The organism is Lysinibacillus sp. LK3, assembly GCF_001043675.1.
Lineage (GTDB): Bacteria > Bacillota > Bacilli > Bacillales_A > Planococcaceae > Lysinibacillus > Lysinibacillus capsici.
Map to the genome: position 1 here is coordinate 346029 of NZ_LDUJ01000001.1, position 57671 is coordinate 403699.

The window sequence follows — 57671 nt, forward strand, 5'->3', positions numbered from 1 at the left end:
CGTCTTGACATTTTCGACTGTAGAGGAGGCCATTGCATTAGCCAATAGTACGGACTATGGCCTAGTGGCGGGCATTTGGTCACAAAATATCGATACGGCTCACTATGTGGCAAGTCGTGTGCAGGCGGGACAAGTATTTGTCAATAATTATGGGGCTGCTGGAGGCATTCAAATGCCATTTGGAGGCTATAAAAAAAGCGGAATTGGTCGAGAGAAGGGCTTTGTTGCACTGCGAAACTATACGCAAATGAAAAATATCGCTATACGCTATGCACCACCTAATCAACACTGAGATGGAGGGACGCATATGGAACAGCCAAAAGACAAAGATGTGCTTTTAGAGGTCAATCATTTATCAATTAAATTCCATTTAAAAAATGGCAAAGAGGCAAAAGTTGTGGAAGATGTGAATTTTACTATTCATAAAGGAGAAACCGTTGCACTGGTTGGTGAATCGGGAAGTGGCAAAAGTATTACATCCTTAGCCATTATGCGGTTGCTGCCTATACCTCCAGGAGAAATTACGTCAGGTTCTATCACTTTAAACGGTAAAAATCTACTTACCTATAAAAATAAAGAAATGAGCCGTATACGAGGCAATGAAATTAGTATGATTTTTCAAGAGCCCATGACCTCTTTAGATCCCGTTTTTACGATTGGCAATCAAATGATTGAAGGCATACGAAGACACCAAAAGGTATCGAAAAAAGAGGCATGGAATAAAGCGCTACAGCTATTAAAAGAAGTCGGGATTGCGAATGCAGAAAAGGTCATCGCTGAATATCCTCACCAACTCTCAGGCGGGATGCGACAACGAGTTATGATTGCCATCGCAATGTCGAATAATCCGCAGCTATTGATTGCGGATGAGCCAACTACTGCACTTGATGTCACGGTTCAGGCACAGATTTTAAAGCTGATGCTAAAAATGAAGGAAGAGCATCGATCAGCCATTTTATTCATTACCCATGATATGAGCGTTGTTGCAGAGACAGCTGACCGCGTTATGGTGATGTATGCGGGACAGATTGTCGAGGAGGCCCCAGTAAGAGAGCTCTTTTTAAATCCACAGCATCCTTATACCACAGCGCTTTTAAAGACGATGCCAAGCCTTGAAACAGATGTCAAAAGGCTACCATCGATTCCTGGTACTGTGCCACCTGCGTATGCATTACCTGACGGCTGTCGCTTTGCGCCACGTTGTCCCCATGCGCTGGCACATTGTCATCAGGAGCAACCTGCTGTTCATCACATTCAGGAGGCACATAAGGTACGCTGTCATTTATTCACGGAGAAAGGAGAGCTGGCTCATGACAGAGAAAGAAGTTTTGCTGGAAATTAATCATTTAAAAGCCTACTTTCCTGTGAAGCGTAAATCGATGAAGGAAGAGAAAAAGGTCATAAAAGCGGTTGATGATATTTCGATTGAGATTTATAGAGGGGAAACACTTGGAATTGTTGGTGAATCAGGCTCAGGAAAATCCACCTTTGGGCGAACAATTTTAAAGCTCGTTGAACCAACAGCAGGCGAAGTGCTATATAAAGGACAACCCATCCAGCATTTAAAGGGGAATAAGCTACAAAGTTACCGCAATCAAATGCAAATGATTTTTCAAGATCCCTTTGCCTCTCTCAATCCTCGGATGCGAATCGGTTCTATAATCGAAGAGCCGATGAAGCTACAATTAACCTTGACGAAGGAGCAACGCAAAGAGCGTGTGAAGGAGCTATTACAAAAGGTAGGGCTACCTGAGGATGCCATGCATAAATTTCCACATGAATTTTCTGGTGGGCAGCGGCAGCGTATTGGGATTGCACGGGCATTAGCGATTCATCCAGAATTCATTATAGCCGATGAGCCCGTTTCAGCATTGGATGTGTCGGTGCAATCACAAGTGCTCAATCTCATGATGGATTTACAGGATGAATTTCAATTAACCTATTTATTTATCTCACATGATTTAAGCGTTGTGAAGCATATTAGTGACCGTGTGGCAGTGCTGTATTTAGGTAGAGTAGTAGAGATTGGGACAAAGAAGGAGCTATATGCCAATCCGTTGCATCCCTATACACAAGCATTACTATCTGCAATACCAGTTGTTAATTTTGATGAGCCTAAGCAAGAAATACTTTTACAGGGCGAGTTACCAAGTCCGATGAATCCACCTGTTGGCTGTGTCTTTCATACACGTTGCCCGCATGTGATGGAAAGATGCCATCAGGAGAGACCGAAGCTTCACAATGAAAATGATCATCAACGAGTAGCCTGTTTTTTATATGATGAAAAATCAGAAAATTATAATTATTTAAAAAGTGAGGTGTGAAGAATGTTTGGCAATATAACGGATGTGCCAGGTGTTAAGGTAGGACATCGCGAGAACAAGGAGGGCATCACAGGCTGTACGGTGCTAGTAATGGAAAACGGAGCAGTTTGTGGAGTGGATGTTCGAGGCTCTGCACCAGGTACTCGTGAAACAGATGCGTTAGATCCCATCAATGAAATTGACCGAGTTCATGCTATTTGTTTAGCTGGGGGTAGTGCGTTTGGGTTAGATGCTGCTACAGGCGTCATGCAATTTTTAGAGGAGCAAGGGATTGGGGTAGATGCAGGAGTAGCGAAAATACCGATTGTACCAAGTGCTGTACTCTTTGACTTGTTTATCGGTGATCCACATGCACGACCTACAGCACTAATGGGCTATGAAGCGGCACAAGCGGCACAAGTTGGCTCATTTCCAAATGGCAATGTAGGCGCAGGCTACGGAGCAACTGTAGGCAAATTAGCTGGTCCAGAATTTGCAATGAAGGGTGGGCTTGGTAGTGCTTCCTATGCGGGAAAAGATGGTCTTGTAGCAGGTGCTATCGTGGCTGTCAATGCAGTTGGAGATGTCAAGGACCCTACAACGAGGAAAATTTTAGCTGGAGCAAGAGATACGCATTCTGGTCAATGGGTGGATTGCTGTGCCTATTTAGAGCAACATGCACAATCAGAGGCTTTAGCGGGTACAAATACAACCATTGGTGTTGTAGCAATGAATGCCAAGCTAACGAAGGCTGAGGCTAAAAAGATTGCGCAGCTTACGCAAAATGCCTTAGCACGCACGATTTATCCTGTTCATACAATGCTGGATGGCGATACGATTTTTGTGCTTGGTACAGGGGATCAATCCTATGCACTTGATTATTTAGGCCAGCTAGCGACAAAGGTGATGGAGGAAGCAATTCTGGCTGGCATTAAAGCCGCTGAACGATTGGCGGATGTTGAGAGTTATACAAGCATTCAAAAGACAAGCACTTAGAAAAAGGGGGAACAGCCATGCAATGGAAAAAAAGCGGATTAATACTACTAACAGTGTTAATGTCAATCGTTATGGCAGCGTGTTCAAGTGATGGAGAGAAAACGACGACTACTTCAGGTACTACAGATGGTCAAGCGGCAACAGATGCTCCACAGGAAATTGTTGTACGTGTGAATGATGATCCAGATTTTTTAGATCCACATAAAGCGACAGCGTCCATTTCTTATCAAATGATTCTAAATATCTTTGAGGGGCTAATGGCTCCTGAAACGGATGGCTCCTTAAAGGAGGGACTTGCTGAAAGCTATGAAATTTCTGAGGACGGCTTAACCTATACGTTTAAAATTCGCCAAGGTGTGAAGTTTCATAATGGTGATGATTTAACGATGGAGGATATTCAATATTCCTTTGACCGTTTAATGGGGAAAAATGGTGGGGAAAAAATGTCCAATAGCTTTGATAATGTAGCATCTACAGAGGCGCCTGATGCAAGTACATTTGTGATTAAGCTAAAAGAGCCAAATTCAAATTTCTTGTATTCATTAACAGGCAGACAATCAGCTATTATTCCAAAGAGCAATGATGGGAAGCATAATGAAAATCCAATTGGTACAGGTCCATTTGCCTTTGTGAAATATGCACCAGGTACAAATTTAGAGCTTAAGAAAAATGAACAGTATTGGCAAGAAGGATTACCTTATTTGAATAAAGTAACCTTTGCCTTCCAATCAGATGATCAGGCAGCCATTATGAGCTTAATGGCAAACGAAGTTGATTTAACGAGTGTTCCTTGGCACCGTGTGAGCGAGGTAGAGGGAAGCTATAATTTATCACACCAAAATAATAACTCTTCTCTTATTGTTACATTTAACGAAACAAAGGCACCATTTGACAATGTGAAGGTTCGTCAAGCAATCAATTACGCAATTAGTAAAGCCGATATTATTGACTCTGTGTTTGCAGGCTATGCTGTGCCACTTGGCTCTAATATGAGTCCAGCGATGGGCGATTTCCAAAAGAAGGGCTTAGAAAGCATGTATGAGCGAGATGTGGAAAAAGCGAAGGCGTTATTAGCAGAAGCAGGATATCCGGATGGCTTTAAAACAAAAATTACAGTGTCTTCACACAATGATATTTACTCAAATATTGCACAAATTGTCGTAGCTAATCTACAAGAGATCGGAATTGATGTAGAAATTGAAGTAGTGGAATGGGGAATTTGGCTAGATCGCGTTTACTTTGGTCGTGACTATGCAATGACAACGATTGACTTAACAGGTCGTGCATCTGCTTTTGAAGTGTTGAATGATTACATTTCTACAAACGATAGTGAAAACTTCTTCTTATTTAAAAATGAAGAATACGACAAAATTATGGCTGATGTTTTAAAGGAAACCGACCAAGCCAAGCAAATAGAGTACTATCATCGTGCACAGGAAATATTAGCTGAGCAGGCAACAGCAGTGTATATTGCGGATTATCAAATCGTTTGGGGATCTGACAAACAGGTGACGGGGCTCAAGAGCTATCCATTCTGGTTCCACGATATGTCAGAGGTCAAGTTTTCAAACTAGAAAGGGATGAGTGCTTATGATGTATATCCTACGTCGAATCATCCTGTTAATAACAACCATCCTTCTAGTATCCATTATTACATTTGGTGTTTTTCAAATTTTACCTGGTGATCCAGTTCGCACAATGCTAGGAACAGAGGCGGATCCCACTCAAATTGAAAATTTACGATCTGAGCTTGGCTTGGATCGTCCTCTTTATGAACAATATGTGGATTGGATGAAGGGCTTATTGACAGGGCAATTAGGGAATTCCATTCGATTTTCCATGCCAGTAAAAGAATTACTATTTGATCGACTTCCTGTCACCATGTCATTAGCAGGACTCACCCTTATCATTGTCTTAATCATCTCATTACCTTTAGGGATGTTTGCAGCAAGAAGACAAAATAAATTAAGTGATGTGTCATTATCGACTGTAACCCAGATCGGTATGGCAGTGCCTTCCTTTTGGCTAGGGATGATGCTTATTCTTTACATTGGCCTACAGTTCAGCTTCTTTAAAATTAGTGGCTATATACCTTGGACACAAAGTGTAGCAGGGGCGCTCAGTACCCTAATACTTCCAGCCTTAACGATTGCGATTCCGCAAATTGCGGTGAATTTTCGTTATGTTCGTACAGCCATTTTGGAGCAGGTCCAGCTCGATTATGTCCGTACGATACGCAGTAAAGGGATGTCTGAACAAAATGTAATGTATAAGCATGTTTTGAAAAATTCCATGATTCCGATATTGACGGTTTTTGGGTTGATTATGGCGGAGGTTGTGGCAGGAACGATTATTGTGGAGCAGGTGTTTTCATTGCCAGGGATTGGTCAGTTATTGATTACGGCTATCAGTAATCGTGATTTTCCACTCGTACAAGGGATCGTTATGTATATTACAGTAGCTGTCGTCATGATTAATTTTATCGTCGATGTTTTATATTCTGTGTTGGACCCTAGAATTCGATTACGTTAAGAGGTGACTACCATGAAACAATTACAGCGCTATACTAAAAAAATCAATTTAGTCATTGGTCTCCTCGTCATTGTTGGCTTTCTGCTCGTCATGATTGTTAGCTTTTTTTATACACCCCATGATGTCAACGCGATGAATATACCTGAAAAATTGCGTGGTCCAGGTGGTGCCTATATGTTTGGAACAGATGAATTTGGGCGAGATATTTTTAGTCGCATTATGAAGGGGACACAAACAGCCTTTGCCGTGGGTCTATTAACGGTTGCGATTGGAACGATATTTGGTATTCTCATAGGCGGAATTGCAGGCTATGTTGGTGGCTGGGTCGATGAAATATTTATGCGTACGATGGACGCTTTAATGGCCTTTCCAGGAATCATCTTAGCATTAATGCTTGTAGCAGTATTCGGCCCAGGAATAACGAATACAGCGATAGCGCTGGGGATTATCGCGATACCTGCTATTGCGAGGATTGCCCGCAGTGGCTTTGTGCAACAACGTGACTCGGAATATGTGCTGGCAGCGAAATTAATTGGTGTTAAGCCTTATAGCATCATGTTTCGTCATATTTTGCCAAACATTTCGTCGCAAATTATTGTGGCAGCAACCGTGACTTTTGCGACAGCAATGTTAGCCGAGGCAGCACTGAGCTATTTAGGGCTTGGGGTACAGCCACCAAACCCTAGCTGGGGCAGAATGTTAAAAGATTCACAAGCCTATTTAATCGGTGCCCCTTGGTATACGTATGCCCCTGGAGGAGCCATTACGATTCTTGTTTTAGGCTTATATATGCTCAGTAATGCTTTACGAGATTTTATGGACCCGCGTTCAAAATCGTAATAGATCAGGTGCTGTCTTTTGCAACAGTTCATATGCCTTAACAGCCATCTCAATATTGAGGCGATGGGGAGCTTGTAAAAAATCAGCACCTAGTATACTTTCTAAGCGTTCTATTCGTTTGTAAAGTGTTTGACGGACAATAAACAGCTGTTCTGCTGTATCATTTTTAGCTCCATTACAGGACAGATAAACAGCTAATGTTTGAAATAAATCATGGCTACTTTTTTGATCTAATACTAAAATTTCCTGTAAATAATCTTTTACAAATTGTAAGAGAGCTGTTTGATCCTGCTGTAATAACAATCGATAAACACCTAAATCCTTATAATAGATGGAGCTCGTCAATTGATGATGCTGCATTTGGATGGCTGATTTGGCTTCCTTATAGCCCAGATGAACACTTTCGATCGTTTGATAGACATTGCTAATACCACAGCTAAGGGTAAGTTGCTCAAAAAATTGTGCTGCTTTTCTTGCAATGATTTGTGAAATTGCTTGATCAAAAGCGTCGCGATTGTCTTTCATATAATCTGCGGCAATGAAAAAGGCTAAAATAATTATCTCGTGCTGTCTTACTGAAACAGTAGGGAAAAATCCAAGCTTTTTCAGAATCGAACGAACATACATGGCATTTTGTAGCTGGATTTCCTGCCATTCTTCTTCAGGTACAGTATTGGCTTCATCATGTAGATTGAACACGACGACTCGGTAAAATAAATTACGACTTTCGATTGGTAAATAGCTTTGGTAGTATTGAATATCTACTGGCTGACCTTGAATTAAGGCTAGTATGAATTCATCTTCCCGGCTTTGCTGTCGCTCCTGAAGCATGCGGTTACGCATTAAAATATGGGCAATTGACATAGTTGCTCGTTCAAGATTTAACAAGGTGTAATCACTCTGCTTTGGCAGTTCAGAATGCATACATAAATAGCCCCACACTTGTCCAAGTCCATTAACAGGAATAATGACAAAATGGTCTTTACCCAAGGATAGAAGGTGCAAGGGCTCTTGTAGTTCTAACTGCTGACAATGCTCCTCCATGACACGTAAATATTTTTTAGCCTCCATAGGATAATAAAAGCTTTTTGTATCTTCTGAAACAAATAGAAAGGGAGCATTTGTATCTTGATGGAGCACTTGTAATATTTTTAAAATACCATTTGGCATTAATGATAATTCCATAAAAGTTTTGGATAGTGTATCTAGCTGTGTAAGTGCCTGCTGGTGTTGATTAATTATGTACGTGTGCAAATCTTGCGTAATATCAATAAATCGTACAATTTCCTCAAAGATGATGATAGGGAAATGATGGGCATTTGCCATGGCAATCAATTCTACGGGAACATGGTCAAAATAGTCGCCAATTTCTATACAAAGACCAGCTGCCTCATTACGAATAAGGTTTTGTAAGTAGGCTATTTGTGTTTCTCGTTCTAGCTGTAAACCGACACCCGTGGTTAAAATTAATTCACCACCATTGATTAAGGTTTCAAAATCTTTAATTTCTAATATATGTGTCCACAATACTTGGCGATCTAGGCCGTGCTGCCCTGCAATAAGCTTCGCCGATTCAAAATGCTTGCGCTTGAGGACATCACGTACGAGTAGAGGATGTTTCGACATCAATTAGCACCTGCCCTTCGAATGTACAATGTCTATTTCATTATGTTAGAGAAATCAGAAAATTTCAATATTAACTAGCTTAATAGGGAAAATGGTGATAGACAAAAAGACACCGATGATACACGATTGGAGGTCATGATATGGAGCGAAACGATCAGTTTACACATACTTTACAGCAAAAAGATCATGAAAACATTTGGCATCACATGTCTATCTATAACGACAAAGCACCTCCCATTATTGAGCAGGGAGAAGGGGCATGGATTACAGATAGTTTAGGCAATCGCTTTTTAGATGGCATGTCAGGCTTATGGGCAGTGAATGTAGGGTATGGGCGTGAGCGTCTTGCTAGGGTTGCGTATGAGCAGCTAAAAAAGCTTTGCTATGCTCCTTTAACACAAAGCCATGAACCTGCCATCAGGCTCGCTGAAAAAATAAACAGCTTACTTGAGGATGACTATATGATGTTTTATTCCACTAGTGGCTCAGATGCGAATGAAGTAGCGTTTAAGTTAATACGTCAATACCATCAACAAAATGGGGAAGGGAACCGCTACAAAATCATTGCTCGTTATCGGGGCTATCATGGCAGTTCACTTGGGGCATTAGCAGCTACAGGTCAGGCATTACGTAAATTTAAGTACGAGCCGCTGACACCGGGCTTCTTACATGTTGCTCCACCTGATCACTATCGTCGTCCAAAAGGGCAGTCAATTGAGGCATACAGCCTAGCACTTGCCCGAGAAATGGAAGAAAAAATTATTTGGGAGCAAAAAGAAACCATTGCGGCTGTCATTATGGAGCCACTCATCACGGGTGGTGGAGTGCTTATTCCACATCCAACTTATGTCAAAGAAGTCGAGCGCATTTGTAGAAAGCATGGAGTATTACTCATCATGGATGAAGTCATTTGTGGCTTCGGACGGACAGGTAAGCTATTTGGCCATCAGCATTTTGATATTCGACCAGATGTCATTACCATGGCGAAAGGATTAACGAGTGCCTACCTACCACTATCCATTACAGCTATACGGAAAGACATTTATGAAAAATTTAAAGAGACGGACGGCTATAGTCATTTTCGCCATATCAATACGTTTGGGGGCAATCCAGCAGCTTGTGCAGTGGCTTTAGAAAATATAAAAATCATGGAGGAGGAAGGACTTGTGCAGCGAGCAAGAGATTTGGGTATTCAATTCCTACATGATTTGCAAGACCTATTAGAGCTGCCTTTCGTTGGCGATATTCGTGGGCTTGGGTTACTCATTGGCATCGAGCTGGTCGAAGATAAACAATCTCAAACACCTGCTAAGCCTGAGCTAATCGCGAAAATCATGGCTGATTGTCAAGCAAATGGCTTAATTATTGGAAGAAATGGTGATACAGTTGAAGGCTTCAATAATATCATTACGTTAAGTCCGCCGCTGTGCTGTACAGACGAGGACTTTGATTTTATGGTTGCTGTATTAAAACGAGTATTTGCAGCCAATGTCTAGCCTAAGGCGATTCCAAATGTGCGAAAAACACGAGGAATCGCCTTTAATACTGTCGTTTATGCCCTTTCTTCACCTCTTCCCAGTCAATTTCGATGTTATGCAACACACGTGTTAGAAGACTGTGAATGCAGTTAATCTCCTCATTAGAAAACCCCTCAAGCGCACGAGCATTGGAATATTCGCCCTCCCGTTTTAAAAAAGGGTAGATGTCCATGCTTTTAGCTGTAGGAAAAAGTAATTTATTTTTCTTATTACCTTGTTCAATTCGTTTTTCAATAAAGCCTTTGGTCTCCAATTTTTGAATAGCTCGTGAAGCCGTTGTACGGTCTACCTTCAATAGCTCTGCGACTTTCTCTTGAATAATACCTGGATGTTCACAAATACGGATGACATATAAATATTGCCCCTTTGTCAAATCCAATTCCTTGAATTCAATATTGCTTATCGAGTCTAATGCCCGTGCTATGGCACCTATTTCACGTAAGATTTCTTTCATGTTCGATCCTCCTGAGATTTTTGTTGTAATTGCAATAAAAATCATTCTATACTAATACTATCATCTTCAAAGTGAAATTGCACCTAGAGAAGATGATAAGGCAGGAGAAACTAGGAGGAATAGTAATGACTATAAAAAAAGTGACAACTGAAGCAGAATTACAAACAGCGTTTGATTTTAGACGAAGCGTTTTTATTGAAGAGCAGCAAGTCCCTGAGGAAGAAGAATATGATGAATTTGATGCACTGGATACTCCATGCGATCATATTTTGGTGTATTACAATGAGCAACCTGTTGGAACAGGGAGACTTCGAGTTGTAGAGGACTATGGCAAATTGGAGCGTATTTGTATATTAGAAGAATACCGCAAATATGGCCTTGGTAAGGAAGTTATTGTGGGCCTAGAGCAAATTGCTCGAGATAAAGGGCTAACAAAAGCAAAATTAAATGCTCAGTCCTATGCAGAAGGCTTTTATGAAAAATTAGGCTATCAGCGTGAAGGTGAAGAATTTATGGATTGTGGCATCCCCCATATTTTAATGAAGAAATACTGGTAGCAGACGAAATTCACACGATTATAGAAAATGCCAGACTTAGCGTCATACGTTGTAACTTTTTAATCGTTGCTCGGGTCTACTGCTGAAAGGGGGGATGTTGTTGAAGAAATGGATATGCCTTTGTATCATGTGTTTGTTGTTACTGACTGCTTGCGGTAGTCAAGTCATCATCGAATGGGTTGATTTAATCAAATGGGATGGTAAGCAATATGAAGCTGTATATGAAGTAGCGTTAGCCGATCGTTCATTCATTGATAAGGAAATAGGGGAAGTTGATTTTAAAGTGGCAGATCATATCAAAAGAACTTCCTATCGCTTTAAGGATGGCGATGCAGCATTCCATGAGAAGGGAACAAAGCTTTATGCGATAAAGGGTCTTGACGATGCCATTGCGGTAGAGGATCAGTCGGTTATTAATGGCTATCGAATTTATATGATAAGAGCTGAAGCTCCGCCGCGACGGAATTTTGATCAGGTTCCATTAGAAGAAGTGAAGAAAATAGAATTCTACTCATCTACGGAAGAAGGCAATCGGAAAACGGCTAGCTATACAAACCAGTCTGACATGGCAGATATAAAGGCAATTTTAGTCAATAGTAAACCAGCCCCATCCTTTGAGCCGAACGGGGATACGAACCGTTATGATGTACTCCTTTATACAGACGATGCCATTGCTTTTCAATATGGCATACAATTTGATGGTACTACTTATTTTTGGTTTCCGTCAGAAAACGCGATTTTATCGAATGATATACAGCAGTTTATTTCCAAAGATTAGCGTACTTCTCGAAAGAGGCTTATATTGAAGGATAATGCCATGCTACCTTCTATAATGGTTCAGTCGGATTAACACTTTAGCAAAATGTTCCAATTAAAGAAAGCTGCCCAAACGATAAGGCAGCTTTCCTTTATTTTTTCTTTACAACCGTACCTGCAAAGCTATCATGAGGAAGACGTTGACCGTGCTGCTGCTCGAAGGCTTGGCGATCTTTTAGATAATCGAACGTACTGATAGTGTCTCGATATGCCATGCGTTTAATAATTTGACATTCTGATAATGGACGACCATCTTCATTTTCGAGTGTCAATCCCATTGCTTTGTAGCCAATCGTTTGTCCGTTTTTACGGAGTTGTGCATATTCTAGCGCCCACAATACCACAGTTGGCGTAACGAGTGCATGAACAGCCTCATTTTTTACTTTTTTTCGTAGGAAGTATTCAACCCCAAACGTGACAGCTGTTGAAACAGCTGTATCGATTAAAAATGCAGCTGTGCGTTTTTTTGTCATCGATTCCATATAAGCCCTCCTTTAATGACCTGTCACTAGTACATACGAACAATAAGGACAAAAAGTTTCGATTTATCCTAGATTCATATCTAATGAAAGTACAGGATAGGATGGAATTGCCCCATGCTTTGTTGTTGAAATGCCCGCATATCCGTTTGCAAAAGATAACAGAGACATTGCATACTGTTCACAATGAGCTACCACTTGATCTACTGTTAGTTGATGATGAAGAAATTGACTTAAAATCGCGCCAATAAAAGCATCACCAGCCCCAGTTGTATCAACGGTTTGTACCTTGTTAGCAGGAGCCTTCACATGATGCTTTTTCGTATATAAGGTAGCCCCAGCAGCACCATGTGTAATGATAATAACTTCTACATATCCCTTGAATAACGTTTGAACAGCTTCCTGTTCATCTTCTAGAGTTGTTAAAAACAACAGTTCTTCCTCTGAAAGCTTGACAATATGGGCTTTTGGTAAAAAGGCTAAAATGGTTTCACAACACGCCGTCTTATCCTGCCATAAAGGAAGGCGCACATTCGGATCGAAGGATATAAGGCTTCCTGCTTGATGTGCCTGTTCAATAAGGGCAAGATGTGCTTGTTTCATAGGACTCTCTACAAGATTAACAGAGCAAAAGTGAACGATATCGTGCGCTGTTAATAGCTGCGAGGGGAGGTATTCCTGTTTGTATAAGAGATCTGCAGCATGTCGGCGATAAAATTGAAAATCTCGTTCGCCATGTTCATTTAATGAAACAAAGGCAAGACTTGTTTCACCATCCGTTGATTGACGAATAAACTGTGTATCTACACCTGCTTGCTGCAACGTTTTGATTAGGAAGTCACCAAAGGCATCCTGACCGACTTGTGTAAGAAGGGCCGCCTGCTGTCCTAGCTTTGCACAGACAGCGGCTACATTGGCAGGTGCCCCTCCTGCATGTTTAGTAAAATGCTCAATGTTGGCTAGGGAGCCGTGCTGCTGTGTCGGTGTAAAGTCAATTAATAATTCTCCAATTGTGAAGAGCTTGCCCATTATGAGACCTCCTGTGGTAGTCGCTTTTTCTTAGGAACATAAATGGTATAAAAAATACCAGCGAAAATGAGAAGGATCCCCATCGTTTGCGTAAAGCTTGGCATAAAATCAAGCAATAGCATATCCAGTAAAATGGCGACAACAGGGTCGACAAAAACCAATACAGAGACAAGAATCGTAGACAGGCTACGAATACTATCAAAAAATAAATAGTAAACAAATCCTGTATGAATAAAGCCTGTGCCGAGTATATAAAACCAATTGGTTGACGTTAATCCATCAAACAGCGAGAAGTCGATAAAAGGCAGTAGTATCACGATTCCAACTGTTGTTTGAATATAGGTTAACGCATACGAGCTAAGCTTCGTGATGGTTTTGCTTGTTAGCATTGTAAGGGCATAAAATACTGCTGACAGTAATGCCCAGATAAAGCCAGATTGCATAAATTCTGAGAACGACACAAAATTATTGAGACCGATGATAAAAATACTACCGATAAAGCAAGTGATTGTTGCGACAAGTGCCTGAATGGTCATTTTTTCCTTCAAAAAGATAGCGCCTAAAATTAACACAAATATGGGGGCTAAATTATAGATGGAAATGGCAATTGAAATGGACATTTCCTCAAAGGCTTTAAATAAAAATACCCAGTTTAACACAATAAAGACACCGCAAATAAGCGTTTGAAAAATTTCTTTCTTATCCCATACCTCTGTTTTATGTCCACCAGTGATGAGCCACATACCACCTAGAAAGAGGGTTGCGCAAATGCATCTAACAAAGACAAGCTCTGTAGCGGGAACACCAGTGTGAACGGTAAAAAAGCCGATGGAACCAAACAGTGCCATGGAGACTGTTAGTTTAATGATTGCTGAGATGTTCATACGAAACCTTCCTTCTATTATTTTATGAAACTATAAGAACTATTCACGAATTTGGCCGTTGCCATGAATAACATATTTTGTTGATGTTAATGCAGGCAAGCCCATTGGTCCACGGGCATGTAGCTTTTGTGTACTAATACCGATTTCTGCACCATAGCCAAATTCAAAGCCGTCTGTGAAGCGGGTGGAGGCATTATGATACACTGCTGCTGCATCAACATTGTTTAAGAACGTCTCGGCGGTTAATTGATCTTCTGTAATGATGGCCTCAGAATGATTTGTGCCAAAGTATTGAATATGCTCAATCGCTTCATAGACATTTTCCACCAATTTAACGCTTATTTTTAAATCAAGGAACTCTGTCGCATAATCTTCCGCCGTAGCTGGAAGGGCAGCTGCAAATTGCTGACATACTTGCTCATCACCGATGATGGCTACACCTGCATGATGAAGGGCCGTTAAAAGCTGGACGCCATGTTCTTGAAACCAAGTAGGATGAATGAGTAAGCTTTCTGCTGCATTACAAACAGAAGGACGCTGTGTTTTAGCATTCAGACAGATTTTTTCTGCTTTTATGTAATCCGCCATTTCATCCACGTAAATGTGACAGTTGCCTGCACCTGTTTCCAGTACAGGAACAGTCGCTTCATTGACAACTAAATCGATCAGGGCTTTGCCACCGCGAGGAATGAGCACATCTAAGTACTCTTTTAAATGGAAGAGTTCTTTGGCTGTTGCGCGGCTTGTATCCTCAATTAATTGAACAGCATCTGTAGGGATGGATGTTTTAGCAAGCGCGCGATGAATACTTGCAACAAGAGCCATATTAGAAAACTTAGCAGAGGAGCTTCCACGCAAAATAACTGCATTGCCCGTTTTTAGGGAAAGTGTTGCTGCATCGATCGTGACATTTGGTCGAGCTTCATAGATCATACCAATAACACCAAGTGGCACAATTCGTTTTTCAATGCGCAGCCCATTGTCTTTTTCAATGCGTTCAACAATTGTACCAACTGGATCGTTTAAGGAGATGAGTAAATGAATGGCATCGGCCATTGCCGCAATCCGTTCTTCATTGAGCATGATGCGATCTAACGTAGACGCAGGAATACCTTGCTGCTCACCCTGTGCCAAATCCTTTGCATTTTCAGCCATGATGTCAGGTTGATCAATTAATAGCTGTTCTGCAATTTTTTTCAGTGCCTCATTTTTCTCGCAGGTTGTTTTAATATTTAACATGTAGCTTGCGGCTTTTGCGCGTTGTCCTTTTTCTTGAATTTCACTTGTCATTTGTCATTCCTCCTTAATTCGTTTGAATTTTCAGCCATTTGTCTCGGTGAATTACCTCAATAGGGCTTTTCAGCAATGTATCAGTCCGTTTTCCCATGGCAGAGATAAGCTCTTGGGATGAGTACAGTACTTCGCCGCGTCCCAGTAAGTCCTTCTCACTATAGACTTCAACAACATCACCATTTACAAAATCACCTTCTACACGATAGACGCCAGCAGGTAATAGACTTTTCCCATTATTCATTAAAGCCTGTTCAGCACCACTATCTATAAAAATTTTACCAGAAATTTCCGTAAGTGCAATCCACTGTTTATGATTTGTTAACACAGCAAGCTCGTCATGCTCCACATAAGTGCCATCACCATGTCCTGCTAAAATATCGACGAGCTTCTGTGCACCATGACCTGTTCCGATAAATACCTTCACCCCTGCACGTAGCGCTGTTCGGGCAGCCAGAAGCTTAGAGGCCATGCCACCTGTGCCAACCTTTGATCCTGTACCATCCGCAAAGCTTAGCAAATCATCTGTAATAGCCGCTAATCGATCAATGCGCTCTGCCTGAGGGTTTTTATTGGGATTGGCATTATAAAGGCCATTGATATCTGTTAAAATGATGAGCTGATCTGCGTGGACAAGTCCACTGACGAGTGCTGAAAGCATATCGTTATCTCCAAAGGTTAATTCACTAATTGACACTGTATCGTTTTCATTAATAATCGGTAGCATGGATCGTTCTAACAATTCTTCGAAAGTCGCATAGGCATTTTTATAGCATTCTTTTTTAGAAAAATCTGTTCGTGTCAATAATATCTGTGCAGGCATGATATCGTAAATACTAAATAAGGCACTGTACGTTTGAATAAGTAGGCTCTGTCCTACAGCAGCAGCTGCCTGCTTTCCTTTCACTGTCACAGGGCGAGCAGGGTAGCCTAGTTGTTTAAAACCCGCCGCTACAGCACCTGACGAGACAAGCAACACTTCATGACCCAATTTCTTCAACTCGGCGATTGCCTGCACATGGTCCATTAAGCGAACTTTATCGATTTCACCCTTCACATTCGTTAAAGAGCTACTACCAATCTTAACAACAATTCTTTTTCTCTCCATCTCACTACCTCCATCATTGCTGAATCAAGATAAAAAAAAGCCTTTTCATCCTAAAAATTAGGACGAAAAGACTTGCCTTCCGTGGTACCACCTACATTGAATATCATGCGACATTCCACTTTTCTCATAACGCTTGAGACTGCGCCTAGTTTGGCTAGGACGTTTCACGAAGTAGGTTTCATTAGTCTTTCTTGTACAATGCCTTCCAGCCGATGGGCATCGCTCTCTTTTCAAGCAGTGGCTAACTACTGGTCTTCGTTCGTTTTCTCATCTATTGACTAAAGGATGCACTACTTCTATAAGTCTGTCAAGCTGAATGGACAAATTACTTGAAAGTTTTGATAAATTAAGAAAGGGATGCGCTAAAACGCTAAAGAGGTTGCTTATTCAATTATTTAAACCACCAAATCGCAATGAAAAGGGGAAGCATAGCCAGTACAATGACAAAGAAACTCCAAATGACTTGTTTCCCCGAAGACATATTTTTGGGTTTAATGCTCATTTGTTCATACAGCTGGTTAATGGCCCGTTGCTCTTTCGCATAAAGCATTGCTTGAAATTCTTCGTAATCTTGTATATAGCTAGAAGGGGCACGTGGACTGAAGCGTAAATTTCGAATGGAATCTGTAATCTCTTTGTCAGCCATCCAATACGTGATGACAGGTGCTAAGCCTGCGTTTTGTGTGGCCTTTACCTCAATGTCATGGGATTTCATTTTATAGTAAACCTGTCCATGCTCATCCTCATATTGCGTGACAATATCACTTACTGCCATTATCAATCACCTCTTATGGAAGTTATCTGGTTTATCATGAGTTTCTACTATTATAATGGATTAGGGAAGAAAAGTATCGCTTGAGCGAGCATAAATTGTGAAACCAAAATTTAAAAAAAGTTTTGGATAAAGTCATAAACTTACATCTAGTGAGAACAACGTCATGTAGTATAATGTATATAGTTTTTTAAAAGAAGTTGAAGGAAGGGAAAGTTTTGGACATCTCAACGTTATTTGCGTTTTTAGGGGCTGCGATGATTTTAACCATTATGCCAGGGCCCGATAATTTATTTGTGCTTGCCCAAAGTATTACACAAGATAAAAAAGCGGGTATTGCCACATCTCTTGGATTGTGTACAGGGCTACTTGTTCATATTAGTGCAGCAGTACTTGGTATTTCTGCGATAATTTATCAATCGACCATTATTTTTACCATCGTCAAATTTGCAGGAGCAGCGTATTTATTATATCTAGCTTGGCAATCATTTCGTGCTAAAGGAGACCCTTTTACGTTGCAACAGCAAAATACGCAAGCCTATATTAAATTATATAAAAAAGGAATATTAATGAATATTTTAAATCCTAAAGTATCGTTATTTTTCCTAGCGCTGTTACCACAGTTTGTTAATCCATCGCAAGGACATGTGGCGTTTCAAATGCTTATTTTGGGTATTGTATTTTTAATACAAGCGCTTGTATTATTTTCATTGTTTAGTATATTTGCAGGGAAAGTTAGACAAGTCATTATTGGTAAACCTGCGATTGCTAAACGACTAAATACAGTTCAAGGTATTCTATTCACATTTATCGGGATACAGATTGCCATCAGCAAACAGTAGGGAGGAATGGACATGGCTATTTTACATATTACCTTTAGCTTAGCAACGCAGGGTTCTATGAAACTTGCAATTCGTCAACATCGTTTGCAGCGAAATGAATCAGTTCTAAGTGTCCATGATGATCTCTCGATTGGACCTCTTCAAAACTTTGAAGAACGTAAAACTTGGTTAGCCACGCATATTTTAGATGATGATGACCAGCAATTGTATGATGAGATGTATGAAAACTGGAGGAAAAAAATCGCTAATTTACCTTGTGATGTGGATGTGTGGATTTGGTATAGTCACAACACACATGAACAGATAGGACTGCGCTATGTGATGAGTGAGTTAATTCATAAATGCAGTATGGTGTATGGTATTGATGCAACGGAGAATCTGAAGAGTATTCACCCCAATTTAGACATTCGCCATACAGGCGAGCTTTCCTCGGAAATGCTAATGAAGCTTCGCCCTAGTGCAAAACGATTCTCTGTGCAAGAATGTCAGCAACTCGCTAAGGAATGGGAAAACATTAAAGAACAGCCAAGTACATTACGGTTATGGAAAAGTGAACTATTGCATGTAGAGGAAGATGCAATGGATGCATACATTATCGCCAGTGCAAAAAATTTGCATTTACAGCAAAATGAAGAGTGGCTAATGCCTACGCATATTTTGGCACAGACATTTGAAACATTTGTCCATTATGTAGGAAATGATTTTGTAGAGTATCGCTTACTGACGCTCGTCGAACAGGGAGTATTTGCAATGAAAGGCGATACAACGGATATTTTTTCCTATCAGGTTAAATTACTGTAGCATAAAAAAGATCAGGGCTGCCAAAGCCTTGATCTTTTTTATATTATTTATTGTCATAAAAATCAAAAACAAATTGTTTAAACTGACGTGCAGATGGCGATAAATAACGATTTTCTATCCAAGCCATGCCGATAATTCGTTCACATACCATATCCTCAACATGGATTTTAACGATTTTTTTGGGGTTTAAATCCTCATCATCGGGCAGTAAGGAAACGCCAAGCCCCGCACCAACAAATCCAGCGATTGTCGATACTTCATCACCTTCATAAGAAATTTTAGGCTTAATGCCCGCAGCATTTAATAAGCGATCAGCTGAGCGGCGTAATGCATAGCCTTTTTTCATTAAGACAAAACTTTCATGCTCCAATTCTTTCATTTTGATGCTTTTACGATGGGCTAATGGATGGTCAATTGGGACCATTATAAAGAGCTCATCTCGCCATAATTCCTTCCAACAAACTGGCGGCTCTGTATCGATCGCGGCTAGTAGGCACAAGTCTAACTCACCAGCCAGTAATTGTTTTAACTGTGAATGGGAGTAGTTTTGTGTGAAATGAAAACGGATATGGGGATGTTTTTGACGGAAGGCACGAATCAAGTCGGGTACAATACTCGTTCCAAGTGTATGTAAAAAACCGAGTGATACATCTCCAAGTTCTGGATTATTAAGCTCCTGTAATTCTAAAACAGCCTTTTCATATTCTTTACGCATGCGCTGGACACGATATAAAAATAGCTCTCCATATCGGTTTAGCATAATCGAGCGCCCTTGTCTGTCGAAAAGCGGTACACCTAATTCTTCCTCCAGCTTTGAAATTGAACGACTAAGTGCTGGCTGTGAAATCGCTAATGCTTCGGCAGCCCGTGTCATATGCTCTAACTTTGCAACGGTTACAAAATATTCTAATTGTTGCCACTCCATTTTTTTCACCTCTTTTCTTGTGATTTTTAAGTTATCTGCATTATAACGGGAAACAGACGGGAAGTATAGGTAACAAAAAATTTTTAAAAGGACGTTGCAATTATTTAGCAGAAAGGAAAAGTTAAGTAGCAGAAAGTGTGATAGTACAGCCGTTAAGTTGACATCATTCATGCACAATAAACATTGATTTGATAAAAACTATAAATTGTACATTATGAATAAAGGGTGATAAGATAGACACATAAAATACACAATTATTAATTTCCGTGAAGGGGATATCATAAAATGAAGTTAACAAAGCCACAACCTCTAACAATCGAGGGAGGCAAAAAAGCCGTACTATTACTGCATGGATTCACAGGTAGCACAAAAGATGTGAAAAAGCTAGGAGAATTTTTATCTCAACGAGGTTATACTGTGCATGCACCAATTTATAGTGGGCATGGCGTAGAACCAGAAGCATTATTAGAAACAAAACCAGAAGATTGGTGGAACGATGTAGTAGAAGGTTATAACTTCCTACAAAAGAAAGGCTATGAAGAAATCGCTGTTGTTGGGATTTCACTTGGAGGCGTCTTTTCGTTAAAGGTCGCAGAGACATTCCCAGTAAAAGCATGTGTAGCGATGTGTGCACCGATTACACGTGATAATTCAAAAGGCTTATTTACACGTTTGTACCACTATGCTCGTTTATATAAACACTTTGAAAATAAATCAAAAGATCAAATTATTTCAGAATTACATGAATTACGTATTTCACCGAAGGATTCATTGGACGGCGTAACACGTTTAACAACAGAAACGCGTGAAGAATTATCAACGATCAAAGCACCAACTCTTGTGTTACAAGGCTCACTAGATGATGACCTATATCAAGAAAGCGCACCTTTTATTTTAAATACTGTGGAAACAGACGACAAAGAAATCATTTGGTATGAAAACTCTGGCCACATTATTACATTGGACAAAGAACGCGATAAAGTGTATGAAGATGTTTATAAATTTTTAGATCATATTGAATGGTCAGTTGCAAACTAAGAAGGGGCTGTCAGTAGACAGCTCTTTTTTTGTTGAATCTCACTGGATAAACGAAAAAACTATTGTAATTATAATAAATGCTTGATAACATGATGAAATTGTAGTGAAAAATCATTCGATTAAAATAATTTGCTATAGTCTAAAACTTCTAAGGAGCACATCAATTATGCAACAAAAAATACCTTTTTCAACTTACGCAGTCATTGGTACCATGTTATTTGGACTGTATTTTGGAGCAGGGAACCTAATTTTTCCTATTCAAATGGGTCAATTTGCTGGGACTAATTTTTGGTTTGGATTAATCGGATTTTTAGTGACTGCTATCGGCTTACCATTCCTCGGAATTTTGGCAATTGGCTTATCAGGTAGTAATGGTTTACGTGATCTAGCCAATCGTGTTCATCCTATATTTGGTATTATTTTTTCATTGGCACTGTACTTAACAATCGGACCATTCTTTGCCATCCCACGTACAGCAACTGTACCTTTTGTAGTAGGGTTTGAGCCATATATTCAAGCACAGCATGCAACGCTACTACTAGCTGTATTTAGCTTTGTATTTTTCGCGATTGTCTACTATTTTTCTTTAAATCCAGCGAAAATAATGGATTATATCGGTAAATATTTAACGCCTGCATTTTTAGTTGTTTTATTTATTTTAATTATTACAAGCATTACGAAGCCAATGGGCCATTTCCAGCAGCCAATTGGTGAATATATGGATGCCGCCTTTATGACAGGCTTTAAAGAAGGCTATAATACGATGGACGCCCTTGCCTCACTAGCCTTCGGGATTGTTGTCATTAATGCAATTAAAAGTGCAGGGATTACAGATCGTAAGGAAATTGCCAAGGCTACATGGACATCAGGTATTTTTGCGATGGCTTTAATGACGCTGATTTATGGTCTCATAACATATATGGGCGCTTCCAGTATTAATGCTGTCGGGACTTTTGATAATGGTGGTTTAATCTTTGCGGCAGTGGCCGATCATTATTTCGGCTCATTTGGAGCTATTTTATTGGCGGTCATCATCGTGCTCGCTTGCTTAAAAACAAGTATCGGCTTAATTACATCTTGTAGTGAGTTTTTTCATGAGGTATTTCCAAAAATTAGTTACAAATGGTTTGTGTTTCTGTTGTGTGCTGTATCCTTTACGATTGCGAATTTTGGTTTAAACAATATTATCAAATATGCTATTCCAGTTTTAATGTTCTTATATCCATTAGCAATCGTCCTAATCTTGCTCGCTCTAAGCTCATCCTTCTTTAAGAATAAGCAAACAGTGTATGCCATAGCGATGATTTTTACATTTTTCATTAGCCTGATTGATGGCTATAAAGCTCTGGTAGAAAGTGTGCCAGATGCGAAGTTAGGTATATTGGATGCAGTAGAGAAATACTATTCTGCGATGCTACCTTTTTATGATATTGGCTTAGGATGGATACTGCCAGCGTTAATAGGGGCAGTAATTGGAAGCATGATTCCGTCTCGAAAAGTTATATAATGAAAGAAACACGCACAGAAAATGTCTCTGTGCGTGTTTCCTTATGGATTAGTAAGCTGTCCAGCCACCATCAACAGCAATAACTTGTCCATTCACAAAGCTAGCCTCATCTGAGCCTAGGAAGATCGCTAATTGAGCGATTTCTTCTGGCTGACCAGCCCGCGGATTGATGGATAGTCCTAATGCTTGTCGTGCAGCACCTGTTTGGCTCATATTTGTCATAGAAGAGGCGATATTGGTCATCACTGCTCCTGGAGCAATACCATTACAGCGAATATTTTTATCAGCATACATAAAGGCTGTATTTTTTGTTAAACCAACTACCGCATGTTTTGAAGCTGTATAAGCAGCCCCAGCCCGTGCACCATATAAGCCACCTGCAGAAATATTATTGACAAAGACACCATGACCTTGTGCAAGGAAAATTTCGGTAGCCATACGCATAGAGCGCATAACAGCTGTTGTATTCACTGCAAATACTTTTTCCCATCGTTCATCAGAAATTTCTCCAACTGGCTCCATACCATCCATAATACCTGCATTGTTGACTAATATATCTAATTGACCATAGTTCGTTTTTGTTTCATCAAATAAGCGTTGTAAGTCTTCTGTTGATGCGACATTGGTTTGAATGGCAAATGCTGTTCCTCCAGCAGCTTGAATACCTTCCACAACCGCTTGGGCACCCTCTAAATTTAAGTCTGAAACGGCAACCTTAGCGCCTTCTTTTGCATATCCTTCTGCAATGGCTTTCCCCATACCTGAAGCTGCACCTGTCACAATGGCTACTTTACCTTCTAATCTCATCTCAAAGACCTCCTCATAGTAATATCTTTACTTATTGAACATCTGTTCATTAAAATCATATAATAAAGATGAAAGCGATTTCAATATGCAAAAAAATGGGATGTGTTGAGTAATCAACACATTTGGACAATCTGTTTATTAAGGAGTTGAAAAAATTGCGTACTACGGATTTAAGGATTATTAAAACGAAGCAAGCTCTCCACGATGCTTTATTGACATTGCTTAGCCAAAAACCATTGGAGCAAATCTCCATTGCTGAAATTTGTAGAGAAGCAAAGGTCAATAGAGGAACCTTCTATTTACACTACGAGCAAAAAGAGGGGCTCTTTGAAGAATATTTTCAGGAGATAATGGAGGATTTATATCAATCCTATGAAGAACCCTATCGTGCCGTCACGACATTGGACACAAATCAATTAGATCCCAATACTATCCGTATTTTTCATCATATTGAACGCTTTAAAATGTTTTACCGTATCGTCTTTTCTAAAAATGTCCCGCTGACCTACTATTACATGCTATTTGATGGGATTTATTCCCTGCTAAAACGCGATATTACCACACAGCACATACATCAAATGGAGGATCATATCTCGATCGACTATTATAGTGCCTATCAAGCAAACGCCATCATCGGGCTTATCATCCAATGGTATCGCGGCGATTTCAGCGATAGCGTGACCATGTTAAATCAACAGCTAGCAGCTATTTTAAAGAATGTGAGGAGTGGGGGATAGAACGCTTGAATTGAAGGATAGAAGAGAAAAAGTGGCGGATAGAACGCTCAATTTGAAGGATAGAGAGAGAAGTGGCGGATAGGACGCCAGAATTGAAGGATAGAAGAGAAAAAGTAGCGGATAGCCAGCTCAAAGTGAAGGATAGAAGAGAAAAAGTAGCGGATAACCACTCAAAGAGAAGGTCTACATCATCTTGTAGACCTTCTCTTTTCTATTAAATCATCGGACTGGAGCAGGCTTAAATGTGACGATCAACGTAGCAATGGCTAGTGTCACGAAGATGATGATGCCTAAGGAGCTACTGTTTTGCAGGAGATTATCAGAACTACCACCAAAGATGATTGTGTAGTAGCCATCTGCTCCATACGTGGCTGGTAGCATGGCAGCGACCTGTTTGTATCCTTCAGATAGCATTGTTTTTGGAACAAGTACACCTGATGTTACTAATTGGAGTGAGAGAGCACAAATATTAAATATCATCCCCATATTCCCAAAGGCAATCACAAATACTTGGGCCAAGCTAAGGAAAGCAAGGTACATTACAGATTGGAAGAGATAAATCGACAACAGGCTTTCTTGACTATCGATATTAAAAAGGTACATCAAGCCAATTGTTATGAATGGCAATGTAAAGGCTACGCCCACATTGAGTAGCTGTCGTGCGAGAAACAATTGCCATTTTGATAGGCTGTCTTGAACGAGTTGTGCTGCTTGCTGGTGTTGCATAATCATAACCATCGCTCCCACAAAGGAGGAGATGATGACCATAAGTGGGACAAAGTTTGCAGCAAATCCCTTTACATCATTGGTTTTTACAATCGTACCATCGACGGGGTGGTCTTTGACATTCATTACAGTCGTTTTGACAGAAGTGGTAATTTGTTGGGCAGTGTGTTGCTCGAAGGGAAGCTGAGCAAATTGTTGAGCAAAGACTGCAACGGCTTGATTTTGTTGCATTGGATAGAGGGCTTGATTGATTTCTACTGTTAATTGCTTTGCTACACCCTCCATCATATTTTTCGCTACACTTGCATTGGCTTGATTAATCGCATAAATAATTTCAGCCTCTTTCCCTGCTTGAATTTGATTTGTAAAATCGGCTGGAATTTGCATAATCATATTAATTTGTCGTTCGTTTAATGCGCTCTCAGCTTCCTCCATCGAAGAATAGTCCTCCATTGCAAAGGGGATGGAGCCTTTGATGTTCTGTGCTACCTGTTGACCCATTACAGAATCTTCCACAACAATACCAATGCTTAACTGTTCCGCTCTTTCATTGACACCATCATAGGCAGTCATCCAAATTGTAAAGAATATTAATTGGAAGGCAATGGTTGCAACAATGCCGATATAGGTTTCACGAACTCGCAATAGTGCTTGTAAACCTGTCATTTTTTATTCCCCCTAAAATTAAGTAAGTACTTACTTGCATTGATTAGAAAAATTTTTTCTAGGAAACGAGTCCCCTAGAAAAAATAGCAACACTAGTTTGTAAAAGTTCTTCAGTTGGTAAGTCAGACACGATAGTTCCAAGACGAGCACGTGACATAAAATGACCAAAATTCAAAGCTATAAGCGATAACGCTGCTGCTTCAAAATCAACTTCTCTTATTTTTCCTTGTTGATGCATCTCTTGAAAATAGTGAATGAGCTCCTTTTTTATGAGGAGCGGGAGATTGGCGATTTCCTCACTAATTTCAGGAAATTGAATAGATTCCTTAAAGCCGATCATGACAAAATCTTTAATCGACATTAAAAAATGAAAATGCTTCAGTGAGAAATTCAATAAATCCTTTTCTAATTCCCACGTTACATTTTGATTGATCTCCTGCTGTAGAAGAGGATAATAAGAAAATTGCTCAATAATGGCTTTTAATAAACCACGTTTGTTGCCAAAGTGACGAAAAAGAGTGACCTCATTGACACCTGCTAATTCTGCAATGGTTTTGGTAGTTGCAGCTGTATAGCCTTTTTCACTAATCAATTGTAGAGCAGCTTCGATAATTCGTTGCGCAGTTCCTTTCGTTGTCAAGAACATACTTCCTTCCATGCAAGTAATTACTTACATCCTAGCATAGTATACAAGGATCTGCAACACTGTGAATGAGCGTTGACAATTATATCGACTGCTGATATATTTTGAATATATCGACTGGCGATATATTGGTCGACGATATAAAGGAGGATTTGTATGACACAGGAGCATCCGCCATTAACAGAGGGCGTTTATTATATTTTATTAGCATTATATGAGGCGAGGCATGGCTATGGCATTATGCAATTGGTGGAAGAAATGAGCAATGGAAGAGTGCGCTTAGGGGCCGGAACCATATATGGTGCGATTAAAACATTGTTGGAACGAGGATGGATAGAGGCACTTGATGGAGATGGCAGAAAGAAAGAATATATTATTACTGAAACTGGAAAAACAGTGGTGGAATATGAAATTTTACGATTAAGGGAACTTTTTGACAATGGTATCCGTATAACGAGAGGAGTTGAATAATATGCATAAATATCGATTGATGATTAATCCCTATGCAATAGAGAAGTGGGTCAATGACATGGCTAGTAAGGGCTGGCACTTAAAAAAATTTACATGGATTCGTTTTACGTTTGAGCGTGGAGAACCAAATAGCTATATTTATCGCCATGATGAATTAGAGCGATTCGGTACGCACTATGAAGAGGAATTTCTCGAATTTCTCAAATCCTCTGACATTGAACAAGTAGACCGCTCTGGAAATTTTATATTTTTTAGAAAAGCAGCACAGGAAGGTCCATTTGAGCTGTATACAGATAAAAAAACGAAAATTGGTAACCTGTCAAAAAAGATGAGGATCCTGCTTTCTCTTATTCTACTTAATTTGTTTATTGGACTAATCGGTTTAATTGGCGATTTTTCGGAGCAAACAACAGACTGGGTTGGTTTCTCGTTAAATACGCTGAATCTTGTGGTTGTTGTATTATTTGCCCTCCCATTCTATAAGCTTATGCGTATACGTAATCGATTAAAGAGAGAATTAAATGTATTTTCGGATTAACGAAGCATCTATTATTTTCCGGGAAATCAGAAAATAATGAAAAAGGAAGCATGAATTATAGTAGGAGTGATGCAAAATGAAAAAAAGAATGTATCGTTTTTTTATTGATTACGAAAAGGAAGAGCGATGGGTCAATGACATGGCAGATCGGGGGTGGAATCTTAAAAAGACGGTAGTAGGCTACTTTGTTTTTGAAAAAGGGACACCAGGTCAATATATTTATCGAAATGAATTTATCAATAGAAAGTCGAAGGATTATTTTGAGTTTCTAGACGAAATGAATATCGAGTGTGTGTCTAAGTTTGGTGGGTGGGCCTATTATCGAAAACCAAAATCGGAGGGCCCTTTTGAGATATTTTCAGATGCTTCCTCGAAAATAAACTATATTAAATCCATGAATCGCATTTTTATATTCGTGCTACTGTTAAATTTAATCATTGGTATTTATAATCTATCGCTAGGTTTACGGGAATTCGTTGTAGGATCTATGAATACAAGTGTGGGGTGCATGAATTTGATTGTCGCCTTACTGCTATTCATTCCTATAGTAAAAAATGAAAATCGTAAAAAGGGCTTGAAACAAGACTTACATATATTTGAAGGATAAGGAGGAAGACAACATGACATTACAGTTACAGCATGTCACAAAGAAGTACAAGGATTTTACAGCTGTAGATGATTTAAATTTTACCATTGAAAAAGGGGAAATTTTCGGTCTAATTGGTCAAAATGGTGCCGGAAAAACAACGACATTCCGAATGATTTTAGATTTACAGGAGACGACAGCGGGGACGATTACTTGGGATGGGCAGCCAGTTAATGCCATTAACCGAGATGTCCTTGGTTATTTACCAGAGGAGCGTGGTATTTTCCCAACAATGAAGGTAGAGGAGCAGCTTTACTTTTTTGGTGAGCTACGTGGCATGAAACGAGCAGAGCTGAAAAAGGAAATAGATTTTTGGATTCAACGTTTTGAACTGGAGGAAAAACGCAAGGATAAGGCAGAAACACTGTCAAAGGGGAATCAGCAAAAGGTACAGCTAATTGCAAGCTTTATCCATAAACCTGCGTTTTTAATTTTAGATGAGCCGTTCAGTGGGCTAGATCCCGTCAATAAAGATTTACTAAAGGATGCTATTTTACTATTGAAAGAGCAAGGCACGACGATTTTGTTCTCCAGTCACCAAATGGACAATGTCGAGGAGCTTTGTGATCATTTGTGTTTATTAAAACGAGGTGTTTCTTTATTTTCTGGAAGCTTACTAGATTTAAAGAAACAATATGGTAAAACAAAGCTTGCTGTCCGTACGGATTGGTCAACAACACAATTATTGGCACTTGAGGGTGTCAAGGATGTGCGTGTAGAGAAGGAGCAAACAGTGCTTACATTAGTGGACGAAAGCTTTGCTCAAGGTATCTTTGAGCAGCTATCCAATGGGAAGTATATTGAAAAATTCAGCTTAGATTATTTATCGTTAGATGAAATCTTTAAAGATAAGGTAGGTGGCCATGTTGTCGAAGTTTAGTTTATTAATGAAGCAATTATATAAAGCTAAAATTAAATCAAAATCCTTTATCTTAATGACTTGTTTATATGTAATTGTCATGTCAGTGGCTGTCTTCTGGTCAGAAATTAAGGAATTATTCACAGGTGATGATGAAGCACAGCAAATCGCGATTATTAATAAAACCTCTGCTGATCTAAGTGGTATTTTTGTCTCGAATGGAGATATGAATTTTATTCAAGATGAGCAAGATGTATCGACCCTTGAAAAAAGAGTAAAGGACGGCAAGCTGGATGCGATTGTGACGATTAACGACCAAAATGGTCAATTACATGCGGAAATTGCTACGTTTACACCACTGAAATTAAACGATCAATCTACATTATCATCCTTATTACAATATGCAGGACAACACTATGCCGTACAACAATTATCGCTTTCACCTGAGCAAGCGGCACAAATCATGGCAGCTCAAACAACAATTTCCACGAAAAACTTAAATGAGGCATCAACAGGTGGAAAAAGTGAAGAAGAAAAGCAATCAGGGCTAGTAGTTTCCTATGCGGTAGGGATTTTAATCTATTTCTTCATTTCTACATTCCTATCGATGATTACGACTGAAATAGCCTCTGAAAAAGGCTCACGCGCAATGGAAATGCTTTTAGTTAGTGTCAAACCTGGGACACATTTTAAAGCAAAAATCGCTGGAGTTTTATTGCTCGCTTTAACACAGATGGGTATTATTGCGATCGTGTTCCTTATCTATGCGAAGTTTATCAAAGGTGGAATGGTTTGGGATGCAGCTGCTAGCATTGTCAAGGAATTGTCCGTTGGCTATGTCATCTATGCTATCGTATTCCTACTGTTAACAGTTATCCTTTATCTTATTATCGGTGCATTATTTGGCTCTTTAGTATCGAAAGTAGAAGAGGCGGGTCAAGTATTAATGCCTGCGATGATTATTACGATTATTGGCTTCTATGTTATGCTGACAGGCATGGGGAATCCAGATACAATTATCATTAAAATATTCTCTTATATCCCACTAACTTCTGGAATGATCATGCCAATGCGTATTGGCGCTACAGATATCGGTGGCATTGTACCATTACTTTCTTTAGGAATTTTAGTCGTAACGATTGTTGTCGTATACCTATTCAGTTTATCGTTCTATAAACGTAGTGTATTGACATATAGCTCTGGCGGCGTCATTCAAAAAATTAAAACGGTATTAAAGGTAACAACATAACATAATGGCAGCTACATGGACAATGTAGCTGCTTTTTTGGTGTCATGGTGCCATTGTTAGCAAACAATGTAAAGGAATTTACGGAATCAGTCGAATTTTGGCTAGAAAGAAGCTATAATTTATAAAAGGGGATGGGATGATGTTAGCTAAATCAGAGGTGGAGGCAATTCTTGACCGATCATCAAATCAGCGTTTAGCAACAATCGAAGAAAAAGCGCAGCTCTTTCAAAAGCTTCAACAGCTGTGTCCTACTAGTAAAGAAATAGCAGAAATTCTTCACTATTGCACTGAAGTGGAAATTTTTGTTGATAATGCTCACCCTAATCAATATAGTTTGCAATATAAGGTACATCAGAATGGCTATTGTATAGCAGATTCGTATTTTTTCATCCTATAGAAAATGAAACTTTTTTACATGGTAATCGTAAGTAATTAGTAGAGATAAATTGCAGGGGGTAAAACATATGTCTGAATTCAACAATGATCTTTTAAAATCCAAGGACCCATTCGCTTCAGAAAATCCTTTATTACAGCCAAATCCACTTTTACAGCAAACGGCTGAGCAAAAGCCAGTACTTGTATCTGAGCAGGAACTATCACAAATCGCTCAAAACCAGCTAATGTTAAAGCAGGATCCAGAGGTTCATACACTTGCACAAAAAATTGATGTCAAAGATCAAATTGCCATGCTAGAGCTCGGTAAAGAAACGGCAAGTGGCATTTCAACCTTTTCTGATAAAATGCTCGCAACGATGAAAGCTAGTAAGCTGGAAGAATCGAGTGTGCTTTTAAATAACCTGAATAAAATTATGGATAAATTTGATCCACAGGATTTTGCGGAAGAGAAAAAGGGCGGTTTCATCTCCAAGCTCTTTAACAAAGGAAAAGAACAATTGGAAAGGTTCTTATCTAAGTATGACAGCATGAATAAAGAAGTGGATGTCATTTACCGTGAAATCCAAAAATATGAAGGGGAAATGAAGCGTAATACCATTGACCTTGAAAATTTGTATGATCAGAACTTAAACTACTTCCAATCATTAAGTAAATTTGTTGCAGCTATTGAAGTGAAAACAGAAGAGGTTCGTGCGTCTTTACCAGCACTTGAACAAAAGGCTCAAAGTGGTGATCAATTGGCAGCTATGGAATATGAAACAATGCTACGCGCTGTGGAATTATTAGAGCAACGTCGCTATGATTTAGAAATGGCACAACAAGTATCATTCCAATCAGCACCACAAATTCGCTTAATGCAGCAAGGGAACAATCATCTAATTGCCAAGATTAATTCTGCCTTTGTCACAACGATTCCGATCTTTAAGCAGGGGCTTATTCACGCAGTGACATTGAAGCGTCAAAAGTTGATTTCTGATTCTATGGTGGAACTAGATCGCCGTACGAATGAAATGCTTGTGCGTAATGCAGAAAATATTAGTAAGAACAGTGTGAATATCGCTCGTCAAGCTGGTAGCCCAAGCATTAAAATCGAAACCATTGAAACAACATGGCAAACAATTATGGCTGGTATTCAAGAAACAAAGCAAATTCAAGCAGAAACAGCAAGAAACCGTGAAGAAGGTCGTAAACGTATTGAGCGTTTGCAATTGGAGTATGAGAAACTGAAAAAAATGTAAGGCTAAAGCTTCTTGCAGCTATTGTTGCAAGAGGCTTTTTTTATGGAAAGGGTAGGCAGGTAGAGGCTCCTTCCACACAAGGGAAATGATCTTTGACAAAAAGCAAAATAGTGATTATGATAATGTTAAATGAGAATGATTATCAAATAGAAAAGGAAGCGGAAAGATGCTGCACAAAGGTATTCGATTACATGTAATTATTCGTGGAGGTGTGAAAAAATAAATGGCAAATAAAATAAATCCCTCTACATTGTCGTATGAGCCGTTTAAAGATGGAACGCTTGCTCTATACACGACAGATAGCTTAATGATTGTACCGCAAAGTCGCTATCTAGAGCTTTTGCATATGGAAGAGTTATATAATGCTATGTATAAGGATTTAGATAACAAGCAAAATGGTTTAGAACGAGAACGAAAAATGCTAAAAAAACAAAATGCACAGCTAACAGAGGATCTACAAAAGTTAAAGCAGCAAAACACGGTCTTGCAGAAAAAGGTCACTGAATATAATTGTGTGGTGGAGGAGATGAAGGTGCTCCGTCAACAAAATACAGATCTTCTCATTGAACTGAGTAAATATACAGCGATGTCAAGAGAGTCATTGACGGGGCCCTTGAAGTCGATGATTCGAGATATGCGTGAGCAAGGGGTTGGAATTAAAGAAATCCATATTCGCATCAAGCGCCAAATCAATCCAGAGATTAGCTATAGTACTGTACGCAAGTATATTTCTGAGCTAGAGTCGGAACAAAAAGGTTAACAGCTTTTAAAAGGAACTAGAAATTTGGCATTTACAGCAGCTACTCAAAGTCCTATAATGAGTCTATTCTTTAACTAGTTTAAGATTATAGGAAATCGTTAACCGATTTCAGTAAGAGTAGGAGCGTTAATATCATGTCAAATGAGAAAAAAGGAGTTTTGGCAGCCTTTTTTGCCTATGCCTTTTGGGGAGCATTCCCTCTATATTGGAAATTACTTGAGCATGTACCAAGTATGGAGATTTTATTATCCCGTGTCATTTGGTCCTTTGTCTTTACGGTGCTGGCAGTACTCGTATTTCGAATGCGTCAGGATCTCGTAGCAGATTTAAAATATTTATGGTCACATCAAAAGCATTTCTGGCAGCTTGCGGGTGCATCCTTTGTCATTTCAATGAACTGGTATTTATATATTTGGGCAGTGACGCATAATCATCTCATTGAAACGAGCTTAGGTTATTATATTAATCCGCTATTGTCTGTAATTTTCGGGGTGATTTTCTTTAAAGAATCGCTGAGTCGTGCACAATGGGTAGCAACAGGAATTGCTTTTATTGCGGTGATTATTTTAACGATCAATTACGGCTCAGTACCTTGGGTAGCTTTATTGATTGCCCTATCTTTTGCTATTTATGGTGTGCTGAAAAAGAAAATTACACTGGATGCTACAAGAGGCCTAGCCATTGAAACGTTATTGATTTTACCCTTTGCATTAGGCTATTATGTCTATCTTTTTGCTACACATCAAGCCTCGTTTTTACATGTCGATGTTAAAACAGATATTTTGATGATCTTTAGTGGTTTAGTAACAGCCGTCCCGCTTATTTTATTTGCGAAGGGGGCACAAAATATTCCTTTATATTTACTAGGATTTATCCAATATGTATCGCCAACGATTGTCTTGATTTTAGGCATTGTGCTTTACAAAGAGCCATTTAGTCAGGTTGAGCTCCTTGCATTCAGCATTATTTGGGCAGCTTTACTTTTATTTTCGGGTTCGAAAATTATAGAAACAAGAAAAGCCCATCATAAATCAGTTTCGTAAAAGACTTGTAGATTTTTCTACAGGTCTTTTTTATGTAACTTTTACAACTTCGCTTTGTAATGGACAAAACTTTTTTATTTCTTATCGATTGGGCTGCTGGATTGTCTGCTATTTTGTTTAATAGTATCTTAAAGATCGATGAGGCTAACAATGAATAACTCATTCACGGCAGCTTTATACTACGCTAAATGCAAGACTGCATAATGAAAGCCCATAGCATTTATTTCACCACTCACAGTTGATGTGGCAGAGACTGTAGGGATTATAAAAATAAATAAGAAAATGAAGGTAAACAGGCAATGGGTAGTCTTTTGTTGTATTTGGGTACTCCCTCCAAATATAGGAGAACACTTTTTGAAGGTAGGTACCTTTACTTTCCTGTTAGCATATAGTAAAATGTCAATAATTAGATAACAATGATCAATTAATGAGAGGTGCTTTTTGTGAGTGCGGTAGGTTCTAACTAGGTAAAAATTGAATGAAATAGTGGCGATGACGACAGCAGGGGATACATGTTATAAACACCCCTTATTTTGTCATGGATCTATTTCAACAACCTATGTAGATACCTACAATACTTTATTAAGCGTGGCAGATAGGATAGAAACTTCAATTAGCTGAAGTTTTATTTGTGATGCCAGGAAAACGCGCATTTTAAAGATAGAGCTGTGGGGATTCCTCACAGCTTTTTTATTTTGTTTAAACCATCATTGCTATCTATTATTGGGTAGGTATCTTCATGTATGATAAAACATTACAATGAGGAGCAAAAAGAAATGAATAATACTACACTTGAAAAATTACAATATCATGAATTAAAGGACATCGTTAAATCCTATTGTGTCAGCGGGTTAGGAAAACAGCTTTTAGATAAATTAATGCCAAGCTCAAACTTAGCAGTGGTAAAAAATCGGTTGAATGAAACAACAGAAGCTCGTGCAATATTGGATGCAGAGGGGCATGTTCCGTTTTTAGGGGTATCGAATATTGAGCATATTATGACAAAGCTTGAAAAGGGAATGCTTCTAGATCCCAGTGAGCTAGTGAGTATCTCTGATTTTTTAAGAGGCTGCCGCAACATCAAAAAATTTATGTTAGATAAGGCATTTTTTGCGCCTGTTCTTTCCTCTTACGCTCATTCTATGGCTGAATTTAAAAGCGTGGAGGAGGAAATTAATTTTGCGATCAAAGCCAATCGTGTAGATTCGGCCGCTAGTCGTGAATTAAAACGCATCCGACATCATATGGAAACGACAGAGGAAAAAATTAAAGAACGTTTAACGAAATTTTTAAATAACAGTGCTAATAAACCGTATATTCAGGAATTTTTTATTAGTCAAAAGGATGATCGCTATACGATTCCGATTAAGGCGACCTATAAAAATCATGTACAGGGTACGGTCGTTGAAATTTCCTCAAAAGGGGCAACCGTTTTTATGGAGCCAAGTGTTGTCGCTAAATTAAATGTAGAATTAGCTACCTTAAAGGCAGAGGAAGCCGTGGAGGAATACCAGATTTTAGCGTCTTTATCAGGGCTATTGATGGAACATCTTCATGCCATCTCCATTAACATGGAGTTGATTAGTCAATACGATATGGTTTTTGCCAAAGCGAAGTTCAGTAGACAAATTGGTGGTAGGGAGCCACGTATAAATGATTACGGTTATATTCAACTAATCAATGGTAAGCATCCATTACTACCAGGAAATGCGGTACCTCTTCAATTTTCCATCGCGAAAGACTACCGTAGCTTAATTATTACAGGTCCAAACGCTGGTGGGAAAACAGTTGTGTTGAAAACCATTGGCCTTTTAACATTAGCTACGATGTCGGGCTTCCATATTGTAGCGGACGAAGGAACGGAAATGGCTGTATTTGATCATATCTTTGTTGATATTGGCGATAATCAAAGTATAGAGAATGCACTTAGTACGTTTTCTTCTCATATGAAAAATCTTTCCGATATTATGAGAGCTGCTAATAATCATACACTCTTACTGTTTGATGAAATTGGCAGTGGAACAGAGCCAAATGAAGGAGCTGCACTAGCCATTGCAATATTAGAAGAATTTTATCAAATGGGCTGTATAACTGTGGCAACTACACATTATGGTGAAATTAAACGATTTTCTGAAATGCATCCTGATTTTATGAATGCGGCAATGCGCTTCCATGCTGAAACATTAGAGCCTTTGTACCAATTACTCATCGGCACCTCTGGAGAAAGCAATGCCTTATGGATTTCTAAAAAAATGAATGTCCGAGAAGCTGTTTTACAAAGAGCAAAGGATTATATAAATAATAAACAATATCAACTGACGATCGTTCAGGACAGTAAAATTCGAAAGCCTAAAGAAGAGAAAAAAAGCTTGGCAGCAGCTTATACATTTGCAAAGGGGGATCGTGTGAAATTATTGGACTATGATGATGTGGGATTGGTATATGAAGAAATGAATCCGTACAATAATGTCAGCGTATTCTATCAGGGGCAAATACTAGAGGTGAATGTAAAGCGGCTTGCCCTTGAATTACCTGCAACAGAGTTATACCCTGAAGGCTATGATTTAGAGACATTATTTGTAGACTATCAGGATCGGAAGCTTCAGCACGATATCGAACGTGGGTCGAAAAAAGCGTTACGCAAGATCCATAAACAAATAAAGAGTGATCGTCAGCAATAAAAACAAGGGATTGCACAGCCTCGTGCAATCCCTTTACTAATTAAGTTATGGAATCAATCTGTGCCTTAATCGTTCGATAGACTTCCTCAATTTTTCGTTTATAGGGCAAATCCACTAAATCCAGTGAATCTGTATAGGCCATTTTTGCAATTTCATAGGCTGTTGTTAGCTCACCAAAATGTGCATAGCAAAGGGCTTTATAGGAAAAGCATTCATTTAAGCTTAAAATATCATATGGATGATTAATATAGATCGGTCTGTGTTTATACTGTTCGAATGCAGCCTTCGCCTCCTCATATTGTCCAAGTAAATATAAGGATTTTCCTTTTTCAGCATAGTAAAAGTTTGGATCTAGCTTGTCTAAATAATCATCGTGTCTAAGCTGATAAAAACGTTCTATTTCAATCAGAGCCTGCTCATAATTATTGCTGTAATTATTACAATAATGTGCCTTCAATACAAAAATAAAAGCATCAACCTCAACACGTTCAGCAAATGCCTGATATTGCTCCAGTTTCATAAACATATGATTGGTTTGTTCAAAATCACGATCAATCATGGCACAATAGGCACCAATTCTGTACATATTATCAATCTGATAGAACAGTTGGTTTTTATGAGCATTGGCAATCGTCTCTTGAATTAATTTTTTCCCTTCCTCATGCTCACCAATTGCAAGTTGGAAAATACTTGTATAATAAGTCATTAATAAGGCATCACGAGAATCGAGCTGATAGTCCTCTTGTTCGATAATTTCCTTTGCCTGTAAGATACGATCGTACGCCAATGTATATTGACGTTTTGCTGCTAAAATAGCCATCTCGAGGATAAAGGTTTTGAACCAATGGCTGAGTAAATTAATTTCCTTAAAAATAGTGCGGGCTTGCTGAAGCGGGACTTCCCATGTTGTTAATCCAGCTTCATACTGGGCATCTGCGTAAATATACAATAAACGGCCAGCTTCATAACTTTGAGGCAGGCCCTCCACAGACGGCTTAATTAAATCGACAATTTCTTGATGATGATGAGCATCACCACGTTTTACTTCTGCAAATAAACTTTCCACCTGCTCTAATAGCTGGCGTATGGAGGATGGGGTTACTTCTTCCAGTAATTCACTAGCTTTTACACCTAAACGTTCAGCAATATAGTCAAGGCTTTCCATAGAAGGCTTAGCCTTATCATTTTCTATTTGGCTTAACATTCCTTTAGTTAGACGATCACCGGCAAGTGCCTCTAATGTTAATTTTTGTTCTTTCCTTAATTTGCGAATTCGTGTGCCTAAAGAGTCCACTGCCTCGCCTCCTTTTGTTTAATTATATTAAACTTTTGCTTGCATGAAAAGAGGAAGCTGTGGTATATTTTGTTTAACATAATTAAACTTTTTAATTTAGTTAAATAATGGAGGGATTTAGATGAATGAAGCGGAAAAATTAAAAAAGGCGACCTATCACTTATGGACGTTCACGGCGAGTAAAATGATTGCCATGTTGGGTGCAAACGTCATGGCATTCGGTATTAGCTTGTATATTTTAGCGATGACTGGGTCGGCAATGAGCTTCGCTACCAATATGATTTGTTCAGTATTACCCCGCGCCCTTGTGGCACCCTTAGCGGGCTATGTCGCAGATAATTTTTCAAAAAAACGCACAATATTAATAGCACAGGCAGGAACCATTTTGACAGTAGGGGGATTACTGCTTTATACAGAAACAGTAGGAATGTCCGTTTATGCTATATACATAGCTACTGTTTTTAATACGATTTGCTCAGCCTTTTCTGGTGTAACGTTTTCATCAGCAATTGCCACACTTGTCAATCCAGAGAGATTACAACGTGCGATGTCATTTAACCAAATGTCAATGTCCGTAGCTGCAATTGGAGGACCAGTCATTGGTGGTATGATGTATGGATTTTTTAATATGGATGTATTTTTAATGGTGAATATGGTGGCCTATGCGATTGCCTTTTGTTTAGAGGCAACAATGGATTTTAACCTTTATAGTACAAGAGGGGAAGATACGAAAAAAGAAAAGATGTGGGAAGGGCTGAAAAGTGGTTTTCATTATATCAAGCAACGTAACGTCATTAAGACCATTATGTGGGTAGCATTGTGGATCAACCTATTCTTTTCTGCCATCGCTGTTGGAGGAACGTACATCATTATTGAATTGCTAAAAGTAGAATCCACACACTTTGGCTTTATTGAAGCGTCTGGTGCATTAGGTATGCTCTTAGCATCCCTTTATTTCGCAACAAGATCTGAAGTAAAGGTACCTTTACGCTTTTCGAAAATCAGCTTATTACTATTGGCGGGAAGTGTTGGCTTAGCAGTCATCCCTTTAGTTACTGATTTTTCCTATATAGCTATTGTGATCTTCTATCTCATCATTTACTTTATTTTCGCAATTTTCGAAATGGGGATAAATATGCCCATCGGGGTGTATATGCAAAAAATCATTGCGGAAGAGTACCGTGGGCGTGTTTTTGGGCTAATGGAGACGATGGCGATGTCCATGATGCCGATTGGTATGGTAGTCTATGGCATGTTATATGATACATTACCAGCAACTATTATTTTACCAGTAACGAGTGTCATTATTATTATCATTTCACTTGTGATGCTGCGCTCATCTATTTTAAAAGAGGCACATCCAGAGTATTATGAAAAAGCAGCTCTCCCAGAAGGTGTTGCGAACACAACAACTTAAAATAACGAGGCTGGGACAGAACTCGATTATATTGAAAAACAATAAAAATGGATATTAGCTTTTTCACTTTAAGAAGTTAAATATGCCTTCCTAAATCAAAAAAATGTTAGACTAATTATATCTTGGTCTAACATTTTTTCTTTTTGTCCCAGCCTCGTTCTTAGTGTTGAAAAACAAAACATTCAATTGAAAGGTAGAAATGGATTTCCGTTGCAGGCTACTTGCTTTCCTGTGGGCGAGCGCCGAATCGCTTCCTCCGCTACGGCTCCGTGCAGGGTTTCGCCTGTCTCGCTATCCCACGGGAGTCAAGTAGCCTTCCACTTCAACCCACTAACTTTTTAGCAAAGGTTTTCAAATAAAGTGAAGGTCTTCACTACCCATTTTATGGAGGGCTTTTGACACTCATTACTTCTTCGCAATGAAATTAAGAGTCTATCCTTTCTCTAATCATACAAATAATAGGCTAATTTGATTACTACGGCTAGCTAGTATGAAAGATAAGGAAAAGCCCCTTTTGCAGAATGGTTGATTGGAGTGGAGCCAGCGTCACTCCTAGGGGATTGAGCGTCACAGAGGAGACCCTGGAGCGAACGGAAGTGAGTGAAGCGGCTCATCGGACGCCCCCTGGAAAGGACGCTGGCGGAACGGAAATCAACCCCTCACCTTGCAAAGTTGCTTTTTCTGCAGTTGACATCATCTTTTTCAACAACAAGAACAGGCATGCGGTGAAATGCATGCCTGTTCTTTTACTGATCATCAATAACAATATAGGTTGCTTGAATAGGGCCATGGACACCAACGATAAGAATCATTTCGATATCGGCTGAGTTACTTGGTCCCGTAACAAAGTTGATACAGGAAGCAATTTTTTCACCCTGACGGATTTTTTCACTAATCCAACGAGCTGCCTGTGTCATACGAGGCACAATTGTACTTTTAGGAATGATAATGATCGACTTTTCAGGTAAAAAGCTAATGCTTCTCCCTCTATCTTTGCTACTAAAAAGCACGGCAGTCCCCGATTCTGCTAACGTCATTTCACTAATTGTCACGCCAATATTTGCTTTTTCAGCTTGACGGATATTTTCCTCAGGTTGCTGTGAATCCCATTCATAAAGCTGAATATTGGCTTGTGGCCATCGTTCGTTCATAAGTGCAGATAATCCGTAGTCCTGGAACCGTTTATCCTTCCATGTAATAACAGACTGACCTCCATACTTGTCAACAACGTCCTGTAAATCCTCTGGAAGTGTCGCAGTATTAGAAATGACAATATTGGTATGGATGTTGGCACACTGCTTAATTAATATTTCCACCAATTCATCCTTTGTCGCATCTTTGAGCACACGATCTTGTGGCTGATACTGCCAAGTTGGTCGTGGTAGTTTTGTCTTAGGCGAACGTCCGAGCTGCTTCGCAATATTTGCTAAAAAGGTTTCTCGACGCTGAATCATACCAGTCATTATTGCCCGCCTCCTTTTGGACGATGCTTCATCCAGTCTCTAAAGCTGTCTTTACTTGGTGCAGGGAAATCCCTTGCCTCAGTCCATGCTTTTAATGGGCCTGGACCATTAGAAATAGTCTTGTTTTTGATAAATGGAGACATGGCAGGTGCAGCCATTTTTGTCGCCATTTTATAAAGGGTAGGGGAGGAAGCCCCTAGACCAAATGCCTTCATTAAAAGCTTTTCAGAGATAGGTGCCTTGCCCTCATTTTCAACAATGACCTGACGATGGCGATGAATGAGCTGATGTAATGGAATTTTAACAGGGCAAGCATCTGTACAAGCACCGCACAATGTAGAAGCATAGGGCAGTTCTTTAAAATCATCGTAGCCTCCTAAAAGTGGAGAGAGCACAACACCTACAGGTCCAGAGTAGATAGAGCCATACGTATGCCCACCAACATGACGATAGACAGGGCAAGCATTAACACAGGCAGCACAGCGAATGCATTGTAAAATAGGCTGGAATTCACTACCTAAAATAGCCGAGCGTCCATTATCAACAATAACTAAATGAAATTCCTCTGGTCCATCCGTATCCTCTTCGTCCTTTACGCCTGTTAATGTTGTAATATAGCTCGTTAGCTTTTGACCGACAGCACTTCTTGTTAATAAACTAACAAGGACCTCCATTTCTTCAAATGTAGGAACTATTCTTTCCATTCCCATAACTGTGATTTGTGTTTTTGGTAGCGCTGTTACTAAATCAGCATTGCCCTCATTCGTAACGAGTGTAATCGATCCACTTTCAGCAATAGCAAAATTACAGCCTGTAATACCAATATCGGCTGTTAAATATTCCTGTCTTAATTTTTCACGTACATAAAGGGCAAGTTCCTCTGGCTTTTCTGTTTGGCTGTAGCCTTGTTTTTCCTTAAAAACATCTCGAATTTGCTCCTTATTTTTATGCAAGGCTGGCGCCACAATATGCGAAGGGGGCTCGTGATCTGCCACCTGCAAAATATATTCACCTAGGTCTGTCTCAATCACTTCACAACCAAGCGCTTCTAAAGCCGTATTTAAGTTAATTTCTTCTGTCACCATTGATTTGGATTTCACAATTTTTGCCGCATTTTTCTTTTTAGCAATGCTTTGAATATAGTCGGTTGCTTCCTGTGCAGTTTGCGCAAAGAACACATGCCCACCTCGTTTGGCAACATTTTCACTTAATTGATAAAGATAATAATCAAGATTTGCTAAAACATGCTTGCGAATTTCCTCTCCATGAGAACGCCATTCTTCCCAATGTCCTAATTCCTCTGCTTGTTGAAGGCGACGTGTTTGAAAACGTTCTTGGGCACTCGAAACCGCACGACGCATAAACTGATTATCTAGCTCTTTCGTGACACGTTGTTGAAACCGTTCATCACTTGTTTTCATGGCCATGTTTATTTCCCCCTTTTATCGGCAATTTAACACTTCTGCAATATGCATCACTTTAATTGGCTTACCCTGACGTTGAATGCGGCCACCGATATTCAATAAGCAGCCTGCGTCAGCTCCTATCAAAATGTCAGCGCCTGTTTCTTCCACATTCAGTACTTTTTCATTGACCATTTCTCCAGAAATATTGCCCATTTTAACAGAAAATGTACCACCAAATCCGCAGCATCGATCCTTACCAGGGAGATCCACATAATGCAAGCCCTTGACGTTCTTTAATAATCGGAAGGGTGCCTCTGTTACACCAAGTAATCTTGTCATATGGCATGACGTATGATAAGTAGCTTTACCTTCTAGATACGCTCCTACATCTTCTATCTTTAATACGTTGACAATAAACTCTGTGAATTCATAGGTTTTACCTGCTAATGCTTGCGCTTTTGGCTCCCATATGGGGTCTCCTTTAAAAACTTCTGGATATTCCTTCAACATATAAGCGCAGGAACCAGAGGGAGAGACTACATATTCAGCATGCTCAAAGGCTGTGATCATTTTTTTTATCGCATTTTTCGATTCTTCGACATAGCCGCTATTGTAAGCAGGCTGTCCACAGCAAATTTGATCCTCTGGAAAGTCGATGTCACAGCCAAGTCTTTCTAATACTTCAACAACTGCTTTTCCCACATCCCCTTGAAACATATCCACTAAGCAAGTGGCGAATAGTGTGACTTTCATATTTCATCGCTCCTTTTATAAACAACTGGTCATCAGATGACTTTTTGATAATTTAATCTTACAACAAATTTGAAAAAGTGAAAACGTTTTTTTATGAATTTTCAGAAAAGAAAAACTACCTAGCTTGTACTAGGTAGTTTTTAGTGTGAATTGGATTCTGTTGTTTCGAAATATTGTAATAGCACTTTTTCAACGTTGCTTAAATGAGATGCCATTGCATGTTTGGCTAGCTCTTCGTTTTGCTGTTTAATCGCGAGGAAAATCTGCATATGTTCATCATATAATTGTTCGCTCGTTGTTTTTTGTGAATACAACCAAATTCGCCGTGTCTCTTTCATCGTTTCGATCATTAAACCAGAAATTTGATCTAAAATTGTAGTGAGTAGGGGGTTTTGAGAGGCATTGGAAATAGCTGCATGAAATTGATAATCTGCTTTTTCACCAAGCTCGCCATCACCATGTGCCTGCTTCATATCCTCTAAAATTTGTACCATTGCCTGAATATCCTGATCTGTACGTTGGAGGGCTGCACGTCCTGCTGCTCCCACTTCAATAATTTTGCGCACTTCTAGTAAATGAGCAATATCCTGTTTATTCGTTAACATAGCGGTGGATAAAGGAAAGTCAAGCTGATGGGCTGGCACACTTTTGACAAACGTTCCAGAGCCTTGTTTGATTTCAATCAATCCCATTGCTTTTAACGCAGATAATGCCTCCCGTACAGCGGAACGACTCACTTGTAATTGCTCGGCAAGCTGCTCAACTGAGTCAAGCCGATCACCTGGCTTTAGGACACCAGCTCGTATTTTTTCATGCAAGATTTCGGATACTTCTTCATAGATCTTTTTTGGTCGAATCTTTCTTAATTCCAAGGGCTACACCTCTTTTTTTCGCTCATTTGCTATCATCATTATACATGAAAATAAGTCATTTACTCATGGTTTACCATGAACACTTTGTGTAGAGTAGAGGACTGTCGAAATTTAAAGAAAAAATAATGAAACATATAAACATATAATAAGGTCATCAGATGACTGTATTTCCAGATGATTTAAAAGATGAGTATAAAATAAATAGTTTCTTACTATAACATGGGCGTGATAGTGTCTATGAAAAACAGAAGCTTCTTTCAACATTAATGACAAGTAATCGACACTGTCAAGAAAAAGGTAGAAAAATTAGCTATGCTCCTTTTGGAAAAGGGGGAAGATTGGCGGATTTTGTTGACAGAAAATCAACAGGAGCGCATAATGCAGAAGTAGCTTGGTGGGACTTCTCAGAAATCTCATCATTTTGCCATGAAACGTTCACAAACTAGAAGGGCGCTTTTTATTTTGTTTTTTGGTACGATGGATGCAGTAACTGTAAGGAGCGAATAAAAAATATGGGATCTGATATTAACGTATTTTTAGCTTTTGGTGCAGGGTTCTTAAGTTTTATTTCACCATGTACTCTTCCACTATATCCAGCATTTTTATCGTACATAACGGGTATGACATTAGATGAGCTAAAATCAGAAAAAGGTATGCTACAAAAACGTGCCATTTTCCACACACTATTCTTTTTACTAGGCTTTTCCATTATCTTTATCATTATTGGACTAAGTGCTTCATATGCAGCAGAATTCTTCCTAAATTATCAAACATTATTACGACAGGTTGGGGCTATTTTAATCGTCGTATTCGGTTTAATGATTGTGGGATTATTGCAGATAGACTTCTTAATGAAGGATCGAAAGTTCCAATTTAAAAATAGACCATCTGGCTATTTTGGGTCTGTCTTAATTGGTATTGCCTTTGCGGCAGGCTGGACACCATGTACAGGACCAATCCTTGCATCGATTATCATGTTAGCAAGTACAAACCCAGGTGCGGGCTTTAGCTATATGTTTGCGTATTATTTAGGATTCGCCATTCCATTCTTCGTGCTATCTTTCTTCATTTCACGAATGACTTGGATTCGTACACACAGCCAGAAAATTGTAAAAATCGGCGGTTACATCATGATTGCCGTTGGGATTTTATTATTCTTTGATGGCTTAACGTATATTACACGCGTTTTACAGCCTATTTTCGGTGGATTTACAGGGTTTTAATTTGTTAAACTAAAGAGGCATACCGAACTTTAACGTGGAGGGAGATGAACATGTGCCTACAGTTTTAGTAGTAGATGATACGCTATTTATGCGTGTTGCAATCAGTAATATGTTTACAGAATGGGGCTATGAGGTAGTCGGTAAGGCAGTAAATGGTAAGGAAGCTGTGGCGATGTATCGTGAGTTACAACCAGATTTAGTCACAATGGATGTAACGATGCCCGTTATGACAGGTATTGCAGCCGTAAAAAAAATCATCCCAGAATTTCCAGATGCAAAAATCATTATGGTAACAGCATTAGGGCAGCAAAAATTAATCGTAGAAGCGATTGAGAGTGGGGCAAAGGATTTTATTACAAAGCCTTTCGAGCCAGAACGATTAAAGGCTGTTGCTGATCAATTACTTGGACAAAATTGTTAATTAGACATTAGAGGAGGATTTTTTTATGTTAAGCAGCATCCCTTCTCACTATTATGTTATAGGGTCGACCATTATGGCCATTCTTATGGGGAGCTTTGTGATGGTCATACGAATGAGAGCTTCAAAAATGCCGACAAATGAGAAGAAAATTATTATTCCACCAATAGCGATGTCCTCAGGTGCACTGATGTTTTTATTCGAGCAATTCCGTGTACCACCGATGCAAATCTTAGAGGCGGCAGCTGTAGGAATGGTATTCTCGACAATATTAATTGCTACTTCTAAATTTGAAGTAAAGGGTCGAGATATTTATTTAAAACGTTCAAAAGCATTCGCTTTTATATTAATCGGATTGTTAATATTCCGAGTGGTGGCGAAAATGATTTTAAGTAGCTCCATCGATGTCGGTGAATTAGCAGGTATGTTCTGGATATTAGCCTTTGCCATGTTGGTACCTTGGCGTATCGCAATGCTTATCCAGTTTAAACGCGTCAAAAAAACAATTCCAAAACTACACTAGTGCTGAAGCTAGTGTAGTTTTTTTATGCATTTAAGCGCTGGAGGAACTGGATAGCCTCATAAAAGTGGCGGATAGAATCTCAAAAGTAGAGGATAGAGCAGCAAAGCGCGGTTAGAAGTCCAAAAAAAGAGGATAAAGCTATCAAAGTGCAGGATAACTTCTTAAAAGTGGCGGATAAAAACTCAAAAGTAGAGGATAGAGCAGCAATGCGCGATTAGAAGTCCAAAAAAAGAGGATAAAGCTAGCAAAGTGCAGGATAGCCTCATAAAAGTGGCGGATAGAACCTCAAAAGTAGAGGATAGAGCAGCAAAGCGCGGTTAGAAGTCCAACTAAAGAGGATAAAGCTAGGAAAGTGCAGGATAGCTTCTTAAAAACACAGGTTAGGACAATAATCCCATAGCTAAGTAAAAACGCTGCACAAAGATTTGTGCAGCGTTTACTCATTCGAATAGATGTTCATAGGGGGAGATGTCAATTTGCATTTGCTCTAATTTTTTGCGTAAAAATTTGTGATCGCGTTTTGGTGTTGCTTGGATATAGCCGCGAATAATGAGGTCATTGTTAATGGCAGCTGCTTTTTCTTCTAATGCGAGCTCGCCAATTTTTCCTGCAATTTTTTCCTTCGCCACTTGTCTAAAAAGCTCAGGGACGGGGCTTACGAGTTCATAGAGTAATTCTTTTTCAGCTTGTCCCCACAAGTGAACAGTTTTATCTAAATAATATTCTTGCCAATCTAAATCAGATTTTCCATCCTGCTTTGGGAGTGCCTTTAAAAATTTGCGGAACATGAAGAATCCGCCAATAGCCATCAATGAAATGAGGACGACAACCCAAAATAAAATAAACCATAAAAACCAACCTTGTAACAAATCGTTCACCTCTTTGCCTTCTCTCACTCTATTATAAAAGCTTCCGAAAAAAAATTCATCCTTAATGTCCCTTTTTTAGCAATTCGCCTTTATATAGTGTGCAGAAGGGAGGTGATGCTACATGGCTAATGTTAACTTTGTAAATGCTACACTGCGTCTCAAGTATGTGGATGGCTACGATGAGAACAATGAACCTACGTTCACCACGAAATCGTATCTAAATATTAACAACACACATAGCGCGGACGATTTGTTAGCTGTTGCTTATGCTATTGCTAGTCTTTCATCACAATCACTGGCTGGCATTGCGAAACAGGAAACACACGATTTATCTTAAGGAGGGATCACAGAATGACACAAGTTCTAGAATTACAATTTGCCACAACTGATGGGAAAACGACAACCCTTTCGATTGATGCACCAAAGCCGAATATCACGGTGACTGACATTCAGCAGGCAATGGCAACGATTATGGCTAAAAATGTTTTTACTGGGCAAGGTGGTGCACTGTCAGCCATCAAGGGAGCTCGTATTGTAGATCGTCAAGTCACAGAATTTGAAGTAGTAACAGAATAATTCAACAATGGTCTTTGCTACGAGAAGTGCAAAGACCATTTTTAACGTGAGAGAGGAGGAGAAGGATGGAACAGTGGTTGAACATGATATCCGATATCGGTTTTCCGATTTTAGTGTCATTTTATTTATTGCACCGCGTCGAAGTAAAGCTTGATGCGATTCATGCTGCACTCGTTTCATTAAAATGAAATGGATTTCACAAAGATGTACGAAAGCTGTCACTTAGAAGTTCTTGTCAACGCTTACAACCTACGTTAGGATGGGGATAGTGTAGGTTAGGGAGAGTGTTGACATGAAACGTAAAATAATAGGGCTAGTGCTGCTGTTAGCCTGTGCATCTGTGCTAGGCGCATGTGGAAACTCAAAATTTAAAGCAGATTATAGTCTAGAAATACCCGATTTTGAACATGTTAATCAACGTGGTGAAACGGTTTCGCTTGAAAGCTTAAAAGGTAAGCCTTGGATTGGTATGTATATTTTCACAAACTGTGTGTCCATCTGCCCGCCCATGTCATTAAACATGGCACAAGTCCAAGAAAAGCTTCAGAAAAAAGGAGTAGAGGACTATAACATCGTTGCCTTTTCAGTAGATCCAGATGTTGATCAACCAGATGTGTTAGCGGATTATCTTAGTAAATACAATGTTCCAGATGAATCTAAATGGAACCTTCTTACAGGGTATTCACAGAAATATATCGAACAATTTGCGGTGAAAAATACAAAGATTTTAGTGAAAAACGACCCTAACAGTGACCAAGTCATTCATGGCAATCAATTTTTCTTAGTCGATAAAGATGGTGTCCTCGTCAAAATGTATAATGGTTATGCTGAAAACATTGAAGATGTACCGATTGATACGATAGCTTCTGATATCGAAACATATATTGATGAAAATTTATAAAGTAACAGTAAACCGTCTCAAATGCTTGAGGCGGTTTTTTTATGTATTTTTCTATCTGGAAAAATAATCTTTTTCTGGTTGTGAGTCGTTTATAGTGTAGAAGGAGGATGATGGTGTGTCTGATCATGAAAAATTCGAGCAGTTAATGGCTATACATACGGAGCAATTGTTTCGAATTGCTTATTACTATACAAAGGATTTACAAATAGCCGAGGATATTGTACAGGATGTGTTTATTAAGTTCTATCATCAAAAACAATATGAGGAACGAGGAGAGATGAAGGCATACTTAGCTCGCATGACAATCAATAAATGCAAAGATTATTTAAAAAGCTGGGCATACAGAAAAATAACATTTCAGCATAAATTTTTTACCAAACAAAAATCAACATTGCCGGACACACTGATTCGTCAAGATGAACAAGCGCTGTTAGATGATGCCATTTTAAGCTTACCTCTCAAACCACGAGAAGCAATTGTCTATTTTTACTTGGAGGAGATGACGATTAAAGAGATTGCGGAGCTACTTGCGATTCCTGAAGGTACTGTGAAATCACGTTTAAAGAAAGGAAAGGAGCTATTAAAAATAGAGTTACAACATATTGAATGGGAGGTGCTTTTCCATGGATAAGCATACAATGCAGGTACTACAAGATGTTTCAGCACACAAGGGAGCCATTATTCATAAGGTTCGACAACAAATTCAGCAAGAGCCTGTTATGCCCAAGCCAAGATGGACATATCGTGCCGTTACGATAATGATTACCTGCTCTATTTTATTATTCATTGCCTGGCAAGCTGCAAAACCGATGGGCGAGTTGGCTACACAGGATGAAGGAGAAACACCTACATTCACGGATTTATTTCAAACAGAAGTGGAGGGAAAAGCCACAGCATACAGTAATTTTCTTCCACTTGCTAATTATTTAAGTCAGGCAAAACATATCCAATATTATGCACCACTTCAAGGTTTAGAGGCGATGCAATCAGTAGCAACATCACTGGAGGATGTCGTTCATCTCACTGATCCTGAAAATTTACCATTTCAACCAAATATACATGAGGTCTATGCAATTTCAGCAAAAATGGAGGATGGTAGCCAACAAACGCAATTTCAATTTAGCTATAAAGAAAAATCCTCTACTGGGGTGGATTTACAATTTATTAATTTTACCGTGACAAATGTAAAGTATAATCCTTTAGCGAGCTATGTGAAGTCTAAAAATATGGAAGAAACTTTAGGGATGAAAGTTTCGAATATAGGCTTAAATTTTATGAATCCCCTGTTTTATCGGGAGATGTCACCAGAACGAGGTTATGTATATACTTATTATAATTATGATGAGACGGATAAGCGAATCTTTCAAATGACTACTAGAGCCAATGAGTTTTATTCTTACTATAACGGCTATGTCTATCATATCGGGTATCAACTTGATGGAGAACCACAGGAGGTTCAAGAAAAAATGGCAATCCTTGCAAGAGATTTTATTCTTGGCGAATAAGTCATGAGACATTTCAATTGAGCTATAATAGAATGATAGAAAAGAGGGGATGGAGGTTCGACTATGACAATTGCACAAACCTATTTACAAGTTGTTCAGAAAAGATTTCAAAGTGTGAAAGAGCTAGGGGATAAAACACTTGCCCAAATGGAAGAGGCACAATTGCACTGGGCATACAATGAAGAATCCAATAGTATTGCAGTGATTGTAAAGCATATAAGTGGAAATATGGTTTCCCGCTGGACAGATTTTTTAACGACAGATGGAGAAAAGCCAACGAGAAATCGAGATGATGAGTTTGAGGATAGTCTTCACACCAAAGAAGCAATCATCTCAGCTTGGGACAAGGGGTGGCAAGTGTTTTTAGAGGCCTTGGCGAGTTTAACAGAATCCGATTTACAGGGACATGTCACGATTAGAGGGGAGCGGCTAGCAGTCATTGATGCTATTGAAAGACAAATGGCACACTATGCACAGCACGTCGGTCAAATCATTTATATCGCCAAATTGGTAAAGGGCTCTGATTGGCAAACACTCAGTATTCCTAAAGGACAGTCACAAGCTTTTACTGAAGCCATGCTAGATAAACATCAACGCTAAAGAAGAAAGATCGTAGTCAAGTAGTAGGTGCTACGATCTTTTTTCTGCTAAATAGAGCTTGTATAAGGCTGTTTCTAGGTCGGTCGCTTGAGCGAGTTCAAATGCCTCCTGCTGACTTCTATGATTTGTGATTATCTCATAGAAAAAGTGAATTAGAAACATGAGATTAGCATTACCCTCAATATAATCATCAGGAGCTAGGTAGGAATGACAGCCACTCTCTAAAAAGGCTGTCGCTAGCTGCTGCCAGCCTAATGTACAGCCTGCCGCAATGACCTTGACACCCTGTAGCTGACAATAGGTTAAGACATCTTGAGGGTCAAAATAGATACTCCTTGGTTCATTTTCTTCATATACCTCTTCTCCTAGCTCAGGCAGACAAAATCGCCCCTCATCGCCGTGAAAGTTTAATAGCAAATAATCCATTTTGTGAGGAAGATCATTTCCAGATAAAATATCAATTAAATCATTTGGTCTGCCAATTAAATCGAGTGTCACTCCTGCACCAAAAGATTCCAGTGCTGCTCGAATGGCCATGGATTCAAAATCACAGTCAGGACCAACTACTAAATGTACGTATAATTCTGGTCTACTCATACATCATCACCTCTATTTAAGTATAGCTGAAACTTATTAGAGTAGTAAATCGTATATGACAATAATTACTATAAATGTAAAGTGGTAAAGGAGGTGATAAAGTGTACAAGAGTGGTTATATTCATACACTTATTCTGGGCATTGTTCTAAGTATAAGCACACTACTACTCTTCATTTACAATGAAAGGCAGCGGGAGGAGCTAGTGCCGCTGTATACTCCCATTCAATCAATTAAAGAGGCTTGGTATTTGTCTGGAAGTAATGGCAAAGAGCAATATTTATATCCATTAAAGCAAGTATTCTACGTCGACCGCTATGAGGTGAAAGATACAGATCGCCTTCAGCAAGTTTTACAAACTAAAAAGGACCTTAGCAGTCGACCAGCAGACCATGAAGCAGTAAGTGATTTATACATACACTTCCATAATGGCAAGGAAACGGCCTTGAAAGTAATAGTCGAGGATGAACGATTCTTCCTAATGGATCAAAAAACAGGATTGTATTATGTACTGCAAGCACAAGAAGCTGAGGATTATTTTCATTTGTTAAATGAGAAAAGCAAAATGTCGTGGCTATTATTTATTGTTTATACAATTTTATTTTTTGGTCTTGTCTATATGCTTGTAAAGAAACTAATAGCCGCTAAATCCACAGAGAAAGAAAGCATTCCCTCCGATACGAGGGAAAAAAGATCACTAGCAGATTCTATTTATCCAGCCATCCTGCCCTTGGTCATCACATTCTCTATGCAGATTTATGGGGCTCAACATAGCTTACTATTACTGAGTGCGATGATGCTAACTTCAGGCATTCGAGAGTTTTTAGAAAAAAGAGGTCATTTTCTGAAAATGCTCCTACTTCTTCCGCTCTTTTGGTGCTATCTCTATGGTTTCCAAATGATTACTTCCTATTTCAACTAGTAAAATAGTGGATATTATTGTCAATAGATTAGATGCGAAATTCTCATTATTGTTAAATTTTAGCGATAGTTTAGGAGGAGGAGCATAGATTTTATAGGCTAATAGGTTTAGGTAGGCTATACTCAAGTGGATTATAGAAGAATAGAGGGAATCATATGAAACTAACTGTGGAACGGAAATTGCAATTTGCTTTTGGTATTGTCCTCATCTTTTTACTGCTTATATCAGGGATTGCTATGTACTACTTGAATAATAATAATCAGACATTAGCAGAAATCGAAGACAATACGGAATTAATCCATTTATATCAAGATATCTCGTTCCAAACCGTACGAGCGAATGCGGCTATTCGTGGGTATATGTTATATGGCAAGGAAGAAATGCTCAACAATCATCATGAAATCCGAAATACCTTACATACGTCGATTAATCGACTTCAAGAAGTAGGCGATAGTAATCAAGATTTTGATCAATTTTTATCGCAGCTTGACGACTGGGAAAAGGCTATAGATGGGCAGATAGTGCCTCTTTATCAGCGAGGGGATCATCAGCAGGCACAACAAATGGCTTTACCGATTTTAGGTGAGGGCTCTCAGAAATTGGTTGTCTTTGGAAAAACGATGGCAACAGCTCAGCAAGAAGATATGCAGGCTCATATTGAGGCTACCAAGCAAAAAGGAGAAAGAAGTGGCCTGGAAATTATGATTCTAGTGGCTATTTCTCTACTTATAAGCATTATCATCGCAACACTATTTGGTAGACGGATCGCAAAAAATATTCAACAAACAGTAGTTGAAATGGATAAGTTTTCGGAAGGGAATTTGCATACGCATTTACAATTTAAAACCAAGGATGAGTTTGCACACTTAGCCGATTCCTTCAATAGTATGTCAGAAAAGCTTCGACTGATGATGAAACAAGTCGGAAACTCCTCTGAGCAAGTTGCCGCAACATCCGAACAGCTAACAGCAAGTAGCATGGAGGTTACACAGGCGACAGAGGTGGTAACAGAATCTATTCATGATATTGCACAAGGGATTGATCAGCAGGATACATTAACAAGTGATGTACGAAATTTATCTGCCCATATCTTGAAGAAAATGAATGATATTTCTACAAGCATACAAAGCGTGAATCAAGCAACAGTCAACACGAAAAATATGGCACAAACAGGTCGTTCTTCGGTACATGATGTTACAGCGCAAATGAATGAAATCTCTACTAACACAAGTGAGCTAAATACACGTGTGCAAGATTTAGATGACAATACAGCGGCGATTGTATCAGCAGTAAATGTCATTAAGAGTATAGCGACACAGACCAATTTACTAGCAATCAATGCCTCTATTGAAGCCGCAAGGAGCGGGGAGCATGGGAAAGGTTTTGCGGTAGTGGCAGAGGAAGTCCGCAAGCTAGCAGATGAGTCAAATCTTGCTGCAGTCGATATTGAAAAAGTAGTGGCCCAAATTACAGATAGCACGAGGATTATCGAGGAAGATATGGTTAATAGTAATGATTCTGTCCATGTAGGTCGTGAAAAGGTTAATGTGGCAAGGGATAACTTTATACAAATTGATGATGCCATTAATGATGTACAAGCACAGACCGAGCTAGTAACGGCAGCCATTCAAGCAATTCATCAAGATATTGAAAAGTTAGTGCAGGAAATGGACTATATGAGTGAAGTGTCGGTAAAATCAAGCCATCATGTGCAAAGTGTTGCAGCCTCTTCAGAGGAACAAAATGCAGCTATGGAGGAGGTAGCAGCAGCCTCTACCCATCTAGCAAAGATGGCAATAGACCTGCAAGAATCCATTCAATCGTTTAAATACTAAATTCAATTGACCCCTGTCTAGTTACAGGGGTTTTATTTGTCGGTAAAGCCTGAATAATATGAAAATCGTAAAAATGTTAGAAAAAATTTTTTTCGTCCGATAAAAGCTTTGGGAGAAATGTTAAGCAGATAAAGAGAGGGAGAGGTTTAGAAAAAATCAAAAGGAGATTGATATATGAAGAAACTATTTAGCAGTTTTAAGGGCAAGCTTTATACGCTATTCGCGCTAGTATTACTGATCCCTGTCATATCTGTTGGGAGTTTGTCTTATTTATCTGCAAAAGACTCGATTGAAGAGGAAATTTTATTTAGTGCCAATGAAAGTGTAGGCATTTTAAATAAGCTCATTGACAAAACGATTAGTGAGAAAATGAGTGACATCAATGTATTTAGTAGTGAAATAGATGCGCGTCAATATGAAGAAGCACAAGCTTCGATTGTGGCTAAATTTCAGCAATATACAAAGCTTAATGCAGATGTATTGAGTGTTTATATTGGCATGAATGACGGTCGATTTACACAGGAGCCAAAATTGAATGGTGCAGACTATAATCCATTAGATCGAGATTGGTATAAAGAGGCCACAGCTTTAAAAGGTGAAACCTTAATCACCAACCCTTACAAGGATGCGGGGACGGGTGATATGGTGGTAACAGTTGCTAAGCAGACGAAGGATCATGCTGGAGTTGTGGCAATCGATATTAAATTAACCGATCTTCAAAAAATTGCTGATTCAATTCGAATCGGAAAAAATGGGTATCCTTCAATTTTTGGAGAAGACAAGATGGTCATTTCACATCCTACACTTGAAGCGGGAGGGGAGCTGAAAGAAAGTTTCCTTGATAAAATGTACGAAAGTCCATCAGGTACGTATGAATATGTCTTTAATGGTGATGATCGTCTATTATTCTATACGACAAATGAACTGACAAATTGGAAAATAACAGGAACGATTTTTGCTGAAGAAATTGATGAGTCTGCTTCCTCGATTTTATACCATACGATTCTAGTCCTCATAGCAGCAATTATCATCAGTTCCATCATTTTTTATTTTGTAATGAGGGCTGTCATTAAACCAATTAAAGCCTTAAAGGATAGTGCGGTTACGATCAGCAAAGGGGATCTCACGGAAATGGTAACGATTACGTCAAAAGATGAGATTGGCCAATTAGGACAAGCCTTTAATGATATGCAAGAAAGCTTACGGACACTAATACAAAAAATTGAACAAAATGCAGAGGAGGTTGCTTCTTCAGCAGAAGAGCTAACTGCCAATGCCAATCAGACAAGCATTGCAACAGAAAAAGTGGCGATTTCCATTCAGGATGTTGCAACAAGTGCTGATTCTCAAACGATTAGTGCCAATAAAAATGCAGCTTCTTTACACGAGCTTTCTACTGCCATTCTGCATATTGCTGAAATCTCCTCCGCTGTGACGGACCTTTCACAGCATGCGACATTACAGGCGGATGAAGGCGGACAAGCTGTTCAAAATACAAAGAATCAAATGCAATCCATTCATTTATCCGTAGCAGACTCCAATGCGAAAATCCAGACATTGCATGAACGCTCTCAGCAAATTACATCCATTTTAGATGTGATTACAAGCATTGCAGATCAAACAAATTTACTAGCTTTAAATGCAGCTATCGAAGCAGCGAGAGCAGGAGAGCATGGGAAAGGCTTTGCAGTCGTAGCAGACGAAGTGCGTAAGCTTGCAGAGCAATCACAGGAATCAGCTAAACAAATATTTGAGCTTATCCGAGGGATTCAGCAAGAAACGGAGCAATCTGTCAGTATTATGGCGAAGGTTACAGAGGATGTGCAAAGTGGATTGCATATTTCCGATGAAGCCATTGCAAAATTCCAAGTCATTATGACAAGTATGAATGAGATTACCCCTAAAATGGAGGAGGTCTCCTCAGCCTCTGAACAGATGTCTGCAGGTGTTCAAGAGGTAGCGGCAGTAACAGAAGATTTGGCATTCTCCGCGAAAGGCAATGCAGCGGCGTCTGAGGATGTAGCGGCATCAACAGAGGAGCAATTAGCCTCAATGGAGGAAATCAATGCCTCTGCGCAAGCACTCGCACATATGGCGGATGAATTAAAGCTACTGATTAGTCAGTTTAAATATTAAAGCACAACGCCACTCCAAAATTTTGGGGTGGCGTTAAGTGTTGATTACTAGTAGAGCAAAGTAACCGTTTTTTATAAAATTACCATTTATTTAAATATCGAAAAAACGCCACTCTAATTTTAGAAGTGGCGTTCAGTATTTTATCGATCTTCTTCTTCCCAACAGTCTGTATTTTTTAAGGTTGGGATTGATTTTGCATAGAAGACAGGATTTTTTCCTGCTCTACGTTGCTCAGTAAAGTCGTCTAGCACAAGGAAGGCAATTTTACCGAGCATCATAATGATGGCGATATTGATAAGTGCCATCAGCCCCATAAAGAGGTCAGCGAGATTCCATACAAGCTGTACCTGTGCGATGGAGCCGAACATGACCATAACTAACACTAAAATTCGATAGCAAAACATCCAAGCTTTATGGGCATCCATAAATTCAATATTGGATTCACCATAATAATAATTACCAATAATCGAACTAAAAGCGAAGAAAATGATGGAGATGGCAATAAAATAAGGAGCCCAATCACCAACATGAACAGCTAAAGAATTTTGCGTCAAAATAATACCATCACTCTCACCTTTATCATATAAGCCCGCTAAAATAATGATAAAGGCAGTGGCTGTACAAATCATAATCGTATCAAAAAAGACACCTAAGCTTTGTACAAGTCCTTGCTTAGCAGGATGCGAAGTATTAGCAGTCGCAGCAGCATTCGGTACACTTCCCATCCCTGCTTCATTGGAAAATAAACCGCGACGTACGCCCTGCATGATTGCTGCCCCAATTGCGCCACCAGCAGCTTCCTGTAGGCCAAATGCATGAGTGAAAATTAATGAAAAAACATGTGGGATTTCCGATAAATTAGTCACCACTACAAAAAGAGCTACAAGTAAATAGAAGATGGCCATAACTGGAACAAGAACTTGTGTCACCTTTACAATTCGATGGACACCACCAAAAATAATTAATCCAGTTAAAATGACAAGTATAGCCCCGATTATCTTTGGATTTACATCGAAGGCTTCGCCGACTGAAGTGGCAATTGTGTTGGATTGCACAGCATTAAAAATAAAGCCAAAGCTTAATGTTAATAGAATACTAAAAATAATGCCAAGCTTTCGCTGACCTAATGCTTTCTCCATATAGTAGGCGGGCCCACCACGGAATGTATCGCCATCCTTCACTTTATAGACCTGTGCTAAGGTACTTTCAATGAAGGCAGTGGCCATCCCTAAAATCGCGATTATCCACATCCAAAATACTGCACCAGGACCGCCTACACCAATGGCTAAGGCTACCCCTGTAATATTTCCTGTGCCGACACGTGAAGCAGCACTAATGGTAAAGGCTTGGAACGGAGAAACCCCCGAATCGCCCTCTCTTTTTTCTACAATTAAACGAAACATTTCTGGAAAAAGACGAATTTGTACAAACTTCGTACCGAATGAAAAATATAGTCCTGCTGCTAAAAGTAAGATAATGAGGATATATGTCCATAAAATATTATTTCCACTGTCAACTATTGTTGAGATCCATTCCATAAGTTGTCCTCCTTTCACAATACGCTTTAGTCTACACTGTTTTTTTATTAAAAATCAACTTTTCTAAAATAATGAATTATACTAAAATTTTGATATTTATAATTTATTAATTGAGAAAACTCATTTTATCTACTATTTTCCAATCCTTATATATTATTTTTGGAAAATTCCCTTATTTTTGTGTGAGGGAGGCGTATAATAATAGAAAAAGGAGTGATGTAGACATGAAAACAATCGGCTTAATCGGTGGGATGAGCTGGGAGTCATCTGCTGAATATTACAGACTTATCAATGAACAGGTTAAACATAGGCTAGGGGGCCTACACTCTGCGAAATGTATTTTGTTTAGTGTAGATTTCCAGCAAATTGAGCATTTTCAAGCTAGCGGGGAGTGGGACAAAGCAGGTGAGGTTCTAGCTCAAGCTGCACAAGCACTTGAGCGGGCAGGCGCAGACCTAGTCATCATTTGTACCAATACAATGCATAAGGTCATTGATGTTATCGAGTCTGCTATAACCATCCCTATTTTACATATTGCGGATGCCACAGCTAAGCAAATCAAAGAAGCGGGGTTACAGAAAATAGCGCTTCTTGGCACAAAGTACACAATGGAGCAAGCGTTTTATAAGGCAAGGGTAGAAAGCTTTGCCATAGAGGTGATTGTGCCTGACAGCAACGACCGAATGGAAGTAAACCGAATTATTTACGATGAATTGTGTCTTGGTACCATTGTACCAGCATCTAAAACGTACTATAGCCAAGTGATCGAGGAGCTTGTACATGCGGGGGCGCAAGGGGTAATTTTGGGCTGTACGGAAATAGGCTTACTGATTCAGCAGGAGGATGTCAGCATTCCCGTGTTTGATACAACGGCTATCCATGCACAGGCTGCTGTGTTAATGGCGATTCAGGAGGATGCATAATATGCAGGGAAAAGTAAGACAATTGGGTATTGAAATTGGTGTGTTACCAGTTGGTCAGAAAAACTGCATCACCGATGTAGAAGGAGTTCAAGTGGGGCATGTGAC

General features: G+C 39.3%; 61 protein-coding genes (2 of these 61 cut by a window edge). 41 read left to right on the forward strand and 20 right to left on the reverse strand.

All coding sequences use genetic code 11. The features are described 5' to 3' along the window. The 7 genes in view from VK91_RS01605 to VK91_RS01635 are tightly spaced (at most 17 nt apart) and all read left to right on the forward strand, a layout consistent with a single transcriptional unit that may run on beyond the window. Window positions 1–292 carry the 3' portion of an aldehyde dehydrogenase family protein gene (locus VK91_RS01605; protein ID WP_048390125.1) on the forward strand. 1163 nt of this gene lie to the left of the window's left edge, so 292 of the gene's 1455 nt are visible here — the last part of the coding sequence; its start codon lies off the left edge, out of view; its stop codon occupies window positions 290–292. Window positions 293–307: 15 nt separating this feature from the next. Beyond that, entirely contained in the window at window positions 308–1342 is a 1035-nt protein-coding gene (locus VK91_RS01610; RefSeq protein WP_048390127.1) for an ABC transporter ATP-binding protein, read from the forward strand. Beyond that, a complete protein-coding gene (locus VK91_RS01615; protein ID WP_048390129.1) occupies window positions 1311–2324 on the forward strand; it encodes an ABC transporter ATP-binding protein in 1014 nt (337 codons plus the stop codon). The genes VK91_RS01610 and VK91_RS01615 overlap by 32 nt, the downstream gene beginning before the upstream one ends. Before the next feature lie 3 nt (window positions 2325–2327). After that, window positions 2328–3299: a P1 family peptidase gene (locus VK91_RS01620; RefSeq protein ID WP_048390130.1), complete on the forward strand. Its 972-nt coding sequence runs from the start codon at window positions 2328–2330 to the stop codon at window positions 3297–3299. A gap of 17 nt (window positions 3300–3316) precedes the next feature. Then, a complete protein-coding gene (locus VK91_RS01625) occupies window positions 3317–4873 on the forward strand; it encodes an ABC transporter substrate-binding protein (RefSeq protein WP_048390132.1) in 1557 nt (518 codons plus the stop codon). 16 nt (window positions 4874–4889) lie between these two features. Next, window positions 4890–5831, forward strand: coding sequence for an ABC transporter permease (locus VK91_RS01630; protein ID WP_009374228.1), 942 nt, complete (start codon window positions 4890–4892; stop codon window positions 5829–5831). A 12-nt stretch (window positions 5832–5843) separates the two neighbouring features. Continuing rightward, window positions 5844–6671 carry an ABC transporter permease gene (locus tag VK91_RS01635; protein WP_004229583.1) on the forward strand — a complete coding sequence of 276 codons (828 nt, stop codon included), beginning with the start codon at window positions 5844–5846 and terminating at the stop codon, window positions 6669–6671. On the opposite strand, the gene VK91_RS01640 is transcribed toward VK91_RS01635, so the two are convergent. Beyond that, window positions 6660–8297 (reverse strand): PucR family transcriptional regulator, encoded by a 1638-nt coding sequence (locus VK91_RS01640; protein ID WP_004229580.1) that lies wholly within the window; start codon window positions 8295–8297, stop codon window positions 6660–6662. The two genes, VK91_RS01635 and VK91_RS01640, sit on opposite strands and share 12 nt — an antisense overlap. Window positions 8298–8437: 140 nt before the next feature. Here VK91_RS01640 and VK91_RS01645 point away from each other — a divergent pair, with 140 nt between their 5' ends. Continuing rightward, window positions 8438–9793, forward strand: coding sequence for an aspartate aminotransferase family protein (locus VK91_RS01645; RefSeq protein ID WP_048390134.1), 1356 nt, complete (start codon window positions 8438–8440; stop codon window positions 9791–9793). A gap of 43 nt (window positions 9794–9836) precedes the next feature. Here the strand turns inward: VK91_RS01645 and VK91_RS01650 are convergent, their stop codons facing one another. Beyond that, on the reverse strand, window positions 9837–10289 hold the full coding sequence (locus tag VK91_RS01650; protein ID WP_004229576.1) for a MarR family winged helix-turn-helix transcriptional regulator: 453 nt from the start codon (window positions 10287–10289) through the stop codon (window positions 9837–9839). Between the two features lie 125 nt (window positions 10290–10414). Between VK91_RS01650 and VK91_RS01655 the strand changes: the two genes are divergently transcribed. Together VK91_RS01655 and VK91_RS01660 are read left to right on the forward strand one after the other, a co-directional pair. Further along, on the forward strand, window positions 10415–10846 hold the full coding sequence (locus tag VK91_RS01655; RefSeq protein ID WP_048390136.1) for a GNAT family N-acetyltransferase: 432 nt from the start codon (window positions 10415–10417) through the stop codon (window positions 10844–10846). Between the two features lie 94 nt (window positions 10847–10940). Further along, window positions 10941–11624, forward strand: a complete 684-nt coding sequence (locus VK91_RS01660) for a hypothetical protein (RefSeq protein ID WP_227744832.1) — start codon at window positions 10941–10943, stop codon at window positions 11622–11624. A gap of 130 nt (window positions 11625–11754) precedes the next feature. On the opposite strand, the gene VK91_RS01665 is transcribed toward VK91_RS01660, so the two are convergent. From VK91_RS01665 to VK91_RS01690, 6 genes are all read right to left on the reverse strand, one after another. Beyond that, window positions 11755–12144 carry an RDD family protein gene (locus VK91_RS01665; RefSeq protein ID WP_048390139.1) on the reverse strand — a complete coding sequence of 130 codons (390 nt, stop codon included), beginning with the start codon at window positions 12142–12144 and terminating at the stop codon, window positions 11755–11757. A gap of 63 nt (window positions 12145–12207) precedes the next feature. Further along, window positions 12208–13170: a carbohydrate kinase gene (locus VK91_RS01670; RefSeq protein WP_048390141.1), complete on the reverse strand. Its 963-nt coding sequence runs from the start codon at window positions 13168–13170 to the stop codon at window positions 12208–12210. Then, on the reverse strand, window positions 13170–14054 hold the full coding sequence (locus VK91_RS01675) for a DMT family transporter (protein WP_004229564.1): 885 nt from the start codon (window positions 14052–14054) through the stop codon (window positions 13170–13172). The genes VK91_RS01670 and VK91_RS01675 overlap by 1 nt, the downstream gene beginning before the upstream one ends. A gap of 39 nt (window positions 14055–14093) precedes the next feature. Further along, window positions 14094–15344: a glutamate-5-semialdehyde dehydrogenase gene (locus VK91_RS01680; RefSeq protein ID WP_048390143.1), complete on the reverse strand. Its 1251-nt coding sequence runs from the start codon at window positions 15342–15344 to the stop codon at window positions 14094–14096. Between the two features lie 13 nt (window positions 15345–15357). Then, window positions 15358–16452, reverse strand: coding sequence for a glutamate 5-kinase (gene proB / locus VK91_RS01685; RefSeq protein ID WP_048390146.1), 1095 nt, complete (start codon window positions 16450–16452; stop codon window positions 15358–15360). A gap of 391 nt (window positions 16453–16843) precedes the next feature. Continuing rightward, window positions 16844–17227 carry a hypothetical protein gene (locus tag VK91_RS01690; protein ID WP_004229554.1) on the reverse strand — a complete coding sequence of 128 codons (384 nt, stop codon included), beginning with the start codon at window positions 17225–17227 and terminating at the stop codon, window positions 16844–16846. 215 nt (window positions 17228–17442) lie between these two features. Between VK91_RS01690 and VK91_RS01695 the strand changes: the two genes are divergently transcribed. Both VK91_RS01695 and VK91_RS01700 read left to right on the forward strand, forming a co-directional pair. Next, window positions 17443–18066, forward strand: a complete 624-nt coding sequence (locus tag VK91_RS01695) for a LysE family translocator (protein ID WP_048390149.1) — start codon at window positions 17443–17445, stop codon at window positions 18064–18066. 12 nt (window positions 18067–18078) lie between these two features. Next, the gene (locus VK91_RS01700; RefSeq protein WP_048390151.1) at window positions 18079–18867 is read left to right on the forward strand and encodes a DUF1835 domain-containing protein; all 789 of its coding nucleotides are present in this window, start codon (window positions 18079–18081) and stop codon (window positions 18865–18867) included. 43 nt (window positions 18868–18910) lie between these two features. Here the strand turns inward: VK91_RS01700 and VK91_RS01705 are convergent, their stop codons facing one another. Next, a complete protein-coding gene (locus VK91_RS01705; protein ID WP_048390154.1) occupies window positions 18911–19792 on the reverse strand; it encodes a LysR family transcriptional regulator in 882 nt (293 codons plus the stop codon). A gap of 285 nt (window positions 19793–20077) precedes the next feature. On the opposite strand from VK91_RS01705, the gene VK91_RS01710 reads away from it, so the two are divergent. Both VK91_RS01710 and brnQ read left to right on the forward strand, forming a co-directional pair. Further along, entirely contained in the window at window positions 20078–20830 is a 753-nt protein-coding gene (locus tag VK91_RS01710) for a carboxylesterase (RefSeq protein WP_048390156.1), read from the forward strand. A 166-nt stretch (window positions 20831–20996) separates the two neighbouring features. Then, the gene (brnQ, locus tag VK91_RS01715; RefSeq protein WP_048390158.1) at window positions 20997–22337 is read left to right on the forward strand and encodes a branched-chain amino acid transport system II carrier protein; all 1341 of its coding nucleotides are present in this window, start codon (window positions 20997–20999) and stop codon (window positions 22335–22337) included. 48 nt (window positions 22338–22385) lie between these two features. Here the strand turns inward: brnQ and VK91_RS01720 are convergent, their stop codons facing one another. After that, window positions 22386–23144, reverse strand: coding sequence for an SDR family oxidoreductase (locus VK91_RS01720; protein ID WP_048390161.1), 759 nt, complete (start codon window positions 23142–23144; stop codon window positions 22386–22388). A 155-nt stretch (window positions 23145–23299) separates the two neighbouring features. Between VK91_RS01720 and VK91_RS01725 the strand changes: the two genes are divergently transcribed. Then, entirely contained in the window at window positions 23300–23881 is a 582-nt protein-coding gene (locus VK91_RS01725; protein ID WP_048390162.1) for a TetR/AcrR family transcriptional regulator, read from the forward strand. A 219-nt stretch (window positions 23882–24100) separates the two neighbouring features. On the opposite strand, the gene VK91_RS01730 is transcribed toward VK91_RS01725, so the two are convergent. Both VK91_RS01730 and VK91_RS01735 read right to left on the reverse strand, forming a co-directional pair. Then, window positions 24101–25273 (reverse strand): YhgE/Pip domain-containing protein, encoded by a 1173-nt coding sequence (locus VK91_RS01730; RefSeq protein ID WP_048390167.1) that lies wholly within the window; start codon window positions 25271–25273, stop codon window positions 24101–24103. Between the two features lie 58 nt (window positions 25274–25331). Next, window positions 25332–25919, reverse strand: a complete 588-nt coding sequence (locus tag VK91_RS01735; RefSeq protein ID WP_227744833.1) for a TetR/AcrR family transcriptional regulator — start codon at window positions 25917–25919, stop codon at window positions 25332–25334. A gap of 153 nt (window positions 25920–26072) precedes the next feature. Between VK91_RS01735 and VK91_RS01740 the strand changes: the two genes are divergently transcribed. The 10 genes from VK91_RS01740 to VK91_RS01785 all read left to right on the forward strand — a co-directional run bounded on the left by VK91_RS01740 (window position 26073) and on the right by VK91_RS01785 (window position 35797). Continuing rightward, window positions 26073–26387, forward strand: coding sequence for a PadR family transcriptional regulator (locus VK91_RS01740; protein ID WP_009374222.1), 315 nt, complete (start codon window positions 26073–26075; stop codon window positions 26385–26387). A 1-nt stretch (window position 26388) separates the two neighbouring features. Further along, a complete protein-coding gene (locus VK91_RS01745; protein WP_048390172.1) occupies window positions 26389–26925 on the forward strand; it encodes a DUF2812 domain-containing protein in 537 nt (178 codons plus the stop codon). 76 nt (window positions 26926–27001) lie between these two features. Next, window positions 27002–27532, forward strand: coding sequence for a DUF2812 domain-containing protein (locus VK91_RS01750; RefSeq protein ID WP_048390174.1), 531 nt, complete (start codon window positions 27002–27004; stop codon window positions 27530–27532). 13 nt (window positions 27533–27545) lie between these two features. Then, window positions 27546–28451, forward strand: a complete 906-nt coding sequence (locus VK91_RS01755; RefSeq protein ID WP_048390175.1) for an ABC transporter ATP-binding protein — start codon at window positions 27546–27548, stop codon at window positions 28449–28451. Next, window positions 28435–29679 carry an ABC transporter permease gene (locus VK91_RS01760; protein WP_081011063.1) on the forward strand — a complete coding sequence of 415 codons (1245 nt, stop codon included), beginning with the start codon at window positions 28435–28437 and terminating at the stop codon, window positions 29677–29679. Before VK91_RS01755 ends, VK91_RS01760 begins: the two co-directional genes overlap by 17 nt. A gap of 139 nt (window positions 29680–29818) precedes the next feature. Next, entirely contained in the window at window positions 29819–30076 is a 258-nt protein-coding gene (locus tag VK91_RS01765) for a hypothetical protein (protein ID WP_048390179.1), read from the forward strand. A 67-nt stretch (window positions 30077–30143) separates the two neighbouring features. Further along, window positions 30144–31313 (forward strand): toxic anion resistance protein, encoded by a 1170-nt coding sequence (locus tag VK91_RS01770; protein WP_048390185.1) that lies wholly within the window; start codon window positions 30144–30146, stop codon window positions 31311–31313. 223 nt (window positions 31314–31536) lie between these two features. Further along, window positions 31537–32073 (forward strand): hypothetical protein, encoded by a 537-nt coding sequence (locus VK91_RS01775; RefSeq protein WP_048390186.1) that lies wholly within the window; start codon window positions 31537–31539, stop codon window positions 32071–32073. A gap of 134 nt (window positions 32074–32207) precedes the next feature. Continuing rightward, complete coding sequence (gene rarD, locus VK91_RS01780; protein WP_048390187.1) at window positions 32208–33116, forward strand: EamA family transporter RarD; 909 nt, start codon at window positions 32208–32210, stop codon at window positions 33114–33116. Between the two features lie 776 nt (window positions 33117–33892). Then, window positions 33893–35797 (forward strand): endonuclease MutS2, encoded by a 1905-nt coding sequence (locus VK91_RS01785; RefSeq protein WP_048390188.1) that lies wholly within the window; start codon window positions 33893–33895, stop codon window positions 35795–35797. Between the two features lie 40 nt (window positions 35798–35837). On the opposite strand, the gene VK91_RS01790 is transcribed toward VK91_RS01785, so the two are convergent. After that, the gene (locus VK91_RS01790; RefSeq protein ID WP_048390189.1) at window positions 35838–37091 is read right to left on the reverse strand and encodes a helix-turn-helix domain-containing protein; all 1254 of its coding nucleotides are present in this window, start codon (window positions 37089–37091) and stop codon (window positions 35838–35840) included. Window positions 37092–37212: 121 nt separating this feature from the next. Here VK91_RS01790 and VK91_RS01795 point away from each other — a divergent pair, with 121 nt between their 5' ends. Next, window positions 37213–38508, forward strand: coding sequence for an MFS transporter (locus tag VK91_RS01795; protein ID WP_048390190.1), 1296 nt, complete (start codon window positions 37213–37215; stop codon window positions 38506–38508). A 746-nt stretch (window positions 38509–39254) separates the two neighbouring features. On the opposite strand, the gene VK91_RS01800 is transcribed toward VK91_RS01795, so the two are convergent. The 4 genes from VK91_RS01800 to VK91_RS01815 form a co-directional block, all read right to left on the reverse strand. Next, entirely contained in the window at window positions 39255–39971 is a 717-nt protein-coding gene (locus VK91_RS01800) for a lactate utilization protein C (RefSeq protein WP_048390192.1), read from the reverse strand. Continuing rightward, the gene (locus VK91_RS01805; protein ID WP_048390194.1) at window positions 39971–41398 is read right to left on the reverse strand and encodes a LutB/LldF family L-lactate oxidation iron-sulfur protein; all 1428 of its coding nucleotides are present in this window, start codon (window positions 41396–41398) and stop codon (window positions 39971–39973) included. Before VK91_RS01805 ends, VK91_RS01800 begins: the two co-directional genes overlap by 1 nt. A 15-nt stretch (window positions 41399–41413) precedes the next feature. Next, a complete protein-coding gene (locus VK91_RS01810) occupies window positions 41414–42130 on the reverse strand; it encodes a (Fe-S)-binding protein (protein ID WP_048390196.1) in 717 nt (238 codons plus the stop codon). Between the two features lie 140 nt (window positions 42131–42270). Beyond that, window positions 42271–43002, reverse strand: coding sequence for a FadR/GntR family transcriptional regulator (locus VK91_RS01815; protein WP_048390198.1), 732 nt, complete (start codon window positions 43000–43002; stop codon window positions 42271–42273). Between the two features lie 512 nt (window positions 43003–43514). Between VK91_RS01815 and VK91_RS01820 the strand changes: the two genes are divergently transcribed. The 3 genes from VK91_RS01820 to VK91_RS01830 are packed head-to-tail and all read left to right on the forward strand — an operon-like array spanning window position 43515 to window position 45166. Next, complete coding sequence (locus VK91_RS01820) at window positions 43515–44225, forward strand: cytochrome c biogenesis CcdA family protein (RefSeq protein ID WP_016995208.1); 711 nt, start codon at window positions 43515–43517, stop codon at window positions 44223–44225. 34 nt (window positions 44226–44259) lie between these two features. Further along, window positions 44260–44646, forward strand: a complete 387-nt coding sequence (locus tag VK91_RS01825; RefSeq protein ID WP_004229473.1) for a response regulator — start codon at window positions 44260–44262, stop codon at window positions 44644–44646. A 25-nt stretch (window positions 44647–44671) separates the two neighbouring features. Then, a complete protein-coding gene (locus tag VK91_RS01830; protein WP_004229470.1) occupies window positions 44672–45166 on the forward strand; it encodes a CcdC family protein in 495 nt (164 codons plus the stop codon). 440 nt (window positions 45167–45606) lie between these two features. Here VK91_RS01830 and VK91_RS01835 read toward each other — a convergent pair whose 3' ends face one another. After that, window positions 45607–46035 (reverse strand): DUF2621 domain-containing protein, encoded by a 429-nt coding sequence (locus VK91_RS01835; protein WP_004229468.1) that lies wholly within the window; start codon window positions 46033–46035, stop codon window positions 45607–45609. Window positions 46036–46156: 121 nt separating this feature from the next. On the opposite strand from VK91_RS01835, the gene VK91_RS01840 reads away from it, so the two are divergent. The 7 genes from VK91_RS01840 (at window position 46157) to VK91_RS01865 (ending at window position 49617) form a co-directional block, all read left to right on the forward strand. Then, window positions 46157–46372, forward strand: a complete 216-nt coding sequence (locus tag VK91_RS01840; RefSeq protein WP_048390201.1) for a DUF1659 domain-containing protein — start codon at window positions 46157–46159, stop codon at window positions 46370–46372. 14 nt (window positions 46373–46386) lie between these two features. Further along, entirely contained in the window at window positions 46387–46611 is a 225-nt protein-coding gene (locus VK91_RS01845; RefSeq protein ID WP_048390203.1) for a DUF2922 domain-containing protein, read from the forward strand. A 65-nt stretch (window positions 46612–46676) separates the two neighbouring features. Continuing rightward, the gene (locus tag VK91_RS22325) at window positions 46677–46799 is read left to right on the forward strand and encodes a YvrJ family protein (RefSeq protein ID WP_004229459.1); all 123 of its coding nucleotides are present in this window, start codon (window positions 46677–46679) and stop codon (window positions 46797–46799) included. Between the two features lie 104 nt (window positions 46800–46903). Beyond that, complete coding sequence (locus tag VK91_RS01850) at window positions 46904–47512, forward strand: SCO family protein (protein WP_048390205.1); 609 nt, start codon at window positions 46904–46906, stop codon at window positions 47510–47512. Between the two features lie 115 nt (window positions 47513–47627). Further along, on the forward strand, window positions 47628–48143 hold the full coding sequence (locus tag VK91_RS01855) for an RNA polymerase sigma factor (RefSeq protein ID WP_048390207.1): 516 nt from the start codon (window positions 47628–47630) through the stop codon (window positions 48141–48143). Beyond that, entirely contained in the window at window positions 48136–49017 is an 882-nt protein-coding gene (locus VK91_RS01860; protein WP_048390209.1) for a hypothetical protein, read from the forward strand. Before VK91_RS01855 ends, VK91_RS01860 begins: the two co-directional genes overlap by 8 nt. 63 nt (window positions 49018–49080) lie before the next feature. Continuing rightward, the gene (locus VK91_RS01865) at window positions 49081–49617 is read left to right on the forward strand and encodes a DUF1572 family protein (RefSeq protein WP_016992030.1); all 537 of its coding nucleotides are present in this window, start codon (window positions 49081–49083) and stop codon (window positions 49615–49617) included. Window positions 49618–49647: 30 nt separating this feature from the next. On the opposite strand, the gene VK91_RS01870 is transcribed toward VK91_RS01865, so the two are convergent. Beyond that, the gene (locus VK91_RS01870; RefSeq protein WP_004229454.1) at window positions 49648–50214 is read right to left on the reverse strand and encodes a hypothetical protein; all 567 of its coding nucleotides are present in this window, start codon (window positions 50212–50214) and stop codon (window positions 49648–49650) included. A 101-nt stretch (window positions 50215–50315) separates the two neighbouring features. On the opposite strand from VK91_RS01870, the gene VK91_RS01875 reads away from it, so the two are divergent. The 3 genes from VK91_RS01875 (at window position 50316) to VK91_RS01885 (ending at window position 55105) form a co-directional block, all read left to right on the forward strand. Continuing rightward, window positions 50316–51134, forward strand: a complete 819-nt coding sequence (locus VK91_RS01875) for a hypothetical protein (RefSeq protein WP_048390212.1) — start codon at window positions 50316–50318, stop codon at window positions 51132–51134. A 155-nt stretch (window positions 51135–51289) separates the two neighbouring features. After that, window positions 51290–52969, forward strand: a complete 1680-nt coding sequence (locus tag VK91_RS01880; RefSeq protein ID WP_048390215.1) for a methyl-accepting chemotaxis protein — start codon at window positions 51290–51292, stop codon at window positions 52967–52969. A gap of 174 nt (window positions 52970–53143) precedes the next feature. Beyond that, complete coding sequence (locus tag VK91_RS01885; RefSeq protein WP_048390218.1) at window positions 53144–55105, forward strand: methyl-accepting chemotaxis protein; 1962 nt, start codon at window positions 53144–53146, stop codon at window positions 55103–55105. A gap of 140 nt (window positions 55106–55245) precedes the next feature. On the opposite strand, the gene VK91_RS01890 is transcribed toward VK91_RS01885, so the two are convergent. Further along, a complete protein-coding gene (locus VK91_RS01890) occupies window positions 55246–56643 on the reverse strand; it encodes a sodium:alanine symporter family protein (RefSeq protein ID WP_048390221.1) in 1398 nt (465 codons plus the stop codon). A gap of 224 nt (window positions 56644–56867) precedes the next feature. Here VK91_RS01890 and VK91_RS01895 point away from each other — a divergent pair, with 224 nt between their 5' ends. Further along, window positions 56868–57566, forward strand: a complete 699-nt coding sequence (locus VK91_RS01895; RefSeq protein WP_048390223.1) for an aspartate/glutamate racemase family protein — start codon at window positions 56868–56870, stop codon at window positions 57564–57566. 1 nt (window position 57567) lies between these two features. Beyond that, on the forward strand, window positions 57568–57671 hold the 5' end (the start) of the coding sequence (locus VK91_RS01900; protein WP_048390224.1) for a P1 family peptidase. 955 nt of this gene lie beyond the right edge of the window; 104 of the gene's 1059 nt are visible here — the first part of the coding sequence; the start codon lies at window positions 57568–57570; its stop codon lies beyond the right edge, outside the window.

Bases quoted from the DNA above. Each gene is read 5' to 3' on its own strand.
- VK91_RS01610 (WP_048390127.1), top strand. From the start codon at position 308: ATGGAACAGCCAAAAGACAAAGATGTGCTTTTAGAGGTCAATCATTTA.
- VK91_RS01615 (WP_048390129.1), top strand. From the start codon at position 1,311: ATGACAGAGAAAGAAGTTTTGCTGGAAATTAATCATTTAAAAGCCTAC.
- VK91_RS01620 (WP_048390130.1), top strand. From the start codon at position 2,328: ATGTTTGGCAATATAACGGATGTGCCAGGTGTTAAGGTAGGACATCGC.
- VK91_RS01625 (WP_048390132.1), top strand. From the start codon at position 3,317: ATGCAATGGAAAAAAAGCGGATTAATACTACTAACAGTGTTAATGTCA.
- VK91_RS01630 (WP_009374228.1), top strand. From the start codon at position 4,890: ATGATGTATATCCTACGTCGAATCATCCTGTTAATAACAACCATCCTT.
- VK91_RS01635 (WP_004229583.1), top strand. From the start codon at position 5,844: ATGAAACAATTACAGCGCTATACTAAAAAAATCAATTTAGTCATTGGT.
- VK91_RS01640 (WP_004229580.1), bottom strand. From the start codon at position 8,297: ATGTCGAAACATCCTCTACTCGTACGTGATGTCCTCAAGCGCAAGCAT.
- VK91_RS01645 (WP_048390134.1), top strand. From the start codon at position 8,438: ATGGAGCGAAACGATCAGTTTACACATACTTTACAGCAAAAAGATCAT.
- VK91_RS01650 (WP_004229576.1), bottom strand. From the start codon at position 10,289: ATGAAAGAAATCTTACGTGAAATAGGTGCCATAGCACGGGCATTAGAC.
- VK91_RS01655 (WP_048390136.1), top strand. From the start codon at position 10,415: ATGACTATAAAAAAAGTGACAACTGAAGCAGAATTACAAACAGCGTTT.
- VK91_RS01660 (WP_227744832.1), top strand. From the start codon at position 10,941: ATGTTGTTGAAGAAATGGATATGCCTTTGTATCATGTGTTTGTTGTTA.
- VK91_RS01665 (WP_048390139.1), bottom strand. From the start codon at position 12,144: ATGGAATCGATGACAAAAAAACGCACAGCTGCATTTTTAATCGATACA.
- VK91_RS01670 (WP_048390141.1), bottom strand. From the start codon at position 13,170: ATGGGCAAGCTCTTCACAATTGGAGAATTATTAATTGACTTTACACCG.
- VK91_RS01675 (WP_004229564.1), bottom strand. From the start codon at position 14,054: ATGAACATCTCAGCAATCATTAAACTAACAGTCTCCATGGCACTGTTT.
- VK91_RS01680 (WP_048390143.1), bottom strand. From the start codon at position 15,344: ATGACAAGTGAAATTCAAGAAAAAGGACAACGCGCAAAAGCCGCAAGC.
- proB (WP_048390146.1), bottom strand. From the start codon at position 16,452: ATGGAGAGAAAAAGAATTGTTGTTAAGATTGGTAGTAGCTCTTTAACG.
- VK91_RS01690 (WP_004229554.1), bottom strand. From the start codon at position 17,227: ATGGCAGTAAGTGATATTGTCACGCAATATGAGGATGAGCATGGACAG.
- VK91_RS01700 (WP_048390151.1), top strand. From the start codon at position 18,079: ATGGCTATTTTACATATTACCTTTAGCTTAGCAACGCAGGGTTCTATG.
- VK91_RS01705 (WP_048390154.1), bottom strand. From the start codon at position 19,792: ATGGAGTGGCAACAATTAGAATATTTTGTAACCGTTGCAAAGTTAGAG.
- VK91_RS01710 (WP_048390156.1), top strand. From the start codon at position 20,078: ATGAAGTTAACAAAGCCACAACCTCTAACAATCGAGGGAGGCAAAAAA.
- brnQ (WP_048390158.1), top strand. From the start codon at position 20,997: ATGCAACAAAAAATACCTTTTTCAACTTACGCAGTCATTGGTACCATG.
- VK91_RS01720 (WP_048390161.1), bottom strand. From the start codon at position 23,144: ATGAGATTAGAAGGTAAAGTAGCCATTGTGACAGGTGCAGCTTCAGGT.
- VK91_RS01730 (WP_048390167.1), bottom strand. From the start codon at position 25,273: ATGACAGGTTTACAAGCACTATTGCGAGTTCGTGAAACCTATATCGGC.
- VK91_RS01735 (WP_227744833.1), bottom strand. From the start codon at position 25,919: ATGTTCTTGACAACGAAAGGAACTGCGCAACGAATTATCGAAGCTGCT.
- VK91_RS01740 (WP_009374222.1), top strand. From the start codon at position 26,073: ATGACACAGGAGCATCCGCCATTAACAGAGGGCGTTTATTATATTTTA.
- VK91_RS01745 (WP_048390172.1), top strand. From the start codon at position 26,389: ATGCATAAATATCGATTGATGATTAATCCCTATGCAATAGAGAAGTGG.
- VK91_RS01750 (WP_048390174.1), top strand. From the start codon at position 27,002: ATGAAAAAAAGAATGTATCGTTTTTTTATTGATTACGAAAAGGAAGAG.
- VK91_RS01755 (WP_048390175.1), top strand. From the start codon at position 27,546: ATGACATTACAGTTACAGCATGTCACAAAGAAGTACAAGGATTTTACA.
- VK91_RS01760 (WP_081011063.1), top strand. From the start codon at position 28,435: ATGTTGTCGAAGTTTAGTTTATTAATGAAGCAATTATATAAAGCTAAA.
- VK91_RS01765 (WP_048390179.1), top strand. From the start codon at position 29,819: ATGTTAGCTAAATCAGAGGTGGAGGCAATTCTTGACCGATCATCAAAT.
- VK91_RS01770 (WP_048390185.1), top strand. From the start codon at position 30,144: ATGTCTGAATTCAACAATGATCTTTTAAAATCCAAGGACCCATTCGCT.
- VK91_RS01775 (WP_048390186.1), top strand. From the start codon at position 31,537: ATGGCAAATAAAATAAATCCCTCTACATTGTCGTATGAGCCGTTTAAA.
- rarD (WP_048390187.1), top strand. From the start codon at position 32,208: ATGTCAAATGAGAAAAAAGGAGTTTTGGCAGCCTTTTTTGCCTATGCC.
- VK91_RS01785 (WP_048390188.1), top strand. From the start codon at position 33,893: ATGAATAATACTACACTTGAAAAATTACAATATCATGAATTAAAGGAC.
- VK91_RS01795 (WP_048390190.1), top strand. From the start codon at position 37,213: ATGAATGAAGCGGAAAAATTAAAAAAGGCGACCTATCACTTATGGACG.
- VK91_RS01800 (WP_048390192.1), bottom strand. From the start codon at position 39,971: ATGACTGGTATGATTCAGCGTCGAGAAACCTTTTTAGCAAATATTGCG.
- VK91_RS01805 (WP_048390194.1), bottom strand. From the start codon at position 41,398: ATGGCCATGAAAACAAGTGATGAACGGTTTCAACAACGTGTCACGAAA.
- VK91_RS01810 (WP_048390196.1), bottom strand. From the start codon at position 42,130: ATGAAAGTCACACTATTCGCCACTTGCTTAGTGGATATGTTTCAAGGG.
- VK91_RS01820 (WP_016995208.1), top strand. From the start codon at position 43,515: ATGGGATCTGATATTAACGTATTTTTAGCTTTTGGTGCAGGGTTCTTA.
- VK91_RS01830 (WP_004229470.1), top strand. From the start codon at position 44,672: ATGTTAAGCAGCATCCCTTCTCACTATTATGTTATAGGGTCGACCATT.
- VK91_RS01840 (WP_048390201.1), top strand. From the start codon at position 46,157: ATGGCTAATGTTAACTTTGTAAATGCTACACTGCGTCTCAAGTATGTG.
- VK91_RS01845 (WP_048390203.1), top strand. From the start codon at position 46,387: ATGACACAAGTTCTAGAATTACAATTTGCCACAACTGATGGGAAAACG.
- VK91_RS22325 (WP_004229459.1), top strand. From the start codon at position 46,677: ATGGAACAGTGGTTGAACATGATATCCGATATCGGTTTTCCGATTTTA.
- VK91_RS01850 (WP_048390205.1), top strand. From the start codon at position 46,904: ATGAAACGTAAAATAATAGGGCTAGTGCTGCTGTTAGCCTGTGCATCT.
- VK91_RS01860 (WP_048390209.1), top strand. From the start codon at position 48,136: ATGGATAAGCATACAATGCAGGTACTACAAGATGTTTCAGCACACAAG.
- VK91_RS01865 (WP_016992030.1), top strand. From the start codon at position 49,081: ATGACAATTGCACAAACCTATTTACAAGTTGTTCAGAAAAGATTTCAA.
- VK91_RS01870 (WP_004229454.1), bottom strand. From the start codon at position 50,214: ATGAGTAGACCAGAATTATACGTACATTTAGTAGTTGGTCCTGACTGT.
- VK91_RS01880 (WP_048390215.1), top strand. From the start codon at position 51,290: ATGAAACTAACTGTGGAACGGAAATTGCAATTTGCTTTTGGTATTGTC.
- VK91_RS01885 (WP_048390218.1), top strand. From the start codon at position 53,144: ATGAAGAAACTATTTAGCAGTTTTAAGGGCAAGCTTTATACGCTATTC.
- VK91_RS01890 (WP_048390221.1), bottom strand. From the start codon at position 56,643: ATGGAATGGATCTCAACAATAGTTGACAGTGGAAATAATATTTTATGG.
- VK91_RS01895 (WP_048390223.1), top strand. From the start codon at position 56,868: ATGAAAACAATCGGCTTAATCGGTGGGATGAGCTGGGAGTCATCTGCT.